Origin of the sequence: Rhizobium sp. BE258, assembly GCF_031457345.1 — a bacterium.
Classification (GTDB): Bacteria; Pseudomonadota; Alphaproteobacteria; order Rhizobiales; family Rhizobiaceae; genus Rhizobium.
The window spans coordinates 674649-728547 of the sequence record NZ_JAVDWL010000003.1; the positions used below are offsets into that span (position 1 = coordinate 674649).

The window sequence follows — 53899 nt, forward strand, 5'->3', positions numbered from 1 at the left end:
CGAGCATATCTTCGGATATCCGGGTGGCGCCGTGCTTCCGATCTATGACGAGATCTTCCAGCAGGACGAGATCAAGCACATCCTGGTGCGCCACGAGCAGGGCGCCGGCCACGCGGCCGAAGGCTATGCCCGTTCCACCGGCAAGGTCGGCGTCATGCTGGTCACCTCGGGTCCCGGTGCGACGAACGCTGTTACGCCGCTGCAGGACGCGCTGATGGATTCGGTTCCTCTCGTTTGCCTCAGCGGTCAGGTTCCGACCTCGCTGATCGGCTCCGACGCTTTCCAGGAAGCTGATACCGTCGGCATCACCCGGCCGTGCACAAAGCACAACTGGCTGGTCAAGGACGTCAACCAGCTGGCGGCGATCATTCATGAAGCCTTCCGCATCGCGCAGTCCGGCCGCCCTGGTCCGGTTCTGGTCGATATTCCGAAAGACATCCAGTTTGCGACCGGCACCTACACGCCGCCATCCGCGCATATCATTCAGAAGAGCTATCAGCCGAAGCTCGAAGGCGATCTGAACCAGATCCACGCCGCTATCGAGCTGATGGCGACGGCGCGCCGTCCGATCATCTATAGCGGTGGTGGCGTCATCAATTCCGGTCCGGAAGCATCGAAGCTGCTGCGCGAGCTGGTCGAACTCACCGATTTCCCGATCACCTCGACGCTGATGGGCCTCGGCGCCTATCCGGCATCTGGCAAGAACTGGCTGAAGATGCTCGGCATGCATGGCTCCTACGAAGCCAACATGGCGATGCATGATTGCGACGTCATGGTCTGCATCGGCGCGCGTTTCGACGACCGCATCACCGGCCGCCTCAACGCCTTCTCGCCGAACTCTAAGAGGATCCATATCGACATCGATCCGTCGTCGATCAACAAGAACGTCCGCGCCGATATCCCTGTTCGTGGCGACGTCGGCAGCATCCTCGAGGATATGGTTCGCCTGTGGCGGGCGCTGCCGAACAAGCCGGCAAAGAGCCAGACGGCGGACTGGTGGGCTGACATCAATCGCTGGCGCGCACGCAACTCTTTCGCTTACACCAAGAGCAACGACGTGATCATGCCGCAATATGCGCTGGAGAGGCTCTACGAGCTGACCAAGGATCGCGACACCTACATCACCACCGAAGTCGGTCAGCACCAGATGTGGGCAGCGCAGTTCTACGGTTTCGAAAAGCCGAACCGCTGGATGACCTCAGGCGGCCTGGGCACGATGGGCTACGGGCTGCCGGCAGCACTCGGCGTTCAGATCGCCCATCCGGAGAGCCTGGTTATCGACATTGCCGGCGATGCCTCGATCCAGATGTGCATTCAGGAAATGTCGGCGGCGATCCAGTATGAAGCGCCGATCAAGATCTTCATCATGAACAACCAGTATATGGGTATGGTCCGCCAGTGGCAGCAGCTGTTGCATGGCAACCGCCTGTCCAACTCCTACACCGAAGCGATGCCTGATTTCGTCAAGCTGGCGGAAGCCTACGGCGCCGTTGGCCTGCGTTGCGAGAAGCCCAGCGAGCTCGATGCGACGATCCAGGAAATGATCGACGTCAAGAAGCCTGTCATCTTCGATTGCCGCGTTGCCAATCTCGCCAACTGCTTCCCGATGATCCCGTCGGGCAAGGCTCACAACGAGATGCTGCTGCCGGACGAAGCGACAGACGAAGCCGTCGCCAATGCCATCGATGCCAAGGGCCGTGCGCTCGTTTGATCTGAAGTAGAGGAAGAAGACAATGAACGCACACCTACAGCCGACCGGTTCCGCCTACTTCATTTCGCCGGAAACCGCCGCAGCCGAGAGCCACACGCTTTCGGTCCTCGTCGACAACGAGCCGGGCGTCCTAGCCCGGGTCATCGGCCTGTTTTCTGGCCGCGGATATAACATCGAAAGCCTGACGGTCTCGGAAACCGAGCATCAGGCGCATCTGTCGCGCATCACAGTTGTGACGCGCGGCACGCCGCAGGTGCTGGAGCAGATCAAGGCGCAGCTGGAACGCATCGTTCCCGTTCACCGTGTCGTCGATCTGACGGTGCGGGCCCGCGAACTCGGCCAGGACCGGCCGATCGAGCGTGAAGTGGCGCTGATCAAGGTCGTCGGCTCCGGCGACGCACGCGCCGAGACGCTGCGTCTTGCCGATGCTTTCCATGCCAAGGTGGTCGATGCCACCGTCGATCACTTCATTCTCGAGATCACCGGCAAGTCCTCGAAGATCGACCAGTTCGTCTCGGTGATGAAGCCACTCGGCCTCATCGAAGTCTGCCGTACCGGCATCGCGGCGATGAACCGTGGCGCGCAGGGCATGTAAGCCTGACGCTGATAGGCAAAATTCGAGAGCGCCCGGGTCTTTGGCCCAGGCGTTTTCATTTTGCCGCGGCCGGTCAGAGCATCTCCAGCGACGACTTGCGTCCGGGTGGCGGGAAGACCTTGTCGAGTGCTGCCCAGTCCTCGTCGCTGAGATCGAGCGTGACGCTGTCGCGGTTCTCAGCGGCGCGCTCGGCGCTCGATGTCTTCGGGATGGCGATGACGCCGTCGCGTTCGAGCACGAAGGCCAAGGCGATCTGCGCCGGTGTTGCCTGATTGGCCTTGGCGATGCGGATCAGTTCCGGATTGTGCAGGATACGGCCCTGCTCGATCGGCGAATAGGCCATGACGGGGACGCCGTGCTTCTGGCACCAGGGCAGGAGGTCGTATTCGATGCCGCGGCGCGCCAGATTGAAGAGCACTTGATTGGCGGCGCATCTGCGGCCGCCCGGGACCGAGAAGAGCTCCTCCATATCGTCCGTGTCGAAGTTCGAAACGCCCCAGGCGCCGATCTTTCCGGCGTCCATCAACTCTTCGAAGGCTTCCACCGTCTCCGTGAGTGCATATTCGCCACGCCAGTGCAGCAGATAGAGGTCGATGCGGTCGATGCTAAGGCGCGAGAGGCTGCGGTTGCAGGCTTCGATGGTGCCGGTGCGGCTGGCATTGTGCGGATAGACCTTGCTGGTGATGAACACCTTGTCGCGCTGCCCCTTGATGGCGCGGCCGACGATGCGCTCGGCGCCGCCTTCGCCATACATTTCGGCGGTGTCGATCAATGTCATGCCGAGCTCGATACCGGCCTTCAGACTCGCGATCTCGCGGTCGGCCTCGGAAGCGCGCTCGCCCATGTTCCAGGTGCCCTGGCCAAGGGCCGGGACTTCGGTGCCATCCGGGAACGCGATGGCCGGGATGATGTCTTCCTGCATGGCTCTGCCTTTCCTGATGCAGTTGAGGAGATTGCGCCGATAGTCCATCTTTCAAGCAATCCTGTCACGGTGACAATGATCTGATGGAACAGGAAAATTAGGGCAGCTACACTGACCTAAATAAGGGGCCGCGAAAAAGCCGGTCCTTCCGGGAGGACGTCGATGCCATTGGATACGTTCGCAGCGCTGGTGCTGTTTGCCTTCACGACGTCGATCACGCCGGGGCCGAACAACATGATGCTGTTCACCTCGGGGGTGAATTTCGGCTTCCGCCGGACGATCCCGCATATGCTGGGCATCGGCGCCGGCTTCCTGTCGCTGTTGCTCGCCGTCGGACTGGGGTTGGGTGCGGTCCTCCATACGGTTCCGGCGCTCTACACGGTGTTGAAGTTTGCCGGTGGCGCCTATCTGCTGTGGATCGCGTGGAAGATCGGTTCGTCGCGCTCGCTGAGCGAGGGCAAGACGAGCGCTGCGCCGATGTCCTTCCTGTCGGCCGCGGCCTTTCAGTGGATCAATCCGAAAGCCTGGGTCATGGCCGTGACCGCGATGGCGACCTATACGAACCCGGATCTCTATCTCGTCAGCGTCCTGATCGTCGGCCTGGCTTTTGCGCTGGTCAATGTCCCCAGCGTTTCCACATGGGCCGGTTTCGGTTCGGCGCTGCGCGACTGGCTGTCTGATCCGGCCAGGCTCAAATGGTTCAACATCACCATGGCCTTGCTGCTGGTGCTCAGCCTTTGGCCGATGCTGAAATGAGTTTTGCCTGATGTGGCTTGGCGGCTGGATCGCAAAGGCCTAAACAGGGTTCGACATCGCGGAGGGCATCGTCTTGCACGATCATGATCACGACCATCACCATGACCACGATCATGGGCACGACCACCATCACGACAACCGCTATACCGACATGCAGGCGCGGGTCCGGGCGCTGGAAACGGTACTGACCGAGAAGGGGCTGATCGACCCGGCGGCGATCGACGCCATCGTCGAAACCTACGAGACGAAGATCGGTCCCCGCAATGGGGCGCGGGTCGTGGCCAGGGCCTGGAGCGATCCCGCTTTTGCCGAATGGCTGAAGCGCGATGCGACGGCGGCGATCGCCAGTCTCGGCTATACCGGCCGCCAGGGCGAGCATATGCGCGCCGTCTTCAACACACCCGAGACGCATAACCTCGTCGTCTGCACGCTTTGCTCCTGCTATCCGTGGTCGGTCCTCGGCCTGCCGCCTGTCTGGTACAAGGCACCGGCCTACCGTTCGCGCGCCGTCATCGATCCGCGCGGCGTGCTGGCCGAATTCGGCGTGTCACTGCCCGAAGACAAGAAGGTCCGCGTCTGGGATTCGACCGCGGAACTCCGCTATCTCGTCATTCCCGAACGTCCTGAGGGAACCGATGGTTTCGGCGAGGAGGCGCTGGCCGACCTCGTCAGCCGCGACGCGATGATCGGTACCGGTATCGCGGCCACGCCGGGAGCAGCCACATGAACGGGCCGCACGATCTCGGCGGACAGATGGGTTTCGGGCCGGTGGCGCCGGAGCAGAACGAGCCGTATTTTCACGCGGAATGGGAGAAGCGGGCGCTTGGCGTGGTGCTTTCCTGCGGGGCCTTCGGCGCCTGGACGATCGATGAAAGCCGCCATGCGCGCGAGCGCATCCCGCCGGCCGATTACCTGTCGGCCAGCTATTACGAGATCTGGACCCGGGCGCTCGAAGTGCTCCTGGAACGCCACGGCTTCGTGGCGCAGGACGAGATCGCCAAAGGCCACAAGCGTGACGACGGCGCCGTGCCGAAGCGGGTGCTGAAGGCCGACATGGTGGCGGGTGTGCTGGCAAAGGGCGCACCCTGCGACCGGCCGGTCGAAGCGCCCGCGAAATTCGCTGCCGGGCAACGGGTGCGGACGCGAAACTTCAATCCCGAGACCCATACGCGGCTGCCGCGCTACGCCCGGGCAAAGACCGGCGTCGTCGAGGCGGTGCAGGGCTCCTTCGTCTTTCCTGACGATCATGCGCATGGAAAAGGCGAGAATCCGCAATGGATCTACACCGTTGTCTTCGATGGCGGCGAGATCTGGGGCGAGGGCGCAGACCCGTCGCTGACGGTGTCGATCGACGCCTGGGAGAGCTATCTTGAGCCAGTGTGATCACGTGTCACCGCTGCGGGACTCGCCGCAGCTGCCGAAATCGGCCGAGGGCGATCCGGTCTTTCCTGAGCCCTGGGCGGCCGAAGCCTTCGCGATGACGGTGCATCTGCACCAGCGCGGATTGTTCACCTGGAGCGAATGGGCGGAGACGCTGTCTGCCGAGCTGCACCAGCCCGGCCGCGCCATCGATGGCAGCGACTATTTCGACTGCTGGGTGGCGGCGCTCTCGCATATCCTCGCTAGCAAGGGCGTCGCCGACGGCGAGACGATCCTGTCGCTGCAGCGGAGCTGGCAGCGTGCCGCCGAGGCGACGCCGCACGGCAGGCCGATCGAACTCGCCAACGATCCGCTGCGCTGACAGCTAGGACGGGAACTGCCGGTAGCATTCCTCGGCCACCTGCCGCAGCTGGTCGCGGGAAATCTCGCCGGTCACGGCATAGCCGAGCTCGCCGTCGATCCAGTAGAAGGTCTCGAGATTATCCGCCGAGGCGAAGCGGAAGCTGGTCGTATGGTTGCCGGCATTGCGCCCGACCAGAACTGTCAGACGTTCGCCGCCCTGATCCTCATACATGAACATCGCGCCCGGCTTGCCATCGACAGGCAGCAGGCGGCCGCCGACGAGGTGGAAACCCAGCGTCTGCAGGTCGGGTACCTTCAGGTTCTGGATCGCCAGCCGCTTGCCGAGCCAGGTGGCGAGATGCGCCTCCTCGTTGGCGAAGACCTCGACGGGATGGCGGACTTCGCTGGCATAGACGAGAAAGGCGTTCTGCGCCTGCTGCGGCAATGTTTCGGAGGAGGTGAGCTGCAGTTGCGGCTTTTCGAACAGCGCGGGGCCATAGTGGCCGCTGACCGCGCCTGCCGCGAATACGGCTGCGATGGAGGCGGCGATCGCGGCGCGGCGCGGCCATGACGGGCGAGCGTTGCGCGGTGCCACGAGCAGGGCGTCGTCAGGCTTGGCAACGGCATAGGGGCCGAACATTTTCTGGATGGCGGCACTCTGCGATTTCCATTCGGCGACGGCTGCCGCTTCCTCGGGATTGTCCTTCAGCCATGCCTCGATGCGGGCGTGCTCGGCCTCGGGTAGCTGGCCGTCGGCATAGGCATGCAGATCCGCTTCGGTCACGGTCGGGTTGGGTTCGGTCATTTCGGTCTCCGAAGCGTAATCACATTATCGGCTTTCATTCTCTCGGCGACCCGCTGGCGGGCGCGCGACAGACGCGACATCACGGTGCCGATGGGGATATCGAGGGCGGTGGCGACCTCGCTGTAGGTGTAGCCCTCGACGACCACAAGCATCAGCACGGCGCGGTTTTCTTCCGAAAGCCCGTTCAGCGCATCCTCCAGCCTGGCGCGCTCCAGCGGATCGGAGGGCACAGCGGGCGACGGAAGGCTTTCGGCCGCGTCGAGCTCCACGGTCATGTTGCGTGGACCGTTGCGGCGGGCGTTGCGGTAGAGATTGGTCATGATCGTCAGCGCCCAGCCGCGCAGGTTCAGGCCGCGCCATTGCGAACGGCGGGCCAGGACCTTTTCGACGCAGTCCTGGAGCAGATCCTCGCCTTCGCTGTCGGAGCGGGTCAGGCTTCGCGAGTAGCGCCTGAGCGAGGGCAGGAGGGCCAGGATCTGGCCCTCGAAGGTTTCGGGTGCGGGTGTTTTCACGCGCGGATACTCAGGGCTTGGCAAGGTCCCAGTTGCCGCCGACGCCATCGCCGGTGACATCGCCCTTCTTCTTGTCCTTGACCCAGAAATAGAGCGGCATGCCGTCCTTGGCCCACTGCTTCGTCCCGTCCTTGCGATCGATGACCGAGTATGCCCCATCTGCCTTTGCGTCGCCAGCGGCGGCGAGCGGCGGCCAGTTCTTTGCGCAATCGCCGTTGCAATTGGAGGTGCCCATCGCGTCCTTCTTGAAGGTGTAGAGCGTCATGCCATTTTCGCCGGCAAGAACCTTGCCCTTGGCGGATTCGACGGTCTGGACCGGGGCGGCGGCGAAGGCGGCGGTCGCAGCCATGGCGGCAACGGCAAATGCGGTTGCGAATGATACGATTTTCATGCGGTCTCTCCTCACGTTCGGCAGGCTTTGTTGCTTTGCCGGATATGAGACACGCGAGCCCGCCGTTTTATTCCATGCCGTTTTCAAGGGCGTTCCAGAGCGAGGTCCGGGCGAACGTCCAATCGCGGGCGAGGATTGTCGTCCCGGGCGTGAAAGCCGAAAGGACTGCGATCATCTCCTCGGCATCGCGGCGCTTCTGATTGACCGCGTTGCCGCCCACCCATTGCAGCAGATCGCTGCAGCGTACGGCGGGAAGTGCCGTTCCGTCGAGGATCGATCGCCAGGTTCGTTTCTTGAAGAAGATGGCGCGGGATGCGGCCAGCAGCGCCTGCCGCTCGGCCGCATCGATGATGCCGCGCGCCAGCATGTCACCGAGCGTCGACATGACGTTGATCAGCGGTTCGCTGAGCGCCTTGTAGCCGAGTTCGCCCGGCGCATGCAGCTGGGCGACGGCATCGTCATCGTCCAGCTCGCCGCTCGCATACATCACATAGATCTTGCCGATTCCGGTCATGCCGAAGGCGGCGCATTCGGCGGCGCGCAGCGCGCCCATGCTGGCGGCGCCGAAGACCGGTATTCCGTTGGAGAGCGCAAAGAGGATTTCCTTGTGCCAGACGGGCGCGGCATATTCGAAATAGCCGTCGATCAGACCGATCGCCGTTGCGCCCTGTCTGACCGCTGTCAGGATATCGCCCTGGGCAGCCGGTGGCCGGATATCGAGGTGGCCGCCGGTCAGCGCTGCGGCATCGGGCAGGGTGGGGCCGACGAAGACGGTCTTCATAGGACCTCCATCGACCGCGAGAGGGCGCGCGGGCCGAAACTATGCTTGCGGTCGCCCTCGGGGTTTTCCAGTGCGGGGACGAAGACCTTGGAGACGGCGATCGCAAGACCGGGTTCATGCAGCTCGACGGCGATGGCGGGGCCGAGGCTGGTATGGCTGAGCTTGCCCACCACGCCTGCCAGCAGTGCGGCAGCGCCATCCGGCAGATCGGGCCTCTCGACCACCACCTCCCGAACGGAGGCGGCGAAGAGCGCGCGTGTTCCCGGCGGAAGCGGACGTTCGAAAACCTCCGGCAGGATATCGTCACGGGCACCGCTGATGAAGGTCAGGCGCGACTGCGCGGCCTCGGTGATGGCGCGGATCGCGGCGCGAACGGGATTGGGATGGGCGCCGCATCCGTGGGTGACGTCGACATAGCGGATATGTCTGGCAGCGGTGACATCGCCGGGACCGAGAAGGGCGGCGATGCAGGGAATGCCGATGTCGCTGGTCACCTCGAAGAGCCGAAGGGCGAGACCGGCAGCAGCAATCTTCGCACAAAGCGCGCCGATGGGCGGATCGGCGAAGCTTTCCGGGGCAATCGCCTCGATACGCTCCGGCAGCGTCATCTGCCAGAGCGCGAAGGCGTCGCGCTCGATACGTTCGAGCAGGGCGTGAAGGCGTGCCTCGTCGATGGTGTTGCCGGAGGCGAGGCCGTCGGAGGATTGCCAGAAGCGGCAATTGCCGATGGTGCGGTCGAGCAAAATGGCGTCCTTCGGGACGAAGATGGTCTTGCCGTCTTCGAGGCTTGTGCCCGCCACCCAGCTTATCGCCTCGTCCGGCTCGATATCGGCGGCGCCGGCGGCGACCAGTTCGTTCAGCGGATGCCAGGCGTGGCCGTCGGCGGTGAGGTCCAGTCCGCTGCAAAGCCGCGTGGTCAACGCCGGATTGCCCGCGATGGTCCGCTCCAGCGCTTCCATGGCGGCGGAGACCTTGGCGTCGATATCGGTCAGGCCCTTGCCCTGATTGACGACGATCGACCGGGCATTGGGAACGATGGCGTTCCAGACCGGAATGCCGATGCAATCGAGGCCGGTGACGCGGGCGAGCCGGGTGATGCCGAAGCGGGGCAGCAGCGGGGCAATGCGGGCGAGCGTTTCCTCCGGCGCGCAGGCGCGGTCCGAATAGGTGCTTCGGGTCAGGAGCGTTGCGTCAGGTGTCGTCACATCAACTCCTTGCTTTCGAGGGGTTAGGGACCGTTCACCAGCTTCAGGATCAGGCCTTGAATATGGCCGCCGTCGCCCATCTCGACCTTATCGAAATCGCGGCCCTGCTGGCGCTGGTAACCCGAAAGTTCGCCCAGCCGCTGCTGCAGGGTGACGCGTATCTTCTTGCATTGCGGATCGTCGGCGGCGCTGAGGCCGAGACTGTAGCCTTCGATCTGCTTGACCATTTCCTTGATCGTGCCGCCATGCCAGCGTTCGTGGGTCTCGACGCCCGAGATGAAGCTCTGCCAGCTTGCCTGGACGGCGGGGGAAAGCGCGGATGATGGTTTCGGCAATGTGTAGATGATGATCAGCTTCGGGCGCGCGACGGTGATCTTGCAGGACTTGTCGGGCTGGACCTCGTATTTGCGCGTCCATGTCAGCTTGAACGTCGTGTGGGCGATGACCTGACCGTTGCCGGCCGCAGGGCCGCGTTCGCCGATCGACTGGTAGAGACCGGCACCTGTCGTGCCCGAGATTGCATAGGTCTTGATCTGTTCGACGGGTTGCCAGTCGGCATGGGCGGCAACAGGCATCGATACCATCAGGAGAAACAACGCGGCCGTTTTCTTCACACGAATCCCTTTCGCCGGACTGCTGCGAGACTAGAGGCGCGCGCTCCGGCTTTCAATCTGGTGATCGCGCAACTGAGAGGCGTTTTCGCCTTGCGTCCGGCGCACGAATCCTGCCAAGTCGCGCATCATGCAATTTGCTCCGCAACAGGATGAAGCCCTGAAGGCCGTTTCGAAATGGCTGAAGGAGGGACGGTCGCCGCTCTTCCGTCTTTTCGGCTATGCCGGAACCGGCAAGACGACGCTTGCGCGCCATTTTGCCGAGAATGTCGATGGCGACGTGCTGTTTGCGGCCTTTACCGGCAAGGCGGCACAGGTGCTGCGCTCGCGCGGCGCATCGAATGCCAAGACCATCCACTCGCTGATCTACCGCCCGCGCGGCGAAGAGGCGGTCGAGGACGAGGAAACCGGCAAGACCTCGATCGCGCCGATGTTCACCATCAACCGCCAGAGCCCGGTCGCCAAGGCGGCGCTGATCATCGTCGACGAATGCTCGATGGTGGACGAGGCGCTCGGCAGGGACCTGATGAGCTTCGGCACGCCGATCCTGGTGCTTGGCGATCCCGGCCAGCTGCCGCCGGTTTCGGGCGGAGGCTATTTCACCAATCAGGATCCGGATTACCTGCTGACGGATATTCACCGCCAGGCGCGCGACAATCCGATCATCAAGCTCGCCATGCAGGTACGCGAGGGCAACGAGATCATGTATGGCGATTATGGCGCCGCGCAAGTGATCTCGAAAAACGAGGTCAATCAGGACCTGGTGATGAAGGCCGATCAGGTGCTCGTCGGCACCAACCGGACGCGGCGGCGCTATAACCAGCGGCTGCGTGAGTTGAAGGGCTTCAATGCCGAATATCCCCAGACCGGTGACAAGCTGGTCTGCCTGCGCAACGATCCGGCCAAGGGACTGCTCAACGGCTCGCTGTGGCAGGTGATGACATCGTCCAAGGAAACGACGAAGCCCGGCATCAACCTGCTGATCCGCCCTGAAGACGACGACATGGATCGTGGTGCTGCGAAGATCAAATTGCTGAAGCAGGCCTTCGAGGATGTCGAGGGCGAAATTCCCTGGAACACCCGCAAGCGCTACGACGAGTTCGACTACGGCTATGCGCTGACGGTTCACAAGGCGCAGGGCTCGCAGTGGAACAATGTGGTGCTGTTCGATGAAAGCTGGGCCTTCCGCGATACGCGCGAGCGCTGGCTCTACACGGCAATCACCCGCGCAGCCGAGACTTTGACCATCGTTCGTTAGGCGGGCAGGCGTGGCGGACGCCGTTCCCGTGGGAGTGAAAAGTCTTCAGACCTGGACGATGCCGAGTAGGACAGCCTTGGCGATCGCCTGGAAGCGGTTATTGGCCCGGAACTTCAGGATGATTGCCGATTCCAGCGCCTTTGCCTCGTCATGGGAAAAGCTGAGCGCCCTGGCTATCCGCTGAGTCGAATAGCCCTCGGCCATCAGCGACAGGCAGCGCCTTTCCTTCTCCGAGAGCCCGTCGGGATCCTCGTTGTCGTTGAGCGGCGGCATCTCCCCATGGGCGTCGAGATCGAGCAGGTCGCCGACCTGTTGCAGCTGGCGGTGCAGCGTCGACATTTCGGCCGTCAGTTCACGCTTGCGCACCCCCAGCGCCTCGCGAAACATCGTCTCTGCTTCCTCCTGCGACCTTGCATGGCGCAGCTCATCCATCAGGTCCTGGATGACGGCGATCGGCATGCCGGTCTCGCGGCAGACGTTGATGACGGCCATTCGCATGACGTCGTCCTGACCGTAAACTCGCATCAGGCCGATGCGATTGGCCGAAAGCAGGCCTTTCTCCTCGTAGAAATGTAAGGTCCTGTGGGTGACACCGAATGCATTCGCCATGTCGGCGATCGGCACCGGTCCATCAGGGAGATCCGGCGGCAGCGCGGCAGAAGGCAGGAACCGGTATTTCGACCGGGCCTCCGAAGCGTTGCCGGCGGCAGCAAACATGCGTTTGGAACCGTCTGGCATGAACCCTCCTAGGGCATACTGTTGCACCTCATGCGGTTGCCAGTTGCTTTCGACGGCGCTGCGGAGTGGGGTTTTCCTCGAGGCGTTCTTGTCGTTGGGGAAGGAAGCAGTACGCGGCGTACTAAACTCGATACATATTCTTCACGTTATGCGTGAACGGTCTTTTTTGTAAGTGCTAAAAATAATCGTTTTTAAATAGGATAGCAATGCGGGCGGAAAAGCTTGAAACGCCGCGAAAAGATAGCCGGATGCCGTTTGCGCGAGCGTCAGCGTTTCTTCCAGCGGAACGGGAAATACTCCTTGCGGTACGCATCGCGTCACGCAGCGTGAAGCATCACGAATTTGCATGCTGCCATCTGCGAATCTCGTTGGCCTTGGCGGCGCCATTGGCATAAAAGCGGAGCACGCATCTGCCATCGAATGGATCATCGTCATGCCGACCACGCTTTCCGTGAACCTCAACGCCGTCGCCATGCTGCGCAATCGCCGCGATCTGCCGTGGCCGAGTGTCGAAAGCCTTGGCCGTATCGCGCTGAAATCGGGGGCGAGCGGGCTGACAGTGCATCCGCGGCCGGACCAGCGGCATATCCGCTTCTCCGACCTGCCGGTGATCCGCAACCTGATCGACGACGAATTCCCCGAAGCCGAGTTCAATATCGAGGGATATCCAACCGAGGAATTTCTCGACCTTTGCCGCGGCGCTGCGCCTGAACAGGTGACGCTGGTGCCTGACGATCCGACACAGGCGACATCAGATCACGGCTGGAATTTCCGCAAGGACGAGCGTTTCCTGACCGATGTGATCGCCAAGCTGAAGGCGATGGGAACCCGGGTGTCGCTGTTTGCCGATGGTGACGGCGATGTGGAAGCGGTGAAGATCGCCAAGGCTGTCGGCGCCGACCGTATCGAGCTCTATACCGGCCCCTATGGCGGCTGCTACGACGCCCCTGAGCGGGTCGGCCCCATTCTCGAAGCACTTGGAAAGACGGCGGATGCGGCGCTGGCGATCGGCCTCGGCGTCAATGCCGGTCACGATCTGACGGTTGCCAATCTGCCGCCGCTGGTGAAGCGTATTCCGGCTCTCGCGGAAGTCTCGATCGGCCATGGGCTGACGGCGGATGCGCTGGAATACGGGATGGCCGAAACCGTACGCCGCTTCTGCCGCGCCTGCGGTCAGAAGATCTGATCTGAAAAGCCCGCCGCGGTGGTGCACGGCGGGCTCTCAGGCTTCGCTCAGGCGGTGAGCGCTGCCTTGTTCTCTTCGATGAAGCTGCGCAGCGTCTGCGGCTCCCTGCCTGTCAGCGCCGTGAAGTCGCCGCTCAGGCTATCGAAATTGCCAGCGCGGATATTGGCATCGGCAGACACCAGCATCTCGACCACGAAAGAGGGCAGGCCGGCACCGGTCATGCCGGCGGAAAGCTGCTCGTCGCTGACCTCGACGACGTCCAGCGGGCGGCCAGTGATGGCGCTGACGGCGGAGGCGACATCGGCGATCGAATAGGAGGTCGACCCGGTCAGCGTGTAGGTCTTGTTTTCAGCCTTGCCGGAGGCGAGAGCGGCGGCAATCGCCAGCGCGCAGTCTTCGCGCGAGATGTAAGGCACCTTGCCGCCCTTGGTGGCGGTGTACCACTTGCCGCCCTGCAGATTATGCGGCAGCGAATGCATGAAATTGTCGAAATACCAGGCGTCGCGCAGGATCGTATAGGAGAGGCCGCTGGCCTTGATGGCGTTCTCGGTGCCGAGATGGTCGGGCGCGAAGGTGACGAGCGATTTGTCGGGCGAGGGCATCGAGGTGTAGGCGAGCTGCCTGACGCCTGACTTCTTGGCAGCATCGACCGCTGCCGTATGCTGCTTCAGGCGCTGGCCGGGGACGGCGAGTGCATCGGTGCTGATGATGAGGACGGTGCCTGCGCCTTCAAAGGCCGAGACGAGACCTGCGGCATCGTCGAAATCCGCCTTGCGGGTGGCAACGCCCTTGGCGGCCAGATCGGCAAGCTTCGACGGATCGCGCGTCGCGGCGATGATCCGTGAAGCGGGTACCTTGTAGGTCTCAAGCAGGTGGTGGAGAACGCGCTGGCCAAGCTGACCGGCGGCGCCGGTGACGAGAATTGTATCGCTCATGGATCTATCCTTTTTATGGTCTCTAAAAGAGACTAGCACTAGAATAGGAATTGACGTCCTTCTGTAAAGGAGGCAGTTTTTTAGCTCTACGTTACCAAAAGGGAACCACCCGCCATGAGCGGCACTGTCGTCAGCCTGAAGAGCAAGCCGGCCCCCGGCGTTCGCCGCGAGATCGATTTCGAGCAGCTCGATTTCGGCAATTGCCCGGTCAGGGACATGATGCAGCAGATCGGCGGAAAATGGTCGACGCTGATGCTGGAGGCGCTTGCGGCGCGGCCGTACCGTTTCGGTGAACTGAGACGAAAGATCCCCGATATCTCGCAGCGGATGCTGACTCAGACGCTGCGGGACCTGCAGCGTGAAGGCTATATCGAGCGCGAGGTGTTTGCGACGAAGCCGCCGAGCGTCGAGTACCGGATTACCGAGCTTGGCGTCTCGCTCTACGCGACGCTGGCGCTTTTGCTGAATTGGGCGGAAGCGAACCATGAAGCTGTTCGCGCCGCCCGAATTCGTTTTGATGCCTAGAGCGTTTCCTGGTTATATTGAAGCATTCTGCCGGAGCAGGTTTTCGATAGGGCAAAGGCGATTGGCGAAGGGCATACCTCGGTACGGTCGAGCCGATCGCCTTTGATCCTGGCGGAAAGATGCCCGGCCCCTGCGGGGTTGGCTGAAACGGGCCGCCTGATCGACCGGCTGGCTTGGTCGTAGATTTGGGCTACGACGCGCGCCAGCCGGTCGATCATCCGACTCCGTTTGAGCCAACAGAATGCTTCAATATAACCAGGAAACGCTCTAGGAAGGCTGAGACGCGGCTTACTTGCCGCGTCCCTCGGTGAGGAAGAGCAGGAAGGCGAAGGCCGGGAAGCAGAAGCCGATCCAGGCCGTCATCGTCCATCCGCCCGTGGCATAGGCCCAGCCGCCGATCGCCGAGCCCGCAGCACCACCCATGAAGAATGTTGCCATGAACAGACCGTTCAGGCGGCTGCGATGCTCGGCGCTGATCGAGAAGATCGTGCGCTGGCTGCAGACGAGATTGGTGGTGACACCGAAGTCGAGCAGGATGGCGGAAGCCGTCAGTAGGCCGATCGCCAGCGTCGATCCGTCGGTGGCGAAATGGCTGACGAGGAAAGATATCATCGCGAGCACCATGGCGAGCGTCGATGCGACCTTGGTTAGGCCGCGGTCGGCGAGGCGTCCGGCGATCGGCGAAGCGATGGCGCCGGCAGCGCCTGCAAGGGCGAAGAGCGCAATGCCGTTCTGGCTGAAGCCGAAAGCCGGGCTGGAGAGCAGCAAGGGCGTGGTCGTCCAGAACAGGCTGAAGGCGCCGAACATGCCGGCCTGGTAGAGCGCACGGCGCTGCAGGACTCGGGAGGTCATGGCGAGATGGCCCATGGAGGCGAGGAGCGCACCATAGCTCAGCTTCGTATGCGGCGTGCGCACCGGCAGCGTGGCGCGCAGCAACAGGACCAGCAGCACCATGAAGACGGCGGAGACGTAATAGACCATGTGCCATGACGAGGCTTCGGCGACGAAGCTGGCGAAGGGACGGGCCAGCATGATGCCGCAGAGCAGGCCGCTCATGACATTGCCGACGACGCGGCCGCGGCTTGCATCCGGCGCCATGTGGGCGGCGAAGGGCACGACCACCTGAACGGCGACGGAGGACAGGCCGATACAGAGCGAGGCCAGCAGGAAGAGCGCCGGGGTCGAGGCGAAGGATGCACCAATGAGGGCGACGGCGGAGACGCCGATCAGGAGCAGGATCAGGCGGCGGTTTTCGAGAAGATAGCCGAGCGGCACGATCAGCAGCAGGCCAAGGCCGTAGCCGATCTGGGTCAAGGTGACGATGAGACCGGTGGCGGCAGGCGTGAATCCGAGATCGGCGCTGATGAGGCCTGCCAGCGGCTGGCCGTAATAGAGATTGGCGGCGACGAGACCGCAAGTGGCTGCAAATAGAAATGTCATCAGGGACGAGATTGCCGGGGAGGCGGCCGTCTCATCCGTTGCTGAGGAAATGCTCATGGGAACTCCAGTATGCGGATCTGGGGGAGGATCGGTATAAAAAGTCGGTTCAGGCCACCTGCTTTGGCGGGCGGCGTCAGGTCAGTAATTTCATGGCGGTGTCGGCGACGGCATTCATTTCGGCCGCGGTGCTGCCGGTCTTGCCGACGACGCGCATGCCGTTCATCACGCAGAGCAGGCTGATCGCCGCCGATGCGGCATCGATCGACGGAGCAACGGATCCGTCGGCCTGTCCAATCAGGATGAGGTCGAGGATGAACTCTTCGTTCGAGGTGAAGGCATCCTCGATGCGCTTGGCGGCTTCTGGATCGAAGGTGGCGATCTCATTGGCGCTGCCGACGACGAGGCAGCCGCGGCGGCCGGATTCGCCATGCGACGAGACGGCGTAGAGGCCGAGCAGGGCGCGCAGTTTCTGCCGGCCCGTCTCGGCACCCGCCATGCTCTCGGTGATCTTGCCGCGGCGGATCTTGCGATAGCGGTCGAAGGCGGCGAGGAAGACACCGCGCTTGTCCTTGAAGGCCTTGTAGACGCTGCCCGAGGTCAGCCCCATCGCCTCGGTCAGTTCGCTGATCGATGTGGCGTGGTAGCCGCGTTCGGAAAAGACGGCGAGCGCTTTGTCGAGGGCGGCGTCCATGTCGAATTCGCGCGGGCGGCCGCGGCTGCGGCTCATATCTTCGGGGGCGAGTGTGCTCATGGCTCACTCAATTAGGAAATGATCGTTTCCAAATCAAGCGAAATATTCGTGACGGCTGATTTCAGAGGTCCAGCACCCAGGTCTGGCCGTTCTCTTCGGTGCCGAACATGCTGTGTCTCTCTTCGGAGACAAGCTGGAATCCCGCCTTGACGTAGATCGCGCGCGCAGAATACAGGATGTCGTTGGTCCAGAGCGAGATCTGCCGGTAATTCTTCGCGCGGGCAAAGCGAATGCATTCGTTGACCAGCGTCCTGCCAAGGCCGAGGCCGCGCGCCGCCTTGTCGATATAGAGCAAGCGGAGCTTGGCAATGCCGTCGCCGCCATTGGTGATAAGCACTGAGCCGATGTTGATGCCGTTACGCTCGGCGATCCAGCAATATTCCATGGCGGGATCGAAATTCGCCAGGAACTTGCCGGCGACTTCGGCGACGAGACCTTCGAAGCGCATGTTCCAGCCATATTCCTCGACATAGGCCTTGCCCTGGCTCTGGACGATCCAGCCCATGTCGCCGGGGCGGTGGGCGCGGATGACCGGGGCGGGTGGCTGCGTCTTGGGATCGAGAAGCGAGCGGATCGTCTGCATTGCGAACACGACACTCTGCGGCTCGCCATCCGCCAGACGGTCGAAACGCTCGGCCAGTTGGGCATTGGAGCGGCGGCCGAAATCCTCGAACTGTGTCTGTCCCTTACTGGTAACGCGGATGGTCTGGCTGCGCCGGTCTGCCTGATCGGCCTCTGTCGCGACCAGGCCTTCGGCTTTGAAGCGTTTGAGGATGCGGCTGAGATAGGCAGGGTCGACATGAAGATCGGCGGCAAGTGCGGTGGCGCCGATGCCGTCATGCGAGCCGATTTCGAACAGCACCCGTGCATCCGTCAGCGTGAAGGGCGTATCGAGATAGGCCTTGTTCAGCACGCCGAGCAGGTTCGTATAGAAGCGGTTGAAATCGCGGGCGGCTTCGATGAGCGCGGAATCGGTCATGGACAAAATCTCCTGTTGGAGACCTTGTCCAATGTTTAGTTGACTGAGTCAAGTATTTATCAGGCGGCTTCCCGCTTGCGATCGGCACCCAGCGAAAATTCAATCGCAGCCTTCGCATGGATCGTCGTGGTGTCGAAGCCCGGCAGCGGCAGATTGTTCGGATCGAGGATCAGGCAGATTTCGGTGCAGCCGAGAATGATGCTGTCGGCGCCCTTGGCCATCTCGCGCTCGATGATCCGCATCAGCTTTTCGCGCGACGAATCCAGCACCTTACCGGCGCAAAGTTCGCTAAAGATGATGTCGTGGACGATGGTGCGGTCTTCGGCTTCCGGCACGGCGATCTCGACGCCGAGGCTCTTCATGCGGTCGGCATAGAAGCCGTGTTCCATGGTGTAGCGGGTGGCGAGCAGCAGGGGCCGCCTGCGCCCGGCAGCCTTCAGCGACGCAGCCGTTTCGTCGATGATATGGATCAGCGGCACGGAGATGCGTGCGGCGACCTGTTCGGCGATCAGGTGCATGGTGTTGGTGCAGATCAGCACGCAGTCGGCGCCGCCGACCTGAAGCTTCAAAGCAACGTCGCCGAGGCGGCGTGCCGCGCCATCCCAATCGCCGGCCTTCTGCATCGAGACGATTTCTTCGAAATTCACGGAATGCATCAGCACTTCAGCCGAAGCGAGGCCGCCGAGGCGCTCGCGCACCATCTCGTTGACCAGGCGATAGTAGACCGCGGAGCTTTCGAAGCTCATGCCGCCGATCAGACCGATTGTCCGCATTTCCGTGTTCCCGTTTGTTGATTTCGATAGGCAGATCATGCCGCAGGTGTGGCGCCGAATGTTTGCATTGTTCGGGCGATATTGCAGCAGGCGGCTTTGAGTTTGCGCCATTTTCCAGTAATGTGCAAAAAATCGGCGTCAATTTAAGGTTTGGCAATGTTGGATGATCGCGATCGGAAGATTCTCGACCTGCTACAGGCGGACGCAGGCATATCCGTCAGCGATCTTGCGGAGCGTGTTTCGCTGTCGGTCTCGGCCTGCTCGCGGCGCATCCAGCGGCTGGAGGAAAGCGGCTATATCGCCCGGCGGATCGTTGTCCTCGACCGCGAAAAGATGGGCGTGCCGACCACGGTCTTTGCACTGATCAAGACGGCGCATCATTCGGATGAATGGATCGAGAGCTTCCGCAGAGCGATCAGCAGCGTTCCTGAGATCGTCGAGGCGCACAGGCTGACCGGCAATCACGACTATATCCTGAAGATCGTTCTGCCGCGCGTCGAGCATTACGACGTGATCTACAAGCAGATCGTCCGCAAGATAGAGCTTTTCGACGTCTCGGCATCGATCTCGATGGAGATATTGAAGAGCGGCACCACCGTTCCCGTCAGTTATGCCGGGTAGGCGCAAGGGAGCTATTCGCAAACATCCATTGAAAGCCCCGCGGAATTGACGACATTGGCGTTGGCTGAATGGCGCACAAGGGGGTTGTCATGAGCGAACATCGCGTCGTCGTTGTCGGCGGCGGTTTCGGCGGGCTGCAGCTCGTCAACGATCTGAAGGGCGCGGGCGCGGCAATCACGCTCGTCGACCGGCGCAACCATCATCTTTTCCAGCCGCTGCTCTACCAGGTCGCAACGACCATCCTTTCCACCTCCGAGATCGCCTGGCCGATCCGCCATCTCTATGGCAACCGTCCTGACGTAACGACATTGCTTGGCGAGGTCGCCGGTGTCGATACCACGGCAAAGACCGTCACCTTGCGTAACGGAATGTCCTTACCCTACGACACGCTGGTGCTCGCGACCGGCGCGACGCATGCTTATTTCGGCCGCGACGAGTGGGAGCCGGTGGCGCCCGGGCTGAAAACGCTAGAGGATGCGACGACGATCCGCCGCCGTCTGCTGATCGCCTTCGAACGTGCCGAGGTCGAGGCCGATCCCGTTGCCCGCGAGGCGCTCCTGACCTTCACCATCGTCGGCGCGGGTCCCACAGGCGTGGAACTGGCCGGCATCATCGCCGAGCTGGCGCACAAGACCTTGCCCGGCGAGTTTCGCAACATCGATACCCGCAAGACGCGGGTGGTGCTGGTCGAGGCCGGGCCACGCGTGCTGCCTGCCTTTGCCGAGGAGCTGTCTGCCTATGCGCAGCGCGAGCTCGAAAAGCTCGGCGTCGAGGTGCATCTGCGCGAACCCGTCACCAATTGCAGTGCCGAGGGCGTATCGATCGGCGAGAAGTTCATTCCGAGCCGGACGATCGTCTGGGCCGCCGGTGTCCAGGCGTCGGCCGCCGCGAAATGGTTGGGCGTGGAGGCCGACCGGGCAGGGCGTGCCGTGGTCGAGAAGAACCTGACGGCGCCGGGCCTACCCGATGTCTTCGTCATCGGCGACACGGCGTCGGTGATCCAGGAGGGCGGCAAGCCAGTGCCGGGCATTGCGCCGGCCGCCAAGCAGCAGGGCGCCTATGCGGCGAAAGTCATTCGCGCCCGGATCGCGGGCAGGCAGCCGCCCGGCGATTTCCGCTACCGGCATCAGGGCAGCCTTGCGACCATCGGCCAGAGCGCGGCGATCATGGATTTCGGCAGGATCAAGCTGAAGGGGTGGCTGGCCTGGTGGGTCTGGGGCCTTGCCCACATCTACTTCCTGATCGGAACCCGCTCGCGCTTCGCCGTCGCCTGGAGCTGGCTGTGGATCTATCTGAGCGGCCAGCACAGCGCGCGGCTGATTACCCAGAAGGAGACGATGCGGGAGGAGAGTTAGGAGAAGTTCGGCGCGCTCGGGCCGGATTTCTGTGACAGGCAAAGGATGAGAGGTGGCGCGCTTGGCGCCACCTCCTAAAGGCATCAGGCCGCCAGCGAGGCGATGTCGATGACGAAGCGGTAGCGGACGTCGCTCTTCAGAACGCGTTCATAGGCTTCGTTGACCTGCTGGATGTTGATCTTCTCGATCTCCGAGGCGATGTTGTGCTCGCCGCAGAAATCCAGCATTTCCTGGGTTTCCTTGATCGAGCCGATCATCGAGCCGGAGATGCTCTTGCGGCCCGGGATCAGCGAGAAGGCGTGAACCGGGATCGGGTTTTCGGGGGCGCCGACCACGACCATCGAGCCGTTGACCTTGAGCAGGCCGAGATAGGCATTCCAGTCGATTTCGGCGCTGACCGTGCAGATGATCAGGTCGAAGGTGCCGGCGAGCTTCGTGAAGGTCTCGGCATCGTTGGTGGCGTAATATTCCTTGGCGCCGAGCTTCAGGCCGTCTTCCTTCTTCGACAGCGACTGCGAGAGCACGGTGATGTCAGCGCCCATGGCGGCGCCGATCTTCACGCCCATATGGCCGAGACCGCCCATGCCGACGATCGCAACCTTCTTGCCGGGGCCGGCATTCCAGTGCTTGAGCGGCGAGTAGAGGGTGATGCCGGCGCAGAGCAGCGGCGCGGAAGCGTCGAGCGGCAAGTTTTCCGGGATCGACAGGACATAGCCTTCCTTGACGACGATCGAGTCGGAATAGCCGCCCTGGGTCGCGGTCTTGCCGTCAGCTTCGACGCTGTTGTAAGTGCCGACGAGGCCGGGCATGTACTGCTCGTTGTCGACATCGCGGCTGGCGCAGCCGACGCAGCTATCGACGAAGCAGCCGACGCCGACGTGGTCGCCGACCTTGAACTTGGTGACGGCGGATCCGACGGCCGTGACGACGCCGGCGATTTCGTGGCCCGGAACGATCGGATAAACGGCGTTCTTCCACTCGTTGCGGACAGTGTGAATGTCCGAATGGCAAATGCCGGCAAACTTGATGTCGATGACGACGTCATCGGCATTGGGTTCGCGGCGTTCGAAGGTGAACGGCGTCAGCGGCTTGGATGCATCGGTAGCGGCGTAGCCTTTTGCGATGGGCATGGGTAGTTTCCTTCATTTCAGGGAGGGTGGAAGGGATGGCGGACTATGCCCCGGGTCGCATCAAAAGCGGTATAGCGATCCTGCAAGCTTTTTGTACGATCCTGCAAATCTCCTTGCGCAAGAGCACAATCCATCCCATCATTTGGGCAACCGCCGCAGGCGTAATATCAAGAAAATAAACGGTAATGTTATGACGTTACATATTGGCCCCTTCGATGAAATGACATCGATCATTGCCCGTTACGCCAAGAAGGACGGAAATTCCGAAACGGCGATCGAAAACCTGCATGTGTTCAAGGGCAGCTGTCCGACACGGCTGCAGCACGTAGCCTACAAGCCGAGTTTCTCGCTCGTCCTGCAGGGCAGCAAGCGGCTGATGGTCGGCTCCGACGTGCATGTCTACGGCGCCGGTCAATATGTGCTGACGTCGCTCGATCTGCCTGTCGCCTCGCATGTGACGCAGGCGACGGCCGATGTTCCCTATCTCTGCTTCACGCTGTTCATCGACAGCGAGAAGCTGAGCGACCTGTTGCCGCGCACCAAGGTTTCGCGCGCCACGCCGTCGCCGGAGGATTCGCGCGGCCTGGTCGTGAAGACGGCGCCGCCGGAGCTGATTGATGCATCGGCCCGGCTGCTGCGGCTTCTCGACAATCCCGATGATATCGCCGCCATGGCGCCGCTGATCGAGCAGGAGATCTCCTACCGGCTACTGACGGGACCCGACGGTTCGCGGCTGCTCGATATGACGCTGGCGGAAAGCCAGAGCCACAAGGTTGCCCGCGCCGTCGCCTGGCTGCGGACGAATTTTGCCGAGGCGCTACGGATCGAGGCGCTGGCCGATCACGTCAGCATGAGCGTCTCGTCGCTGCATCACCATTTCAAGGCGGTGACGGCGATGACGCCGATGCAATATCAGAAGCAGCTGCGGCTGCACGAGGCGCGGCGCCTGCTTTTGACCGAGCGTGTGGATGTCGCCACCGCCGGCTACCGCGTCGGCTACCAGAGCCCATCGCAATTCAGCCGCGAATATGGCCGCCTCTACGGTCTGCCGCCGCTGAAGGATATCGACGCCATGCGCGGGCAGATGGCCGCCGAATAGCCGCTGTTTTTTGATGCGATGCAGCAACGAATTTCGCTTGACGGCGATTATAGGCTCCGGCATAAGACGTCGCGAACCGTACGGTACGGTACGTATTTGGGAGCGCATATCGTGTCTGTCGAAACCTTGGAGCCCAGCGAATTTTCGCCGCGTCAGAACGCTGTTCTGGAGCAGGCGTTGCAGCTTCTCGTCGATGGCGGAGAAAAAGCGCTGACGACCTCGGGTGTGGCGCGCGCCGCCAACTGCTCGAAGGAAAGCCTCTACAAGTGGTTCGGCGACCGCGACGGCCTGCTGTCGGCGATGATCGCCTATCAGGCGAGCAAGGTACGAACCTTCGAGCGCAACGGCGAACGCCTGACATCGGCCAGCCTGCACGACCATGTCGTCATCTTTGCACGCGATTTGCTGGAGGTTCTGGCGGGCGACGTGTCGCTGGCGCTGAACCGGCTGGCGATCGGCCAGTCTCATCGCGACGGCTCCAAACTCGGAAAGCTTTTGCTCGAACGCGGCCGCCGCCAGATCGATCGCCGCGCCATGGCGCTGATCGATGCCGGCAAGCGGGCAGGGCTCCTGCGCTTCCATGATGCCGATGAGGCATATCACACGCTTTACGGCCTGGTTGTCTCCGATCTGCATGTGCGCATGCTGCTCGGCGAACCGGGCCTCAAGGATACCGCCCGTCAGGCGGAGAGGGCGGTCACCGCCTTCCTGCGTCTGTACGGAACGGAGAAGGTTCTCGCGGAAATGCCGGCACTCGCCTGATTTTCCGCTTCTATCAAACGATGCGACAAGCAAAAGGGAAGGAACTTTACAATGCGCGTCTATTACGATCGTGATGCCGATCTCAACCTGATCAAGTCCAAGAAGGTCGCCATTATCGGCTACGGTTCGCAGGGCCGCGCCCATGCGCTGAACCTGAAGGATTCAGGCGCACAGAACGTCGTCATCGGCCTCAAGGCCGGTTCGCCGACGATCAAGAAGGCCGAAGCCGACGGCTTCAAGGTCATGACCGTTGCCGAAGCTGCCGGCTGGGCCGACCTGATGATGATGGCGACCCCGGACGAGCTCCAGGCCGACATCTACAAGGCCGACATCGCCGCCAACATCCGTGACGGCGCTGCGATTGCTTTCGCCCACGGCCTGAACATCCATTTCGGCCTCATCGAGCCGAAGGCATCCGTCGACATCGTCATGATCGCGCCGAAGGGCCCGGGCCACACGGTTCGCGGCGAATACCAGAAGGGTGGCGGCGTTCCCTGCCTCGTTGCCGTTCACCAGAACGCTTCGGGCAACGCTCTTGAACTCGCTCTCTCCTACGCCTGCGGCGTCGGCGGCGGCCGTTCGGGCATCATCGAAACCAACTTCCGCGAAGAGTGCGAAACCGACCTCTTCGGCGAACAGGTCGTTCTCTGCGGCGGTCTCGTCGAGCTGATCCGCGCCGGTTTCGAAACCCTGACGGAAGCAGGCTATGCTCCTGAAATGGCTTATTTCGAATGCCTGCACGAAGTGAAGCTGATCGTCGACCTGATCTATGAAGGCGGTATCGCCAACATGAACTACTCGATCTCGAACACGGCAGAATGGGGCGAATACGTCACCGGCCCGCGCATCATCACGGCTGAAACCAAGGCTGAAATGAAGCGCGTTCTGCACGACATCCAGACCGGCAAGTTCACGTCGGATTGGATGCAGGAATACCGTGCAGGCGGCTCGCGCTTCAAGGGCATCCGCCGCATGAACGACAGCCACCAGATCGAAGAAGTCGGCGCCAAGCTGCGCGGTATGATGCCGTGGATCGGCAAGAACAAGCTGGTCGACAAGTCGGTCAACTAATCGCTTCCGCGACTGATTTTGCGAGAGGCCGGGGCGATAGCTCCGGCCTTTTTCATTTGCGCGCTGTAAGATGAAGCCAGCGGGTCGGCTTGCCGTCGTATCCGCCGCCATCGGCTTCCGATAGCGCAATGTCGCGCCAGCCGCGTGAAGACAGGCATTCGGTCAGCCAATCGACAGAGGGGTAGTTGTAATAGCGGCCCAGATCGTCGTGGCCTTCGGCCTCGCCGCTCTTGAAGCTTGCATGCAGTGGGGCGCCGGGCTTCAACGCGCGGTGGATGCGGGTGAAGACATCAGGGAGTTCGGCGCGCGGAACATGCAGCAGGCTGGCTTCGGCCCAGACGCCGTCGAACGTGTTCACATTCTCCAGATCCTGAAAGCGCATGACCGTCACAGGCCTGCCAATCAGCTTTTCCGCCTGTTTGGCGAGTTCGGGCGAGCCGTCGGTCGGCGTCACGTCGAAGCCTTTCTTCAGCATGTAGGCGCTGTCCTGCCCGCCGCCGCAACCGAGCTCGAGGATTCTCGCGCCGGGTGGCAAGGCTGCGAGGAAAGCATCGAGCCGTGTCGCCGGAAGGCGGCGCTCGCGGGACGCGTAGGTCTCGGCATTAACGTCATAAAAGGCTGAGGTTTCGTCCTTGGGCATTCTGTTCCTCTCCCTAAAGCAAGAAACCGGGCGTGAGGCCCGGTTTCCGTAGTGCGTGTCGTGTTTCGGCCAAATGCTGATCAGGCGGGGATCAGGCGGGTCCAGCCGCGCTGGTCATTGGTGGTGCCCTTCTGCAGGCCGACGAGCTGCTGGCGCAGGTCGGTGGTCAGCTTGCCGGTCTGGCCGTCGCCGACCAGGAATTCGCCGCCGGCATGGCGGACAAGACCGATACCAGCGAGAACGGCAGCGGTGCCGCAGGCGAAGGCTTCGACGAGCTTGCCGCTCTTGGCATCAGCCTGCCATTCGGCGAAGGAATAGGGGCGCTGCTCGACGCGCAAGCCCTTTTCCTCGGCCAGCACGATGACGGAAGCGCGGGTGATGCCCGGCAGGATGGTGCCGCCGAGCGGTGGGGTGACGACCGATCCGTCGTTCATGACGAAGAAGACGTTCATGCCGCCGAGTTCTTCGACCCAGCGGTGTTCGGCTGCATCGAGGAAGACGACCTGGTCGCATTCCTTCTTTGAGGCTTCTGCCTGTGCCACGAGGCTGGCTGCGTAGTTGCCGCCGCACTTCGCTGCACCGGTGCCACCGGCGGCCGCGCGGGTATATTCCGTCTCGACCCACAGGGAGACAGCCTTGGCGCCACCCTTGAAATAGGCTCCGACCGGCGAGGCGATGACGCAGAAGATATATTCCTGCGCCGGGCGCACGCCGAGGAATGCTTCATTGGCGAACATGAAGGGGCGAAGGTAGAGGCTGGCATCACCCGTGGGGATCCAGTTCTTGTCGACGCGGACGAGCTCCTCGACGGCCTTCAGGAACAGTTCTTCCGGCACGGCGGGCATTGCCATGCGGGCGGCCGACTGGGCGAAACGGCGGGCATTTTCTTCCGGCCGGAAAAGCAGCACGCGGCCGTCGTCAGCCTTGTAGGCCTTCATGCCCTCAAAGATTTCCTGGGCGTAGTGCAGCACGGCGCTCGCCGGGTCGAGTTCCAGCGGGCGGCGGGCGGTAACCTTTGCGTCGTGCCAGCCCTTGTCGGCCGTCCATTTCGCCAGAACCATGTGATCGGTAAAGACCTTCCCGAAGCCGGGCGTTTCGATCGCCTTGGTGCGGTCTGCGTCGGAGACGGGAGATTTGTGGAATTCGATTGTGATTTCAGGAGAGGGCGACGTCGCGGTCATTGCTGGCACCTTGGTAGTCCATTGAATAATGCGCGGCACACTACTGCTGCCGCCCCCGTTTTGGAAAGGTCTGTTTCGCCGAGTTTCGGCATTTCGTGAGCGGAATCGCGGCGGGATGCGGCGAATGTCCGGGGAATTGCGCCCGATTTCCGCAAGAGCAGGCCTTCTGGATGCCAATCCCTTCAAACTTGTTACCGCGACAAGAAAATAGGTCAGCATTGTTGACATAAATTCCGGACCGTGATGATCTGCTGATATTATAAAAAGAGTGCGAGGAAACCCCATGTTGAACTGGGATGAAATGTTTGCGACGCGTTCGTCGCGGATGCGTGCGTCTGAGATTCGCGAGCTGCTGAAACTGCTCGACCAGCCCGATATCATCTCCTTTGCCGGCGGCATTCCGGATCCGGCGCTGTTTCCGGACAAGGAATTCAAGGCTGCCTATGCCGGCATCTTCGATGGCGCTGCGGTCAATTCGGCGCTGCAATATTCCGTCAGCGAAGGCTACAAGCCGCTGCGCGAATGGCTGGTGACGCAGATGGCCGGGCTCGGTATTGCCTGCGAGACCGAAAACGTCTTCATCGTCTCGGGTTCGCAGCAGGGGCTCGATTATCTCGGCAAGCTGTTCCTGTCGCCGAAGGATACCGCGTTGGTCACCTGGCCGACCTATCTCGGCGCGCTGCAGGCGTTCAACGCCTACGAGCCGGCCTACGACCAGCTGACGCCCAATGGCAACCGGACGCCGGACAGCTATCGCGCCGCGGCCGAAAAGCATGGCGGCAAGGTGAAGTTCGCCTATCTCTCCGCCGATTTCTCCAATCCGACCGGCGAGAGCGTCGATCGCGAAGGCCGCGAAAAGGTACTGGCACTGGCCGAAGAACTGGATGTCGCGGTTATCGAAGACGCGGCCTATCAGAATCTCCGCTATGACGGCCAGGCGATCCCGCCGATCCTGGCGCTCGAGATCGCAAGGAAGGGTCATATCAACCTTAGCCGCACGATCTATTGCGGCAGTTTCTCGAAGACGCTCGCGCCGGGTCTGCGCGTCGGCTTCATCGTTGCCAATACCCAGGTCATTCGCAAGCTGGTGCTGATGAAACAGGCGGCCGACCTGCATTCCTCGACCATCAACCAGATGGCTATTGCCGAGGTTGCCGAACGTGGTTTCGATGCGCAGGTGGCGAAGATCAAGGCGGCCTACGGCCATCGCCGCGATGCGATGCTTGATGCGCTTGCACGGCATATGCCTGCCGGCGTGAGCTGGACGAAGCCTGAGGGCGGGATGTTCATCTGGATCACCCTGCCTGAGGGCATGGATGGCGCGGCGCTGCTGGCCAAGTCGATCGAGACCACGAGGGTGGCCTTCGTGCCCGGCAAGGCGTTCTTCGCCGACGGCTCGGGCGCCAACACCGTCCGCCTCAGCTTCTCCTGCGCCAACGATGCGATGATCGAGGAGGGTATCGGACGCCTCGGCAAGCTGGTGGCCAGCGAGGTTGGTGCGCTTTAGGAGCCGGTCCGGCAAAGGTTGGCTTTTTCACGCCGGATGCTCGGTTGCATCGACTCGCCTCGCGCTGCATCTTCCCGCCAATTTCGAAGTTTGAGGGAAGACGATGAACGGGATCGAGGTCAGGAGTGCTACTCCGTCGGATGTCGAGGAATTGGCAAAACTGATGGCCGAGCTGGGTTATCCGACAACGTCGGACAACATGGCCGCCCGAATCGAGCGGCTGACCGACCGCGAGGACTACGCGATCTTCGTTGCCGATAACGATGGTGCCGTGGCGGGAATGATCGCCTTATCCGTCATTCCCACTCTCTATCGAGACGATCTCGATGGCGCCATCACAGCGCTGGTCGTTTCCTCAAGCTTCAGAGGCAAAGGTATCGCAGGACTGTTGGTTGCTCATGGCGAGCGCTGGCTCTTTGATAGTGGCGCCCGCCTCGCGACAGTGAAACCCAGCTCCCGCCGCGAAGACGCGCACCGCCTCTATGAACGTTGCGGGTATCAACATACCGGGTTGAGATTTACGAAGGCGCTTGAAGGGCTCGGCGGATAACGCTTCGCTGATCGTAAGGAAATCGGCGCCCGAGGGCGCCGATCATGCTCTGATTACGGGTTGAGATGCGGGGCGAGCAGTTCGAGATCGGCCTCGCTCAGCCTGTCGCTCGCGGTGTTGCGCTGGTGCCAGTAGGGATAGAGCAGCGGCGGGACGCTTACATCGTCGAGGCGCTTGCGCTCTTCGGCGGTCAACGTCAGTTCGGCCGCGGCGAGATTATCCCTGAACTGCGCTTCCGTGCGTCCCCCGATGACGACTGAAGTCACCGCCCGGCGGCCAATGAGCCAGGCGAGGGCTACCTGGGCGGCCGAGACACCGCGGCTTTCGGCAACCGAGACCAGCACATCGACGATATTCCACAGGCGATTCTCGTCGCGGATCGGCGGCTCCGGCCAGCCGGCGAACTGGCGGGTACCCTCGGGCGTCGCCTGATTGCGGCGGTGCTTGCCGGAGAGCAGGCCGGCAGCCAGCGGGCTCCAGACGAGAACGCCGAGGCCCTGGTCGATCGACACGGGCAGCAGCTCGTATTCGGCGTCGCGGGCTTCCAGCGTGTAGTGGATCTGCTGGCTGACGAAGCGCTGGTAGTTGTGCTCCTTGGAGACGCCGAGCGCCTTCATGATGTGCCAGCCGGAAAAGTTCGAGCAGCCGATATAGCGGACCTTGCCCTGGCGCAGGAGCGTATCGAGCGCTTCCATGGTTTCCTCGACCGGCGTCTGACCGTCCCATTCATGCAGCTGGTAGAGATCGATGACATCGGTCTTCATGCGGCGCAGGCTTGCCTCGCAGGCTTCGATCAGATGCTGGCGCGAGGAGCCGACGTCGTTCGGTCCGTCGCCCATGCGGAAGCGGGCCTTGGTGGCGAGCATGACGCCGCTCTTGCGCTTGCCGCCGAGCACTTCGCCGATGATTTCCTCCGAGGCACCGGACGAATAGACGTCGGCGGTGTCGATCAGGTTGACGCCCGCATCCAGGCACATGTCGACGAGGCGGCTTGCTTCCGCCACGTCCTGGCTGCCGGTTGCCTTGGCCCAGCCGACGCCGCCGAAGGTCATGGTGCCCATTGTTACTGTCGAGATTTTCAGGCCGGAACGGCCAAGCAGACGGTATTCCATAATTCTCTCTCCCAAAATTTGAACGGAAACACGCAATCCGCCGCAAGAAAATAGCGCCGGCGCGCTGCGGTCAAGCGCAGAGCTCATGTCACGCCTCCGGCATCTTTGGCCGGATGTCACAATCATGTTATTCGGCCTGTCTATGGAACGGCTAACATTCACGCTCAGGGATATCGCCATGAACAAGAAGCTCTCCGCACTGGCCGCGCTGATCGCGGCAGGTCTTGCCTCCGTTTCGGCCCATGCCGGCAATCTGGTTCTCTATACCAGCCAGCCGAACGAGGACGCGCAGGCGACTGTCGATGGCTTCATGGCCGCCAATCCCGATATCAAGGTCGATTGGGTCCGCGACGGCACGCCAAAGATCATGGCGAAGCTGCAGGCCGAGATCGAAGCCGGCAATCCGGTTGCCGACGTGCTGCTGATCGCCGATACCGTGACACTCGAGCGCCTGAAGGAAGCGGGCAAGCTGCTCGCCTACAAGTCGCCGGAAGCCGTCAACTACGACGCTGCGCTCTACGACGCTGACGGCTACTACTATTCCACCAAGCTGATTACGACAGGCATCATGTACAACACCTCGGCCGGGATGAAGCCGACGAGCTGGAAGGATCTGGCAAAGCCTGAGGCCAAGGGCCTCGTGACCATGCCGAGCCCGCTCACCTCCGGTGCGGCGCTGATCCATGCACAGACGCTGGCGGCCGTTCCGGGCCTCGGCTGGGATTACTACAAGGCGCTTGCCGGCAATGGTGCGACGGCTGCCGGTGGCAACGGCGCGATTTTGAAGTCGGTGGCTTCCGGCGAAAAGGCTTACGGCGTCGTCGTCGACTACATGCCGATCCGCGAAAAGGCCAAGGGCGCGCCCGTCGAATTCGTCTTTCCGGAAGAGGGGGTTTCGGCCGTCACCGAACCGGTCGGCATTCTCGCCGGCGCCAAGAATGCCGATGCGGCGAAGAAATTCGTCGACTACGTTCTGTCGGAAAAAGGCCAGGAAGGCTTCCTGAAACTCGGCTATATTCCGGCCCGCAACGGCATGAAGGTTCCGGAAGGCTTTCCGGCACGCGACAGCATCAAGGTGCTGCCGATCAATGCCGCTGAAGCGCTGAAGAACACGGATCAGGATCTGAAGACCTTCTCGGGCATCTACGGATCGAATTGATCGAACCGGATCGCCGATGCAAGGTTATGTTCGTCCGGGAAACAGCCAGCCAGTCTGGCTGTTTCCTTTTATCGTTATGGTGGTGCTTATTCTCAGCGTACTGCCGCTGGCGCGGCTTGCCGCGGCCGGGATTGAGGCATTCGCAGAGGGCGGCGCAGCAGTGGTACTCTCCGATCCGGCGCTCTGGTCCGCGACCTATTACACACTGGTGACCGCCATTCTCGGCACCATCATTTCTTTGGTCATCGGCTGCATCTTCGCCTTCGTGCTGACGCTGACGGATATCCGCGGCAGGGGGCTCGTCAGTTTCCTTTTCGTGCTGCCGATGATGATCCCGCCGCAGGTGACGGCACTTGCCTGGGTGCAGATGTCCGGACCCTCCAGTCCGCTTCTGAAGGCGCTGCATATCGCGCCGCCGCTCGGCACGCCACAGCCGCTCTATTCGGTCGGCGGCATCGCGCTGCTCTACGGTGTGCAGCATGCGCCGCTGGTCTATCTGGCGCTGCGGGCCAGCCTGATGAGCCTGCCGCGCGATGGCGTCGAGGCGGCGCGGCTATCGGGTGCATCGAGCCTTCGCGTGTTCCGCGATATCATCCTGCCTCTGTCACTGCCCGGCGTCATCGCCGGTGCGGCGATCTCGTTCGTTTCCTGCACCGGCAATTTCGGCATCCCTGCCATTCTCGGCATTCCGGCATCGATCTATACGCTGCCGACCCTGATCTTCTCGAAATTCTCGGCCTTCACCAGCCGGACATTCGGCGATGTCGCGCTGCTCTCCGCTATCATCGCGCTGATATCGGTCGCCGGTCTGGCGATCCAAGACCGGGCGCTGCGCGGCCGCGATTACCGGGTGCTGGGATTGTCAGGAGCAACCGCTGCCTTTGAGCTCGGATCATGGAAGCTTCTATTCACGCCGCTTCTCTGGCTCATCCTGTTCTTCATGCTGGCCGCGCCGTTCTTCGCGCTCGTCGCCGGTGCTCTGGTGCCTGCCTATGGCGTGCCGCTGACCTTCAAGACCATGACCTTCCACGCCTTCGACGAAATCCTGTTCCGGCAGGCGGTGACGCGGACGGCCTTCGTCAATTCGCTGTCGCTGGCCGCAGGTGCCGCGGTATGTCTCCTGCTGGTGACGATCCTGACCGCCTATGCGCTGAGCTGTCGCCGCGATCTCCTGGCGCGGACCGTCTCGAGCGTGATCGAAATTCCCTATTCGCTGCCCGGCATCGTCGTCGCAGTCTCGTTCATCCTCGTCTTTGCCGCGCCGCTGCCGGTGCTCAACATCACGCTTTACGGCACGGTCTGGATCATTTTGCTTGCCTATCTGTCGAGCTTCTTTGCCGTCAGCCTGAAGCCCGTCGTCAGCGCCTTCCATCAGCTGGATCCGGCGCTGGAAGAGGCGGCGCGTCTTGCGGGCGCCGGCTTTTTCCGCAGGCTGGCCGATATCATCGTGCCGCTTATTGCGCCGGCGGCCGGTGCCTCCGTCATTCTCGTCTTCCTGATCGCCTGCAATGAGCTGACGATTTCGGCGCTGCTCTGGTCGGCGGGGACGCAGACGCTCGGCGTGGCGATCTACAATCTCGACGACAGCGGCAGCTCGGACCTCGCTTCGGCGCTGTCGGTGCTTGTCGTGCTGATGGTCGTTTTCATGATGCTGCTTCTGGAATTGCTGGCAAAGCGGCTGCCCAAGGGAGTGGTGCCGTGGCGAAACTGACGCTCAATCATGTCAGCAAGGATTTCGGCACCGGGCGAGCGGCGGTCGATGGGCTATCGCTCGATGTGCGGGAAGGCGGTTTCCTGGCGCTGCTCGGCCCTTCCGGCTGCGGCAAGACGACGGTTCTGAGGATGATCGCCGGTTTCGAGACGCCGACCGACGGTTCTATCCATCTCGGCGAGCGGCTGCTTGCCGATGCATCGCAATCGCTGCCGCCCGAGAAGCGCAACATGGCGATGGTCTTCCAGTCCTATGCGCTGTGGCCGCATATGAGCGTGGCCGACAATGCCGGTTATCCGCTCAAGGTCAGGGGCATTTCCGGCGATGCCTATCGCAGCAAGGTGCAGGAGGCGCTGGCGACCGTCAGGCTTGGCGATTATGCCGAGCGGCGCCCCGCGGACCTGTCGGGTGGCCAGCGGCAGCGCGTGGCGCTGGCACGCTGCCTGGTGACGTCGCCGGATGTCGTGCTGCTCGACGAACCGCTTGCCAATCTCGACCGCCACCTGAAGCAGGAGATGGAAGAGACCTTTCGCGAGTTTCACCAGCGTTCGGGCGCGACGATGATCTATGTGACGCATGATCAGAGCGAGGCGATGGCACTGGCGACCGATGTTGCCGTGATGTCCGAAGGACGGCTGCTGCAGGTCGCGCCACCCGCCGAAATCTATGCCCGCCCGGAGGGGCGCATGGTCGGCGGATTGATCGGCCGCGGTGCGATCCTTCGCCTGAGGTCTCCTGCCGGTGATGCCAGAAGCCTTGACTGGGAAGCGATGCGCGAGGCGCTTGGTGGCGCGGCTGCCGATGGCCCCGGCTGCGATATCCTCGTTCGCCCTGAAGATGTGACCATTGGCGGCGAAGGCATCCCTGCGCTGGTCGAATCCGTGCTGTTCGAGGGCGAGCGCTACGCGCTGAAGCTGTCGCTGGCCGATGGGCAGATCCTGCGGGCCTTCAGCCGCGAGCCGGTTTCGGCGGGCGACCGGCTGGCTGTCACCGTGCGGTCAGCGTGGCGGCTCTGATCACTTTGCGGCCTTCACGAACGCGATTTTCGACTCTACTAATGGCTGCGATGCCAACCGGGAATGCCTGATGTCGCTTCGCCTTGCCACGTTCAATGTCGAAAACCTGATGACGCGTTTCGACTTCACCGGCTTTCGCAACCAGCTGCGCCAGGACCGGGTCATCCAGCTCTTCGAAGTGCGCAACGAGGGTGTCTACCAGCAGCTGGAGCAGGCGCGTGTGATTGCCTCCACCGATGACACGCGGCAGATGACGGCGCTCGCGATCGCCGATGCCGACGCCGATATCCTCTGCCTGCAGGAGATCGACAATATGGCGGCGCTGCAGGCCTTCGAATACGGCTATCTGTTCCGCATGGTCGGCAATGGCTACCGGCAGAAATATCTGGTCGAGGGCAATGACAGCCGCGGCATCGACGTCGCCGTGCTGATGCGCGAGGAGACCCGCGACGGCCAAAAGATCGAGCTTCGCGAGATCAAGAGCCATGCGATGGTCACCTATCGCGATCTCGGCCTGTTCGACGAGACGCTCGCGGCGCATGGACATATCGACGACAAGGTCTTCAAGCGCGATTGCCTGGAGCTCGATCTCCTCATCGGCGGCGTGCCTTTCACGCTCTATGTCGTGCATTTCAAATCGATGGGCAGTCCGCGCGATGGCCTCGATGGAAGGCAATCGACCATGCCGGTGAGGCGGGCCGAGGTGAGGGCGGTGCGGCGGATCATCGAGGATCGATTCGGCGCGGGCGCGACAGCCTCGAAGAATTTCGCCATCTGCGGCGACATGAATGATTATCAGGAGCGCGTCGATGTGATCGGAAGCCGTCGGACCGGTTACCGATTCGAGCATCGCGACGAAACGGAAAGCGCGCTCGACGCATTCAGCCATGACGGCTTTGCGGAGAATGTCATGCGCCGCCGCGACCCGATCGATCGCTGGACGCTTTACCACGCCCGCGGCCCGCAGGAGCAGTGGCTTTGTCAGCTCGACTATATCTGGCTGTCACCGGCGCTTTCCGCCGCCAATGCCGGGCGCAAGCCCGAGATCATCCGCCACGGCCAGCCCTTCCGCACCGTGTTTCCGCCGGGCCAGGAGGTGGAGCGCTATCCGCGCACAGGCTGGGACCGGCCGAAAGCATCCGACCATTGCCCCGTAGTCATGACATTGGATTTAAAATGAATTCCATATTTTCTGAGGATTTTGCCGGCTGGCCGCCGGAGCAGACCGTATTTCCCGTCGCCGCGCTGAACCTTCGGGTGCTCGATGGCGAGCATCCCTACCGCGAATCGAGACGAGACGAGATCGCCGCGAACTGGAAGGCTGAAGTGGAGGCCAATCCGGCGCTGTTCGACGGGCGCATGGTGTTTCAGCACCAGTTGGCATTCGGGGAGGAGGGGCTGCAGGGGCAGGGATATATCATACCCTTCTCGACCTTCATGTACTGGCGCCGCCAGCAGGATCGCATGGGCGGCATGCATCTCTTCGCCTATCCTGTCATCGAAAGCTCCGACGGTGCGCTGGTGGCGATCCGTATGGGCGCGCATACCGCCAATCCCGGGCAGGTCTATTTCGCCGCCGGTTCGCTGGAGCCCGAGGATATCGTATCCGGTGTCTGCGATGTCGAATTCAACATGCGCCGCGAGGTGCTGGAGGAAACCGGCCTCGACCTTGCCGATTCGACGCCGGGCGAACGCTATTATGCCAGCCATTTCAGGCGCACGGTGACGGTCTTCCGGCTGTTCCGCTTCGATCTGACCGCCGACCAGATCGTCGAGAGGATCGCGGCCCATATGCTTGTTGCCGAGGACAAGGAAATCGCCGGTGCGGTTGCTATCCGTTCGGCCGATCACGCCGCCTTTCCCTATAACGTCGCGATGTTCCCGGTGATCGATTGGTATTTCGGTAATCCAATCGAAACCTAATATCTTGCACTCGTTTCGCCGGTCGGGCAGGTTGAGCCTTCGATGACCGATTCAAGGAGGCCGATGTGGCGCGCAGCTACAGCGTCTATGACGTGTTCACCGACCGCAAGCTCGCCGGCAATCCGCTGGCCGTCATCTTCGACGGCGAGGACTTGAGCGATGAGGCGATGCAATCGATCGCCCGTGAGACCAATCTTTCCGAAACCGTCTTCGTCCAGAAGGCAACGAATCCGGCTTACAGCGCCAGGATCCGTATCTTCACGCCGGGGCGCGAACTGCCGTTTGCCGGTCACCCGACCGTCGGCACCGCGATCGCGCTGGCCGAGCGGACACATGGCAAGGATGGGGCGCTCGATCTCGTCTGCGTGCTGGAGGAGAATGTCGGCCCGGTGCGCTGTGCCGTGAAGCTGCGTGAGGGCGAGGCGAGCTTCGCGGAGTTCGACCTGCCGCGCAAATCGCAGCAGATCAGCATGCCGCTCGAAAAGCTCGGGATCGCCAACGCGCTCTCGCTGAAGGTGACCGAGATCGGCTTCGAGAATCACGTGCCCTGCATCTGGAGCGCCGGCGTGCCGTTCCTGCTGGTGCCCATTCACGATATCGGCGCGGCAAAGCGCATGGAGTTCGATCCGCAGCTTTGGGAAAAGACCGTGCCCTTCGTCGACGGGGCCCTGGCGTCCGCCTATATCTACTGTCGTGGCGGGCCGAACCATTCAGCTAAGTTCCATGCCCGGATGTTTGCGAGCGGAATGGGGATCACCGAAGACCCGGCGACAGGCTCCGCGGTCGCCGCATTGTCGGGCGCCATCCATCATTTCGACCGGCTGCCCGATGGCCATCACCCGATCACTGTCGAGCAGGGTGTGGAAATGGGGCGGCCCTCGATGATCCATCTTCACATGGATGTGGAGGGCGGGGCGATCTCGAATGCCCGGATCGGCGGCCAGGCAGTGCGTCTGGCAACGGGTTCGCTCGACCTTTGATTTCATTGCATTTCAGCCATGCAGAAAAATCTCGGAATTAATCGAAGAATTTTTCCAGGGGCGCTAGACAAGGTCGAATATCCTGTTTATACGCCCCCTCACACCGCGCAGAGATGCACGGGACACCGGCGGAAACGCTAGGGAATGGGTGATTAGCTCAGTTGGTAGAGCAGCTGACTCTTAATCAGCGGGTCGTAGGTTCGAGCCCTACATCACCCACCATCTTCTCTTTGAAAAGATTAGATATATCGCTGATGACGCAGGCGGCCGAAAGGCCGCTTTTTAGTTTCTTCGGCCATGCGTCTGCGGCTGTCAGTGCGGGAATTTGTTGTAGAAAGATTCCGGATCGTAGACGCAGGCATAGTCGAGCACGCATTGCTTGCCCGTGGCGTCTCTGAGGCTCGTGGTTGCCCACTTGTCGCCCAGACGGCACTGCGACGGCGGGTGACGGAAACTGCGGCCACCGATGCCGATCCGGACGAAGACCGCCGGGTTCTGGCGGATGATCTTTGCCAGTTCCTCGCAGGAATGGTCGCGCGCCTTGACCTCGATCGCGTCGAGCGCAAGGGCTGCCGATGGCAACAGGGCGGCTGCGGCAAGCGCGGCAATCAGGATCTTCATTCTAGCCTCCAGTTCGGGCCACTGATCGCTCTCTTGCGGCCTCATCCAATCAGATGGTCATGTTTTCGTCCCCGGCAAGGCCGCTGCCGTGCGGCTGCGCAGATAGCCGGCACACAGAGCCAGCAGGATGATTGCGAAGACACAGAAGACCATCCCGCCTGCCAGCTTGTAGCCAAGCACGCCAGCGACGCCGCCCAGCAGGAAGGAAAGGATCGTGGTACCGTGCAGGCTCAGGCGGCGGACGGTCTGCGCCCGGTCGGATGCGGTGCTGTTGCCGATCAGAAGCGCAAGACCGACACCGATATCAGTTGCGATGCCGGAGACATGGGTAGTTCGCACCCGGCTGCCTGATATGCGAGTCGAGGCGGCGTTCTGGATGCCCATGGTGAAGGCAAGCAGGCCGGCAATGGTGATTCCGCCGAAGGCCGATGAAGCGGTGTAGACGCCGACGCCCATCAGGAGGGCGGATTCGGCCAGCAGAGTCAGCGCATAGATATTCGAAAGCCGCCGTTGCCTGCCAATCTCGATGAACAACGAGGCGCAGAAGGCGCCGAGGATGAACATCACGACGATGGTCGCAAAGGCGATGGCGGCGTTGAGTTCACGGATGGACAGATGATCGGAGATCATCGAGACGTTGCCGGTCATGTTCGCCGAGAAATAGCCGAAGGCCAGATATCCGGCACTGTTGACGCCGCCAGCGACGAAGGCGAGGGCGGTTGCAAGAAGCAGATCGATCTTCGATGTCCGGCTTTCGCCTTCATGGACCAGCATGTGCAGACGGCTCGCTGAAACGGCTTTGCTATTGCCGCAGTCAGCCGTGAGTCTCGCTGTAGCGCAAGCTGCTAGAAATAGCCGGTGGCGGCCTCAGGCGGAGAGGCGGTGGAGGGCTGCGGTTTCGCCGTCCTGGCGGTACTCCCAGCCATCAGCGGTGATCCGGCGCCATGTCGGCTGGCCGTCGCGCGTGAAGGCGCCGTCGACGGTGCTGCGCGGTGGGTAGGGTGGCGTGCATTCGTGCCAGATATAGCTGTTCGGCGGTGGCGGATTCAGGAACTTGGCCAATCTCTTGAACATGTCGGATCCCGAAGGTGGAGAGGCCCGCCGCTTTTGGGGTGAGGCGGGCCTACGAACAGGAGGCATAACGCAAAACAGACGCCTCGTTATTCTTGTAACATCCGCCGCTGAGGATTTCGCGTGACATGGCCGTGACACAGGCCTTTTCACGGCGGCGTTGAATAAAGCGGCGCGTGCCTGCGGCGGCGGCTATTGATTTCGGCGAGCTTGGTAACATCTTCATCCCATTGCCAGTTTTGACACAGGGGATATCGATGCCGAAATTTTCTCTCGCTTTCGTCTGCCTTTCCGCTCTCTTGCTTGCATCCTGCGGAAATACCGCCTGGGGCCTGAAGCGTGACGGCCAGGACGCGAGCCACGCGATGGACAATGCCACGCATCGCGTGCTGTCTGCAGGCGCATAGCGCCGTCCGCTGGCGAACGGCGCCTGATGCTGGTGCCGGATGCGGTTAGCGCAGCGGCTGCGGCGTCGGTGTGGCGACGCTGTCTTTCGGCGAAAAGATGACGAAAGCAAACAGCAGCACGCCGGCGAAGACGATCAGGGAGGAGACCGCCACCAGCGGCTCCATTGCCATGTTGCCTTCGAGCATCATGTAGAGCGCCGGGACCATGATCGCGACGCCCAGCGTATAGACATAATATTGAATCATCGCGATCCGCCGCTCTGCCTTCTTCGGATTGAGCGCATAGTAGCCGCCGAACAGCGCCATGCTGACCCAACCCAAGAGATTACAGTGCGCATGGGCGCCGATGACGGTGTGATCTTCCGATATCGCCATCTTCAGGCCAATCGATATACCGATGATGAAGAAGATAACGGCAGTCTTGAAGTACAGTTCTGCTAAGCGCGGCATGACATTTTCCCTCTGTTAACCCACAGCAAGAATACCACCTGTTCCGGCATGGGAAAATCCATGCTTTGTTAGTGGTCTCGCCCTATTTTTTCTTCGAGGGAAAAGAAACCCCGCCGAAGCGGGGGTAGCTGGGGAAGTGAGAGTAAAAGCGATCTCCATCGCAAGGAATGAGGTAGGGCACGGCCAGCGACAGGCCAGCCCTGGGGAGCGGAAATTTCTCGCCGGGTTATGGTTAATTTTTTAACTATATGGGCGTTAGGGTGGAACGGAAGCGAGCTGCTTGCCGTTAAGGCAGCGAACTGGAGGAAACGATGATCTTTAAAATTTTTGCCGCAAAATCGGAAGTCCAGAGCGAGGATACCGGTACCTATGCGGATGGCCTTTTCGACAGCCAGCGCATCGATGTCAGCACCCGCCGCGACGGGCGCTACCGCTCTTCTCATGAGCGCGACTACGGTCCGGGCCGCAAGGTTGCAGAAATGCCGCTCGGGCTTGCCTGAGCGCTTTCTCCGGCGTCAGGCAGTCTTTTCCGTTAATGCCCGGAAGGGGAATTTCCGGGCGCATTCGCAGCGGATGATATAGGTCTCCTGGAAGTTGGAGGCCTTTTCCTCGAAGAACCCGCGCGGCATTTCATCGACTAGGAAAGCCGGGTGCTTGCGGGTCGGGTGATCGTCTTCCGAGACTTCCGCGATACCGCTGTTGCCGCATTGCGGGCAAGTGAGCTTCTTCGAAAAACGGTCGCGTGCGGCCATCTGCTATCCTCTTCAACTGAGCCGGTCATACAGACGAAATCCGCGCCGGGAAAGCCGTTCACGGCGCCGGCGCCTCGATATGCTGTGGTTTCGGCGTCGAGCCTGTGGTTGCCGGATCCGGCCAGGGCGAAATCGCCACCGTTCCGGCGACGATGACCGCGACGATGGCGCCGGCGATCCCGAAGGTCCAGATCAGCCAGCTGCGGCGCTCCGCCGCGTAGATGCGCTGTTCTTCCTCTGCCGGGGAAAGCGAGGGTTGCCGGCCCTCGTTTGGTTTTGTGTCAGCCATGAAGCCTCCGTTGTTTTATGGGGAACAGGCCGCTGACGGGATTGTTCCGCTTACGAAGCCTCAAATCGGATCAGTCGGTTGCCGCCGTGGTAACGGCGGGCGCCTGATTGTCGGTCGATACCACGGCCGTTGGCAGCGGAGTGCCGCGCTTGCGTTCGCGGATCAGCGTCAGCAGTCCGGAGCAGATAATCAGCGCGATGCCGCCTGCCATCGGCAGGTCTATGGCGTCGTCGAAGATCAGGTAGCCGAAGGCGATCGCCCAGATCATCTGGCTGTATTGCGGCGGCGCGACGAGGCTGGCCGGCGCCAGGCGGGCGGCGCTCATCAGCAGCACGTTGCCGATCGCCCCGAGTATGCCGTAGCTGGCGATGAAGAACCATTCCTGCGCGGTCGGTACGGCGATGTTGGAGATCATCAGCAGGCCGCTGACCGTCAATGTTCCGAGAAGACCGGCGCCGTAGAGGGACAGCCGCTTTTCGGCCGGTCCCATGGCGCGCAGGATGACGATCGAGATCGCCGCGCTGAGGCCGCCGATCGCGGCCGCCAGATGGCCGACCGACAATTCGCGGAAGCCCGGGCGAAGGACGATCAGCACGCCGATGAAGCCGACGACGACAGCGGTCCAGCGCTGCCAGCGGACATCTTCCTTGAGGAAGATGACCGACAGGATGGTGACGAAGGACGGAAGCAGGAAGAGCAGGCAGAAGGCCTCGGCCATCGGCAGCTTCGTGAAGGTGATGATCGAGGCGATAGCGCCGACGGCACCGCAGACGAAGCGCAGCATCCAGAGCGTGCGGTTCGACGTCTTGACCATGTCGAACCAGCTGTCGTCCTTCGACTTGATGAAGGGCATGACGACGAGACCGAAAGCGCAGCCGAGGAAGGCGATCTGATAGGCGGGGATGGCGCCGTGCAGGATCTTGATGGAAGCGTCGCTGAAGGCAAAAACGGCGTAAGCCGCAAACGCGACGAGAACGCCGCGGAGCGGCGAGGCAGAAGAGGGCATGATATAGAATCGCGTTTGAGAGGGATCGCACCCTCACATACGCAAGAAAAGCAGGCGCGGGCAGGGGTGACCGCGAATAGCTGCCATGCGGTACCCGGTCAGCTTGCCTCGCTGCGCAGCTGCGCTCCGTATTCGCGATAGATGCTCAGGCAATCCGTATAGCTGAGCGTGCCCTTGCCGCCATAGATGATATGGACGCTCGATGCATCGGTGGCCGCCTGCTCGACGACGAAGAGAATGGCATCCCCAAGCGATTTGCCGGTGATCGGATTGTCTGTGCCGTCATCCTGGGTCATTCCTTCAACGACGGCTTCAATCTTACGGTTGCTGAAAACGGTGCGTCTGTCTTCCGGCGTCATGAAAATGTCCTCAATCGAAAAAAGTGGCGAATTGCCCTTACGATTGAAGAACGTGCGGCGAGGCGTTTTGTGCCAAGCGAACCGTCAGATGATGCAAGATTTGGCCTTTCCGGTATCCAATAACCGGCGTATGCACTGTCATCGCCCTGCCGGCTGGCCTTTTCGGCTGCTTCATGCCGGTGCTACGGAATTGCAATCGCATTGGCCACTCGATGACCCCGGCGGACATGACAGACACTAACGAAGCCGCCAGCGCACGTCAGGCGAAGATCGTGGCGCTCGTCGTCGCCGTATCCTTCTTCATGCAGATCCTCGACGGCACCATCGTCGCAACCTCGCTGCCGCAGATGGCGGCGAGTTTTGGCGTGCAGCCTGTCTCGATGAGCATCGGCATCACCGTCTACATGCTGACCATGTCGGCCTTCATTCCGCTGTCCGGCTGGCTCGGCGACCGCTTTGGCGCCCGGCGGGTGTTTCTGATCTCGATCGCCGTGTTCACTGCGGCGTCGCTGTTTTGCGGTCTTTCGAGCACTTTGGGCGAATTCATCGTTGCCCGGGCGATCCAGGGCGCAGGCAGTGCCCTGATGACGCCTGTCGGACGGATCATCGTCCTGAAGAACGCCCGGAAATCGGAGCTCGTCCAGGCGATCGCGTTGATCACCTGGCCGGCGCTGACGGCACCGGTCGTCGGCCCGGTGCTTGGCGGCTTCATCACCACCTATGCCAGCTGGCACTGGAATTTTCTCATCAATATTCCGATCGGCCTGATCGGTCTCGCGCTGGTGCTGCGCTTCGTTCCCGAACAGCGGGAAGAGGAGGCCGGGCGGCTGGATGTCCTCGGCTTCGTGCTGAGTGCTGCAGGGCTGACTTTGCTGCTGGCGGCACTTGAGTTGTCGGTGAAATGGAGCGGCGGGCTGCTGCCCGTCGCGGCGATGTTTGGCGGCGGCGTGCTGTTTTCCTATCTTGCGACGCGACATTTCCTGAAAGTGCCCAATCCGCTGCTCGACCTGTCGGCCTTCAAAGTGCAGACGTTTGCCTTGTCGACACTATCGGCGGGTACTGCCTGTCGGGTCGCCATCAATGCGACGCCGTTCCTGCTGCCGCTGCTGTTTCAATTGGGTTTCGGCATGAGCTCGATTGCGGCTGGCGCCTATCTGCTCGTCTATTTCCTTGGCAATCTTGGCATGAAGACGGTGACGACGCCGTTGCTGGCGATCTTCGGGTTCCGTACCGTCCTTGTCGTCAACGGTCTCATCGCCTCGGGCTCGATCATCGCCTGCGGATTTTTCGGCGAGAATACATCGACGCTGCTGATCTACGCGGTTCTCTTCATTGCCGGGCTTTCGCGGTCGATGGAGTTTACGGCGCTCAACACGCTATCTTTCGCCGATATCCATGCAGCGCAGCGCAGTTCTGCGTCGACCCTGTCGAGCATGCTGCAGCAGGTGTCGATGCTGCTCGGCGTGGCGGTCGCTGCTGCCGCCCTCAACATCTCGGCTGCGAGCCGCGGCGCGTTGCGTCCGGAGCTTGCGGATTTCCGCTGGGCGTTTCTGACCATCGGCATCATCGGTGTGATCGCCTGTCTGCGTTTCATCAAGCTTCCCGATAATGCAGGGGCCGAGGTTTCGCGCCACCGCCGTTATGTGAAAAAACTGGAAAAGTGATGGAACCATTTCCGCGCGCAGGCGTTTTCAGCGCGGGTGAGTGTGTCTTCCTGAGTTTTGCCTTTCACATATTGCGCCTCTGCCGGGCTTTTCCGGGAGGCTGAGGTCTTATTGCCGGATGAGTTCGTTTGAAATCGGACAGTCGATTCAGTTGCCGGGAAGCGGAGGATTTGCCGCTGTTTACGCGCGATGATCGATGCAATACCACAATCGGGAGCAGACGATTCGGCCGACAGGCTGCCACGTTTCTGCGCGGCAGAGTCCGGAGGCGGAATGGGTGAGGTCAAAGGCGATACGGAGAAGACGATCCGTATCCTCTACATCGACGACGATGAAGCGCTGGCCATGCTCATGCGCCGGAATCTGTCGCGGCGCGGCTTCACCGTCGAATGGGCCGAAGATGGCGCTACGGGCCTGAAGCGGGTCGCCGAAGGTGCAATCGATGCCGTCATTCTGGACCATTTCCTGAAGGCAGAAACCGGGCTCGACATCCTGCCGAAGCTGATGGAGCTGCCGGATCATCCGCCGGTCATCTATGCCACGGCTTCCGGCGATACCAGCGTTGCGGTCGCCGCCTTGAAGGCCGGCGCCGACGACTATGTGCTGAAGGGAATCTCACACGACTATTTCGACCTTCTGGCGGCGGCTCTCGAGCAGGGGCTGGAGCGGGCACGGTTCCGCCGCGACACGGCGCATGCGCAGGAGGTTATCCGCCAGCAGCGCGATCACGCGGAAATGCTGCTCGCCGAGGTCAACCACCGCATCGCCAACAGTCTCGGCCTCGTTGGCGCGCTGATCCGCATGCAGTCTTCGGTGACGACGGATCAGGTGGCGATCGACGCGCTGCAGGAAACGCAGATGCGCATCAACGCGATCGCCAGCGTACACCGGCGCCTCTATACCAACCGGCAGGTCGGTACCGTCCAGATCGATGAGTATCTCGGCAGCCTGCTCAGCGAGCTCGAAGCGTCGATGCGTGACGACAAGCGGCCGCATCGCGTGGTGCTGACGGCCCAGGCAGTCAATCTCGCCACCGACAAGGTGATCACGCTCGGCTTGATCGTTAGCGAGCTGGTGACCAACGCCTTCAAATATGCCTATGGTGACGGCGTCGAGGGTGAGGTTCGCGTCATCATCGACCATACGGATGGCCAGCTTTCCGTGATCGTCGAGGACGACGGGGCAGGGTTCGACGATGCGAGCCCGGCCAAGGGAACCGGTCTCGGCACGAAGATCCTGACGGCGATGGCCGCAAGTCTGAAATCCGAGCTCGGTTACGACCGCCAGCACCGCGGTACCCGGGCTACGCTCGTCTTTTCGATCAACTGAGCTGGAGGCCGTATTGGCAGCGATCTGTACGCCCGATGAGGTTTTGCGTTTCTGGCTGGAGGAATGCGGACGCGATCAATGGTTCCGCTCGTCCCCGGAATTGGACTCGGAAATCACGGCGCGGTTTCGCGACACGCATCTGGCTCTGGCCGGAGGTGCGGTGGAAACATGGCGGGCGAGCCCGGAGCAGCGGCTGGCGGCAATCATCGTGCTCGACCAGTTTCCGCGGAATATCTACAGGGCGACGCCGCTCGCTTTTGCCACTGATCCGCTGGCACTGCGCGAAGCGAAGCTTGCCGTCGATGCGGGCGCCGACATGGCGATCGACGCGGCGCATCGCTGTTTCGTCTACATGCCGTTCGAGCATTCCGAGGTGCTGGCCGAGCAGGATCGTTCGGTGACGCTGTTTGCGGCTCTCGGCGATGAGGAATATGCAGATTATGCCCGGCGTCACCGGGAGGTGATTGCTGCTTACGGACGCTTCCCGCATCGGAACGCCATTGTCGGGCGCGATTCCAGCGCGGCAGAACTTGCGTATCTGGCAAAGCCCGGCGCAGGCTTCTAACGGCGGATTTCGACTTCCGCCTTTCTGTCGCCTTTCTTTGCTATAAGAAGCGGCCTCATCGATAAAAGCGAATCCTGCGGGGATTATTTTGCGGCTCAATCATTTCCTGCTTCGACCCTTCGTACTCGTGGCGCTGACGCTGGCGACGCTCGTGCAGTCCGTGGGTGTGCCGCTGGCGCAGGTCACACAGCCCGCTGCTCCCGCCGTTTCCCAACCGCAGCCGGCACCCGCACCCGCGCCCGCCGCAACTCCTGCTCCTGCCCCGGCGGCCGATGCGCCGCTTGCCAATAGCGGTCTCGATCAGGCGCTGAAGGATATCGAGGCGGCGAAGAAGAAGCTTGCGGCCTATCAGGAGAGCGCCAAGGTCAATTCCGACAATGACGACGGGCTGGTGACGCTCTCCGGTCAGGTCGACGAGCTCGGCCGTGCCGTGATCGCTACATCCGTCGGCCTGCGTCCGCGCTTCGATCAGATCAAGAACCGCCTTGCCGAAATCGGCGAGCCGCCGAAGGACGGGCAACCGCCGGAAGCGGAGATCGTTACCAACGAGCGTAACGCGCTGACCGCCGAACGGTCGCAGATCAACGCGGTGACTGGTGATGCCGAGAACCTGTCGATGGCGGTCAACAAGCTGATCAACGAGGTTGCCGAAACCCGCCGCCGTCTGTTTGCCGCAACGCTGCTGCGCCGCACCGATGTGTCTATGTCGGTTCTCGACGATGCCGGCAGCGCCTTCCTCACCGAGATCGGCAAGTTCAACGACGCCATGACCGGCTGGATGGTGTTCGTCTGGAAGTTCAAGCGGTTGCCGCTGTTCACCGCGCTCTTGCTGTCGCTGGCGACCGCGCTGATCCTGTTGTCGGGGGGCTACCGGATCTTTGGCGGCTACCTGAAGCGCGACGATGGCATCGAGCATCCGAGCTATATCAGCCGCCTGTCGATTGCCTTCTGGGCAACGGTGATCCGCACATCGTCGCTGGCGGCACTGCTCGTCACGTCCTATTTCTTCCTCGACAGTTTCAATGTGCTCCGGCCGGATATCGCCCCTGTGATTGCCGCGCTGTTCGGTGCGATCGGGCTCATCTATTTCGTTCGGCGTTTTACCAATGCTGTGTTTGCACCGCGCGAACCGCACTGGCGGCTGGTCAGGCTTTCAAACCGCGGCGCGCAGTCGATCGGCGCCTGCCTGCTGGCCATGGCTGTCGTCAACGCGCTCGATTATCTGTTCGGCAGCGTCAGCGAAGCGATGGGATCGCCGCTGGTTCTGACGGTGGTGCGCAGCCTGATCGCCGCGATGATCATTGGCCTGATCCTGATTGCCGCTTCTTTCGGACGGCCGATGCTCGCCCGGGGCGGCGATCCGGATGCGCCGGGCCGCCATTGGCCGCGCGGCATGGCGATCATCCTCCGGGTGCTTGGCGTTGGCCTGATCGTCACCGCGCTGACGGGCTATGTTGGCCTGGCACGCTTCGTCGCAACCCAGCTGATCATCACGGGCGCGATCGTCGTCACCACTTATATCGGCTTGCTGTCGGGCAAGGCGATCTCGAAGACCGAGACGTTCGGCGATACGTTCATCGGCCGCTTCCTCAGCCAGCGTTTCAAGCTGGGGGCGGTTGCCATCGATCAGGCGGGTCTTGTGGCAGGTCTTGCGATCTATGCCGTGGCGTTGATGACCGGCATACCGCTCGTGCTCCTTCTCTGGGGCTTCCATATCCAGGATCTCCAGCAGATCGCCTACAGGCTGTTCACCGAGGTTCGCCTCGGCGGCATCAGCATTTCGCTTGTGGGGATATTTACAGGGATCCTGCTGTTTGCCGGCGGCTATCTGGTGACGCGCTGGGTGCAGCGCTGGCTTGACGGCAATGTCATGGCGCGCAGCCATGTCGACATCGGCGTTCGCAACTCGGTCAAGACCGGCATCGGCTATCTCGGTGTCGGCGTTGCGGCGATCGTCGGCGTCTCGGCTGCCGGCATCGACCTTTCAAGCCTGGCGCTCGTCGCCTCTGCCCTGTCGGTCGGTATCGGTTTTGGCCTGCAGAACATCGTCTCGAATTTCGTTTCCGGCCTGATCCTGCTGGTCGAGCGGCCGTTCAAGGTCGGCGACCATGTCGTCTCAGGCACGGCCGAGGGTATCGTCACGCGTATCTCGGTGCGCGCCACCGAGATCGAGACCTTCCGCAAGCAGTCGATCATCGTGCCGAATTCGGAGCTGATCAATGCCGCGGTTGGCAACTGGACGCATCGCAACAAGGTCGGCCGCTCGGAAATTCCGGTGTCCGTCAGCTACGAGGCGGATCCGCAGAAGGTGATGGATATCCTCTTGGAGCTGGTGAACGCCGTACCGCAGGTGCTGCGCAATCCGGAACCGCATGTGGAGTTCCTGCGCTTCGGGACCTATTCGCTGGATTTCGAGCTGCGCTTCATGCTCGCGGATATGGGCGACGGCCTGAAGGTGCGCAACGGTTTGCGCATCGCCATCCTCAAGCGGTTCAGGGAAGAGGGCATAGAGATCCCGCTGCCGCAGAGCGACATTACCTATCATCGCGAGAATGCTTTGCCTCCGGCGCCAGCGGCAAAGCCGTCGATGGAGGAAAATCTTCAGGATAAAACGCCGAAGGATGATGGTGGCTCCGTCCGCCAGTTGCGCGGCAAGGCCGCCGATGGCAGTCTCAAGGGGTAAGGGGTCTTATTCAGCGGCCATTCACGCGCCGCTGGCTATAAGATCCTGGCAATCGGGTTTTCGCTGCTGGGGGCAGCAGCGCCGATAAGCCCTTGGGGAGGGCGCCTGCAGGCGCCGTTGTGAATGGCAAGACTTGCCGTTGGACTGCTTCTTTCCCTCTTTGCCGCCGCAAACGCGTGGGCGGCAACCGTCACCAATACCGATCCCGCCGCCGTCGTGGTTGTCATCACCGAGGGCGGGAACAAGGTCGAGATCGTCGTCGATAGCGGCGCTTCCGAGACGCTGTGTGCGTCCGGGTGCTTCATGACCGCACCTGATGGCGACCGGATCGGGCTCGATGGCGGAGAGACGATCGATATCGTCAAGGGCTCGGCTGTCATCAAGTAGCCGGTGACTCACATCCTGGCCGCGCAGAGCTGCGGTTTTTCGCAGCCTGACCGGTATGCTTGCGCACGATCTCTTAATCATAAGAATAAGAAAGCATTTGGCGCGATCTGCAAGAACTTCCGGGCGGGTTTTCCGGGTGCCTCGATTAATCATTATTCAAATGAATTGATATATCTGTCTCATCCAGGGACACATTTTCATTCAAAGGTTTTGCTATGTCGTTTTTAGGTATTTCGGGAATGCAATATTCCGGCGAAATGTTTGCGGGTGCGCGTATTATTCTCGCAGAAGATTCCAATGTCTTCACGTCGATGATCAGCGCCCGGCTCAAGGAGCTTTTCGATATCAATGTCGAGGTCTGCCGTAATTTCGAAGACCTCCAGCTGGCCTATGACAAGTCCTCCGACCCGATCACGCTAGCAATCTCGAACATCAATCTTCCCGGCGCCGAAAAGGGTGAAGCGCTCGAATATCTGGTGGATCTCAGCATCCCGACGATCGTCTTTACCGGCACTTTCCACGAGGGCCTGCGTGACGAACTGATGGCCAAGGATATCGTCGACTACATCCTCAAGGACAATGTTTTCGCCGTCGATCTGCTGGCCGAATCCATTTGCCGCTTCCTCACCAACAAGCGCCATCACGTGCTGATCGTCGATGACAGCGCCACGGCCCGCGCGCTGCTCTCCAGCCGCCTGAAGCGCTATAATTTCCGCGTCAGCGTTGCCGAAAGTGGAGCCAAGGCGCTCGAGATCCTCAAGGCCAACCGCGATATCGGCCTGATGGTCACCGATTACAACATGCCTGACATCGACGGCTTTGAACTGACGCGCCGCATTCGCGCCAGCATCGGCTCCCACGAACTGCGTATCATCGGCGTCTCGTCGTCGTCGAACCGGCTGTTGTCGGCGCGCTTCCTGAAGGCCGGCGGGAACGATTTCATGCTGCGTCCGTTCATCGACGAGGAGTTCTATTGCCGCGTCAATCAGAACCTCGACACATTGCTGCAAATCAAGACGATGAAACGGGAACGGGCGGTTGCCTGAGACGAGTGATCCTGAGCCGCGGAGTACGAAAGGTCCCCGATCGAGGCGGGGACCTGTCGCCGTTGTTAAGAGACTTCGAATTTCTGCAATTTCAGGTTATTTTGAGCCTGTTCTGCCTCTTCACCCAATTGGGTGTGTCCGCTATCGTCCAAGCTGTTATGGGGACAGCCGATTCGGCTGCTCCAGGCGCCGCGGGGAGTAAGGGACTGGATGGCTTTTCAGGCGGATTTCAATCGGGATAGCTCTGTGCCGCGTTTTGGCGGGCACAAAATACTTCTGGTTGAAGATTCCCGGATGTTTTCTGCCGTTTTGTGCCACCGCTTCCAGACCGAGCTCGGTCTCAACGTCAAGACGTGCCCTTCGCTCAAGGCCCTGCAGGAAGCTCTGGCGCAGGATCCGCATGGCTATACGATGGCCGTCGTCGACCTGAACCTGCCGGATTCGCCCTATGGCGAGGCGCTGGATTGCGCCATCGAGCACAAGATCCCGGCCGTCGTCTTCACCGCCACCTTCGACATTGCGACGCGCAACCGGATCATGGAGCGCAACGTCATCGACTATGTGCTCAAGGACAACGAGTTTGCGCTCGACAACCTGGTTGGCACCGTGCGCAGGGCAATCCTGAACCGCAAGACCCGGGTTCTCGTCGTCGATGACGTCCAATCCGCCCGCCAGGTCCTGGTCGATCTGCTGACGGCGCAGCAATATATGGTGGTCGAGGCGAATTCCGGACTTGAGGCGCTGGCGGCGCTGGAGGCATACAGCGATATCGAGCTTGTGGTTACCGATCATCATATGCCCGATATGAGCGGCTACGAGCTGACGCGGCGTATCCGCCACCGGTTCGGATCCGACAAGATCCGGGTGATCGGGGTTTCCTCATCCAACGACAGGATGCTGTCGGCGAGTTTCCTGAAGGCCGGCGCCAGCGATTTCGTCTACCGGCCCTTCGTTGCCGAAGAGCTGCAGTGCCGGATCGCCAATAATGTCGAGACGCTGACGCAGTTGAAGCAGCTAAGGGCGGCGGCGGCATGCGATTATCTCACCGGCCTCTACAATCGCCGCTATTTCTATGATTCCGGCCCCAAGGTCGTGAACCAGTGTCTGCGCCAGAAGGCGGTAAGCTCGGTTGCCATCCTCGACATCGACCATTTCAAACGGCTGAACGACACCTATGGCCACGAGATCGGCGACAAGGTTCTAATCGCCGTCGCCGCGCGCCTGGCAACGATCTTCGAAGGCAGCGACAATCTTCTCTCGCGGCTCGGCGGCGAGGAATTCGCCATCCTGTTCCCGATGATGGATTCGCATGCGGCGACAAAGCTCTGCGACGAAGTTCGATCCGACCTGTCGCGGCTGACGGTATCGGCTGACGACGAGGAGCTGTCGGTGACGGTTTCGATCGGCGTTGCCGAGATTGCCGGCTACGAAAGCTTCGAGAACTATCTGAATGCTGCCGACCAGTTTCTCTACATGGCCAAGCACAAGGGCCGGAATATGGTCTATTCGGATGCCCGCATGACGCAAGAAGCGGCGCAATAGGCGCCGCTCCGCATTTTCGATCTCAATCGTCTGGTTTTCAGGCTGCCAGCGCCTGGCGCGCGGTGGCCATGGTCATCTTGCGCTCGGCGCGCTCCTGCTGGGGCGAGCGGTTGTAGAGTTCGCGATAACACTTGGAGAAGTGCGAGGCGGAGACGAAGCCGCAGGCAACGGCTACCTCGACGACGGGCATCGACGACTGCACCAGGAGATGGCGGGCGCGATCGAGGCGGATCTCGAGATAGTAGCGGGCAGGGGAGCGGCCCATTTCCTGGCGGAACAGTCGCTCGATCTGACGGCGCGACAGACCGGCGCCATCGGCGATCTCCAGCAGCGACAGCGGCTCGGCAAGATTGCCTTCCATGAGCTCGATGATTGACAGGACCTTGGCATTCTGGACGCCGAGGCGGGCACGCAGCGGCAGGCGCTGGCGGTCGTGCGGGCTGCGGACGCGGTCAGTCAGGTGCTGCTCGCAGATGCGGTTGACGAGGCTCTCGCCGAAATCCTGGCCGACGAGGTTCAGCATCATGTCCAGCGAGGCGGTGCCGCCGGCGCAGGTATAGAGATTGCTGTCCACTTCATAGAGGTCGGCATAGACCTCCGCCTGCGGGAAGGCTTCGGAGAAGCCCGGCAGGTTTTCCCAGTGGATCGCGCAGCGCTTGCCATTCAGGAGCCCGGCCTGAGCAAGCACATGCGCGCCGGTACAGAGACTGCCGACGGCGACGCCGCGGTTATAGCTTTCGCGAAGCCAGGCATTGACCGACTTGTTGTTGAAATCCTCGACATCGATGCCGGAACAGACCAGCACCATGCTCGGGCGGTTCTCGCCGCCGAGATGACGGCGCTCTTCGGCGAGCGATGAATTCGCCTCGACGCCGATGCCACAGGACGAATAGACCTTGTTGCCGTCAACCGAGGTGAGGCGCCACGTATAGGCCTGATAGCCGAGCATGCGGTTGGCAATACGCAGCGTGTCGATCGCCGCCGAAAAGGGCAGCATGGTGAACTGGGGAACCATAAAGAAGACGAGAGAGCGCTTCTTGGTCAGCATCTTGTTCATGAGCAAAATCCATGCTGGAGGGCGATGCGCTATTGGTGCGTGGAATGCGTCGCTTAGATGTTCTGAAAGCGACATTCGCATGGAAATCTGCGGCTGATAAGCGCTATTTTGCGACATGCCACGCTAAGCGGCCTGCCAAATGCGCGACGGCTTCGTCAAAAGTCCCAAGCTGAAACTGATTTCAAATATATGCGTCTGAAATTCAAGATTAAATTTCACCAGTCCGGAAACGATGAGGGCGGCGCTGCCATTGGCAGGGCGCCGCCCTCACGCTGGGAGGTATGTCGCATTCATTACATATCCTTGCGGTCATCCGCTGCTTCTGCCGACGGATAGCCCACGTCCTTGCGGATGTCGAACGGCATGGATTCGATTTCGCGTGCTGCCTGCCACTGGTGCCATGCGTGCGACGCCTTATGCAGAAGGGTGCCGACGTCGAAATGCAGGCCGGATGAGCTCTTGCTATCCCGATAGGTGATGGTGGTCATTTTCCTTGTCCTTTGATCGTTGAGCGTCTTGCGCCCGTTACCTGATATGGGCTTTTGGTATCCATCAATCAAACGAATAGATTTTATGGATACCATCAGTTTTGTTGAAGGTCTTTCGCATCATTTCGCGTTCGGCAGATGCGGAAGCGTAGGGATCGACATCGGCGATCAGGTGGTGCGGCAAGGCCGTCATCTGACGCATGGTGTTGTCCCATGCGGCCCGCTGGATCTGCCGCGAACGGAACGCGAAGAAGGCGTCGATTGCAGAATGGACGGTGTCAGTCATCATGGCCTCCTCTTTGTCTATCAGCCATGAGTGAAATATAAGGTTCGATTGACTTTCAGCCAAACGAAATGATATGGTGCTTAAGATCAGAAAAATTGAAAGATGCGCCGATGACGATGCCCTTTCGCAGGCCAATCCCGCTTCTCGATAATGATGTTCTGCGCACTTTCGTGGCGATCGCGGAAACCGGCAATTTTTCGACGGCCGCCGAAGCGGTGTTCAGAACGCCTTCGGCTGTTTCCATGCAGATCAAGAAGCTCGAAGAACAGCTCGGCGCGACATTGTTCCTGCGCGACGCCCGCTCGGTGACGCTGACGCAGCATGGCGAGCTGTTGCTCACCTATGCGCGCAATATCCTGGCGCTCTCGAACGAAGCGGTTTCGCGCTTCATCATGCCCGAGCTCAGCGGCGTGGTGCGCCTCGGCGCGCCCGAAGATATCGGCGAACGGCTGCTGCCGAGCATTCTCAAGAGCTTCGCCGAAAGCTATCCCGGCATCATGGTCGATGTGACCATCGACATGAGCATCGGGCTGAAGAAGCGGATGGAAGAGCAGCGCCTCGATCTGGCGCTCGTCAATTTCGCCACCAGGCCGTTCCCGACCGGCGGCGAGATCGTCTACCGCGAGAAGCTTGTCTGGGCCGGCGCCAAGTGCGGCACTGCGCATCGCAAGGAACCGCTGCCGATCTCGATCTGGGAAGAGGGCTGCATATGGCGCCAGGAAGCGCTATCGCAGCTTGAGCGCAACAAGCGGCCCTATCGCGTGGCCTATCTCAGCGGCCATACGATGGCGCAGAGGGCGGCTGTGGTTTCCGATCTGGCGATTGCGCCGCTACCGCGCTCCTATGTCAGCGACGATATGGTGATCCTCGGCGCGCAGGAGGGCCTGCCGGAGCTCGCCTCCTTCGAGATTCGCCTTCTAACGGCGTCGCAGCTCTCTGGGCCGATGCAGGCGGTTGCCGACAGCATCCGCTTTGCCTTTGCTGAAAAAGCGAAGGCCGCGGCTGCCTAAACCATTCTGGCGTGAACCTTTTTGGCTTTGATGCGTTTATCGGCCGGAGCGGCGTTCGCCGCTTCGGAGAGGTCATATTTTCAAAGGAATTCCACGATGACGACCACAGCCAAAATCGGCGCTGCCCTCATGCTCCTGCTTGCTCTTTCGTCCTGCGGTAACACGATCCGCGGCGTCGGCCGCGATACGGCCAATGCCGTCAATGCGACGCAGGATGCCGGCCGCTCTGTCGACCGGGCCGCACGCCGCTAATCAGATCTTGGCTGCCGGATAGGCCCTTTCAAGGCCGCCGGAGCGCACCAATCCCGTGCGGAAAGCCTCATAGGCCGGATGCTGGCTGGACTTGGCGGCTTCCATCAGGCGGACTTGAAGGCGGTCCGGAGCGGCCGAGCCGATCCATTTCCCCGTCGTCTCAAGCTTCAGCGAATTGAGAAACCGGCTCTCGGCCGATTGATCGAGATAGCGGTGCAGGCC

General features: G+C 61.6%; 63 protein-coding genes and 1 tRNA gene (2 of these 64 only partly in view). 34 read left to right on the plus strand and 30 right to left on the minus strand.

Features of this window, described 5'->3' with window-relative positions:
• Both J2X43_RS13800 and ilvN read left to right on the plus strand, forming a co-directional pair.
• A protein-coding gene (locus J2X43_RS13800; protein ID WP_310294693.1) for an acetolactate synthase 3 large subunit crosses the window boundary here: on the plus strand, positions 1-1711 show its 3' portion. It extends 86 nt beyond the left edge of the window; the window shows 1711 of its 1797 coding nt (coding positions 87-1797); its start codon lies beyond the left edge, outside the window; the stop codon is at positions 1709-1711.
• Between the two features lie 22 nt (positions 1712-1733).
• Positions 1734-2306, plus strand: a complete 573-nt coding sequence (ilvN, locus tag J2X43_RS13805) for an acetolactate synthase small subunit (RefSeq protein WP_112387039.1) — start codon at positions 1734-1736, stop codon at positions 2304-2306.
• Positions 2307-2379: 73 nt separating this feature from the next.
• On the opposite strand, the gene J2X43_RS13810 is transcribed toward ilvN, so the two are convergent.
• Complete coding sequence (locus J2X43_RS13810; RefSeq protein WP_310294694.1) at positions 2380-3228, minus strand: aldo/keto reductase; 849 nt, start codon at positions 3226-3228, stop codon at positions 2380-2382.
• A 162-nt stretch (positions 3229-3390) separates the two neighbouring features.
• Here J2X43_RS13810 and J2X43_RS13815 point away from each other — a divergent pair, with 162 nt between their 5' ends.
• From J2X43_RS13815 to J2X43_RS13830, 4 genes are all read left to right on the plus strand, one after another.
• A complete protein-coding gene (locus tag J2X43_RS13815) occupies positions 3391-3984 on the plus strand; it encodes a LysE family translocator (protein ID WP_310294695.1) in 594 nt (197 codons plus the stop codon).
• 73 nt (positions 3985-4057) lie between these two features.
• Positions 4058-4711 (plus strand): nitrile hydratase subunit alpha, encoded by a 654-nt coding sequence (nthA, locus tag J2X43_RS13820; RefSeq protein WP_310294697.1) that lies wholly within the window; start codon positions 4058-4060, stop codon positions 4709-4711.
• Positions 4708-5367, plus strand: a complete 660-nt coding sequence (gene nthB / locus J2X43_RS13825) for a nitrile hydratase subunit beta (protein ID WP_310294699.1) — start codon at positions 4708-4710, stop codon at positions 5365-5367. Before nthA ends, nthB begins: the two co-directional genes overlap by 4 nt.
• Positions 5354-5725 carry a nitrile hydratase accessory protein gene (locus J2X43_RS13830; protein WP_310294701.1) on the plus strand — a complete coding sequence of 124 codons (372 nt, stop codon included), beginning with the start codon at positions 5354-5356 and terminating at the stop codon, positions 5723-5725. The genes nthB and J2X43_RS13830 overlap by 14 nt, the downstream gene beginning before the upstream one ends.
• Positions 5726-5728: 3 nt before the next feature.
• On the opposite strand, the gene J2X43_RS13835 is transcribed toward J2X43_RS13830, so the two are convergent.
• From J2X43_RS13835 to J2X43_RS13860, 6 genes are all read right to left on the minus strand, one after another.
• On the minus strand, positions 5729-6511 hold the full coding sequence (locus J2X43_RS13835) for an anti-sigma factor (protein WP_310294703.1): 783 nt from the start codon (positions 6509-6511) through the stop codon (positions 5729-5731).
• Positions 6508-7023 carry an RNA polymerase sigma factor gene (locus tag J2X43_RS13840; protein WP_310294706.1) on the minus strand — a complete coding sequence of 172 codons (516 nt, stop codon included), beginning with the start codon at positions 7021-7023 and terminating at the stop codon, positions 6508-6510. The genes J2X43_RS13835 and J2X43_RS13840 overlap by 4 nt, the downstream gene beginning before the upstream one ends.
• Before the next feature lie 10 nt (positions 7024-7033).
• Positions 7034-7414, minus strand: coding sequence for a hypothetical protein (locus tag J2X43_RS13845; protein WP_112387046.1), 381 nt, complete (start codon positions 7412-7414; stop codon positions 7034-7036).
• A gap of 67 nt (positions 7415-7481) precedes the next feature.
• On the minus strand, positions 7482-8195 hold the full coding sequence (locus J2X43_RS13850) for a TfuA-like protein (protein ID WP_310294709.1): 714 nt from the start codon (positions 8193-8195) through the stop codon (positions 7482-7484).
• Positions 8192-9400: a YcaO-like family protein gene (locus J2X43_RS13855; protein ID WP_310294711.1), complete on the minus strand. Its 1209-nt coding sequence runs from the start codon at positions 9398-9400 to the stop codon at positions 8192-8194. Before J2X43_RS13855 ends, J2X43_RS13850 begins: the two co-directional genes overlap by 4 nt.
• Positions 9401-9423: 23 nt before the next feature.
• Positions 9424-9984, minus strand: a complete 561-nt coding sequence (locus J2X43_RS13860; RefSeq protein ID WP_310294927.1) for a DUF922 domain-containing protein — start codon at positions 9982-9984, stop codon at positions 9424-9426.
• A 157-nt stretch (positions 9985-10141) separates the two neighbouring features.
• On the opposite strand from J2X43_RS13860, the gene J2X43_RS13865 reads away from it, so the two are divergent.
• Complete coding sequence (locus J2X43_RS13865; RefSeq protein ID WP_112387048.1) at positions 10142-11269, plus strand: ATP-dependent RecD-like DNA helicase; 1128 nt, start codon at positions 10142-10144, stop codon at positions 11267-11269.
• A gap of 45 nt (positions 11270-11314) precedes the next feature.
• Here the strand turns inward: J2X43_RS13865 and J2X43_RS13870 are convergent, their stop codons facing one another.
• The gene (locus J2X43_RS13870) at positions 11315-12007 is read right to left on the minus strand and encodes a MerR family transcriptional regulator (protein ID WP_310294713.1); all 693 of its coding nucleotides are present in this window, start codon (positions 12005-12007) and stop codon (positions 11315-11317) included.
• A 141-nt stretch (positions 12008-12148) separates the two neighbouring features.
• Entirely contained in the window at positions 12149-12442 is a 294-nt protein-coding gene (locus J2X43_RS13875; protein WP_310294716.1) for a hypothetical protein, read from the minus strand.
• Between J2X43_RS13875 and J2X43_RS13880 the strand changes: the two genes are divergently transcribed.
• Positions 12441-13193: a pyridoxine 5'-phosphate synthase gene (locus J2X43_RS13880; RefSeq protein WP_112387460.1), complete on the plus strand. Its 753-nt coding sequence runs from the start codon at positions 12441-12443 to the stop codon at positions 13191-13193. The genes J2X43_RS13875 and J2X43_RS13880 overlap by 2 nt on opposite strands.
• A 47-nt stretch (positions 13194-13240) precedes the next feature.
• On the opposite strand, the gene J2X43_RS13885 is transcribed toward J2X43_RS13880, so the two are convergent.
• Positions 13241-14128 (minus strand): SDR family oxidoreductase, encoded by an 888-nt coding sequence (locus tag J2X43_RS13885; RefSeq protein WP_310294718.1) that lies wholly within the window; start codon positions 14126-14128, stop codon positions 13241-13243.
• Between the two features lie 114 nt (positions 14129-14242).
• On the opposite strand from J2X43_RS13885, the gene J2X43_RS13890 reads away from it, so the two are divergent.
• Positions 14243-14653 carry a helix-turn-helix domain-containing protein gene (locus J2X43_RS13890; protein ID WP_310294720.1) on the plus strand — a complete coding sequence of 137 codons (411 nt, stop codon included), beginning with the start codon at positions 14243-14245 and terminating at the stop codon, positions 14651-14653.
• 288 nt (positions 14654-14941) lie between these two features.
• Here J2X43_RS13890 and J2X43_RS13895 read toward each other — a convergent pair whose 3' ends face one another.
• The 4 genes from J2X43_RS13895 to J2X43_RS13910 all read right to left on the minus strand — a co-directional run bounded on the left by J2X43_RS13895 (position 14942) and on the right by J2X43_RS13910 (position 18596).
• Entirely contained in the window at positions 14942-16150 is a 1209-nt protein-coding gene (locus tag J2X43_RS13895; RefSeq protein ID WP_310294722.1) for an MFS transporter, read from the minus strand.
• Positions 16151-16226: 76 nt separating this feature from the next.
• Positions 16227-16844, minus strand: a complete 618-nt coding sequence (locus J2X43_RS13900; protein ID WP_310294724.1) for a TetR/AcrR family transcriptional regulator — start codon at positions 16842-16844, stop codon at positions 16227-16229.
• Positions 16845-16905: 61 nt separating this feature from the next.
• Positions 16906-17823 carry a helix-turn-helix domain-containing GNAT family N-acetyltransferase gene (locus J2X43_RS13905; protein WP_310294726.1) on the minus strand — a complete coding sequence of 306 codons (918 nt, stop codon included), beginning with the start codon at positions 17821-17823 and terminating at the stop codon, positions 16906-16908.
• 59 nt (positions 17824-17882) lie between these two features.
• On the minus strand, positions 17883-18596 hold the full coding sequence (locus J2X43_RS13910; RefSeq protein ID WP_310294728.1) for an aspartate/glutamate racemase family protein: 714 nt from the start codon (positions 18594-18596) through the stop codon (positions 17883-17885).
• A 156-nt stretch (positions 18597-18752) separates the two neighbouring features.
• Between J2X43_RS13910 and J2X43_RS13915 the strand changes: the two genes are divergently transcribed.
• Entirely contained in the window at positions 18753-19217 is a 465-nt protein-coding gene (locus tag J2X43_RS13915) for an Lrp/AsnC family transcriptional regulator (RefSeq protein WP_310294730.1), read from the plus strand.
• Between the two features lie 89 nt (positions 19218-19306).
• Positions 19307-20572: an NAD(P)/FAD-dependent oxidoreductase gene (locus J2X43_RS13920; RefSeq protein WP_310294732.1), complete on the plus strand. Its 1266-nt coding sequence runs from the start codon at positions 19307-19309 to the stop codon at positions 20570-20572.
• An 83-nt stretch (positions 20573-20655) separates the two neighbouring features.
• Here the strand turns inward: J2X43_RS13920 and J2X43_RS13925 are convergent, their stop codons facing one another.
• Positions 20656-21702 carry an NAD(P)-dependent alcohol dehydrogenase gene (locus J2X43_RS13925; protein ID WP_310294734.1) on the minus strand — a complete coding sequence of 349 codons (1047 nt, stop codon included), beginning with the start codon at positions 21700-21702 and terminating at the stop codon, positions 20656-20658.
• A gap of 190 nt (positions 21703-21892) precedes the next feature.
• Between J2X43_RS13925 and J2X43_RS13930 the strand changes: the two genes are divergently transcribed.
• The 3 genes from J2X43_RS13930 (at position 21893) to ilvC (ending at position 24634) form a co-directional block, all read left to right on the plus strand.
• Positions 21893-22801, plus strand: a complete 909-nt coding sequence (locus J2X43_RS13930) for an AraC family transcriptional regulator (RefSeq protein ID WP_310294736.1) — start codon at positions 21893-21895, stop codon at positions 22799-22801.
• A 96-nt stretch (positions 22802-22897) separates the two neighbouring features.
• The gene (locus tag J2X43_RS13935; protein ID WP_310294738.1) at positions 22898-23563 is read left to right on the plus strand and encodes a TetR/AcrR family transcriptional regulator C-terminal domain-containing protein; all 666 of its coding nucleotides are present in this window, start codon (positions 22898-22900) and stop codon (positions 23561-23563) included.
• Between the two features lie 51 nt (positions 23564-23614).
• The gene (gene ilvC / locus J2X43_RS13940) at positions 23615-24634 is read left to right on the plus strand and encodes a ketol-acid reductoisomerase (protein ID WP_112387060.1); all 1020 of its coding nucleotides are present in this window, start codon (positions 23615-23617) and stop codon (positions 24632-24634) included.
• A gap of 52 nt (positions 24635-24686) precedes the next feature.
• Here ilvC and J2X43_RS13945 read toward each other — a convergent pair whose 3' ends face one another.
• Positions 24687-25274, minus strand: coding sequence for a methyltransferase domain-containing protein (locus tag J2X43_RS13945; protein WP_310294741.1), 588 nt, complete (start codon positions 25272-25274; stop codon positions 24687-24689).
• Positions 25275-25354: 80 nt separating this feature from the next.
• Positions 25355-26455 carry a branched-chain amino acid aminotransferase gene (locus J2X43_RS13950; RefSeq protein WP_310294743.1) on the minus strand — a complete coding sequence of 367 codons (1101 nt, stop codon included), beginning with the start codon at positions 26453-26455 and terminating at the stop codon, positions 25355-25357.
• Positions 26456-26738: 283 nt separating this feature from the next.
• Here J2X43_RS13950 and J2X43_RS13955 point away from each other — a divergent pair, with 283 nt between their 5' ends.
• Positions 26739-27962, plus strand: a complete 1224-nt coding sequence (locus J2X43_RS13955) for a PLP-dependent aminotransferase family protein (protein WP_310294745.1) — start codon at positions 26739-26741, stop codon at positions 27960-27962.
• A 103-nt stretch (positions 27963-28065) separates the two neighbouring features.
• Positions 28066-28512: a GNAT family N-acetyltransferase gene (locus tag J2X43_RS13960; protein WP_310294746.1), complete on the plus strand. Its 447-nt coding sequence runs from the start codon at positions 28066-28068 to the stop codon at positions 28510-28512.
• A 53-nt stretch (positions 28513-28565) separates the two neighbouring features.
• Here the strand turns inward: J2X43_RS13960 and J2X43_RS13965 are convergent, their stop codons facing one another.
• A complete protein-coding gene (locus tag J2X43_RS13965) occupies positions 28566-29624 on the minus strand; it encodes an aldo/keto reductase (protein ID WP_310294748.1) in 1059 nt (352 codons plus the stop codon).
• Between the two features lie 178 nt (positions 29625-29802).
• Here J2X43_RS13965 and J2X43_RS13970 point away from each other — a divergent pair, with 178 nt between their 5' ends.
• The 7 genes from J2X43_RS13970 to J2X43_RS14000 all read left to right on the plus strand — a co-directional run bounded on the left by J2X43_RS13970 (position 29803) and on the right by J2X43_RS14000 (position 36635).
• Complete coding sequence (locus tag J2X43_RS13970; protein WP_112537694.1) at positions 29803-30783, plus strand: ABC transporter substrate-binding protein; 981 nt, start codon at positions 29803-29805, stop codon at positions 30781-30783.
• Between the two features lie 16 nt (positions 30784-30799).
• A complete protein-coding gene (locus J2X43_RS13975) occupies positions 30800-32494 on the plus strand; it encodes an iron ABC transporter permease (RefSeq protein WP_310294751.1) in 1695 nt (564 codons plus the stop codon).
• Positions 32482-33510, plus strand: coding sequence for an ABC transporter ATP-binding protein (locus tag J2X43_RS13980; protein ID WP_310294753.1), 1029 nt, complete (start codon positions 32482-32484; stop codon positions 33508-33510). The genes J2X43_RS13975 and J2X43_RS13980 overlap by 13 nt, the downstream gene beginning before the upstream one ends.
• 70 nt (positions 33511-33580) lie before the next feature.
• The gene (locus J2X43_RS13985) at positions 33581-34690 is read left to right on the plus strand and encodes an endonuclease/exonuclease/phosphatase family protein (protein ID WP_310294755.1); all 1110 of its coding nucleotides are present in this window, start codon (positions 33581-33583) and stop codon (positions 34688-34690) included.
• The gene (locus J2X43_RS13990) at positions 34687-35433 is read left to right on the plus strand and encodes an NUDIX hydrolase (RefSeq protein ID WP_310294757.1); all 747 of its coding nucleotides are present in this window, start codon (positions 34687-34689) and stop codon (positions 35431-35433) included. Before J2X43_RS13985 ends, J2X43_RS13990 begins: the two co-directional genes overlap by 4 nt.
• Before the next feature lie 65 nt (positions 35434-35498).
• Positions 35499-36413 (plus strand): PhzF family phenazine biosynthesis protein, encoded by a 915-nt coding sequence (locus tag J2X43_RS13995; protein ID WP_310294759.1) that lies wholly within the window; start codon positions 35499-35501, stop codon positions 36411-36413.
• Between the two features lie 146 nt (positions 36414-36559).
• A tRNA-Lys gene (locus tag J2X43_RS14000) sits at positions 36560-36635 on the plus strand.
• Between the two features lie 90 nt (positions 36636-36725).
• Here the strand turns inward: J2X43_RS14000 and J2X43_RS14005 are convergent.
• From J2X43_RS14005 to J2X43_RS14015, 3 genes are all read right to left on the minus strand, one after another.
• The gene (locus tag J2X43_RS14005) at positions 36726-37034 is read right to left on the minus strand and encodes a hypothetical protein (RefSeq protein ID WP_112387071.1); all 309 of its coding nucleotides are present in this window, start codon (positions 37032-37034) and stop codon (positions 36726-36728) included.
• Positions 37035-37091: 57 nt separating this feature from the next.
• Positions 37092-37808 carry a YoaK family protein gene (locus tag J2X43_RS14010; RefSeq protein ID WP_310294761.1) on the minus strand — a complete coding sequence of 239 codons (717 nt, stop codon included), beginning with the start codon at positions 37806-37808 and terminating at the stop codon, positions 37092-37094.
• A gap of 93 nt (positions 37809-37901) precedes the next feature.
• The gene (locus J2X43_RS14015; RefSeq protein WP_310294763.1) at positions 37902-38108 is read right to left on the minus strand and encodes a hypothetical protein; all 207 of its coding nucleotides are present in this window, start codon (positions 38106-38108) and stop codon (positions 37902-37904) included.
• Positions 38109-38362: 254 nt separating this feature from the next.
• Here J2X43_RS14015 and J2X43_RS14020 point away from each other — a divergent pair, with 254 nt between their 5' ends.
• Positions 38363-38512 (plus strand): entericidin, encoded by a 150-nt coding sequence (locus tag J2X43_RS14020; RefSeq protein ID WP_310294765.1) that lies wholly within the window; start codon positions 38363-38365, stop codon positions 38510-38512.
• A gap of 45 nt (positions 38513-38557) precedes the next feature.
• On the opposite strand, the gene J2X43_RS14025 is transcribed toward J2X43_RS14020, so the two are convergent.
• On the minus strand, positions 38558-38962 hold the full coding sequence (locus J2X43_RS14025; RefSeq protein ID WP_112387075.1) for a hypothetical protein: 405 nt from the start codon (positions 38960-38962) through the stop codon (positions 38558-38560).
• Between the two features lie 311 nt (positions 38963-39273).
• Between J2X43_RS14025 and J2X43_RS14030 the strand changes: the two genes are divergently transcribed.
• On the plus strand, positions 39274-39462 hold the full coding sequence (locus tag J2X43_RS14030; RefSeq protein ID WP_112537685.1) for a hypothetical protein: 189 nt from the start codon (positions 39274-39276) through the stop codon (positions 39460-39462).
• A gap of 15 nt (positions 39463-39477) precedes the next feature.
• Here J2X43_RS14030 and J2X43_RS14035 read toward each other — a convergent pair whose 3' ends face one another.
• From J2X43_RS14035 to J2X43_RS14050, 4 genes are all read right to left on the minus strand, one after another.
• The gene (locus J2X43_RS14035; RefSeq protein WP_112515970.1) at positions 39478-39714 is read right to left on the minus strand and encodes a hypothetical protein; all 237 of its coding nucleotides are present in this window, start codon (positions 39712-39714) and stop codon (positions 39478-39480) included.
• A gap of 58 nt (positions 39715-39772) precedes the next feature.
• A complete protein-coding gene (locus tag J2X43_RS14040) occupies positions 39773-40003 on the minus strand; it encodes a hypothetical protein (protein WP_310294769.1) in 231 nt (76 codons plus the stop codon).
• Positions 40004-40073: 70 nt separating this feature from the next.
• A complete protein-coding gene (locus tag J2X43_RS14045) occupies positions 40074-41009 on the minus strand; it encodes a DMT family transporter (RefSeq protein ID WP_310294772.1) in 936 nt (311 codons plus the stop codon).
• 98 nt (positions 41010-41107) lie between these two features.
• Positions 41108-41368: a hypothetical protein gene (locus J2X43_RS14050; RefSeq protein ID WP_112387080.1), complete on the minus strand. Its 261-nt coding sequence runs from the start codon at positions 41366-41368 to the stop codon at positions 41108-41110.
• Between the two features lie 227 nt (positions 41369-41595).
• Here J2X43_RS14050 and J2X43_RS14055 point away from each other — a divergent pair, with 227 nt between their 5' ends.
• The 7 genes from J2X43_RS14055 (at position 41596) to J2X43_RS14085 (ending at position 50584) form a co-directional block, all read left to right on the plus strand.
• Positions 41596-43032 (plus strand): MFS transporter, encoded by a 1437-nt coding sequence (locus J2X43_RS14055; RefSeq protein ID WP_405049591.1) that lies wholly within the window; start codon positions 41596-41598, stop codon positions 43030-43032.
• A gap of 273 nt (positions 43033-43305) precedes the next feature.
• Positions 43306-44361, plus strand: coding sequence for a sensor histidine kinase (locus J2X43_RS14060; protein WP_112515973.1), 1056 nt, complete (start codon positions 43306-43308; stop codon positions 44359-44361).
• A 13-nt stretch (positions 44362-44374) separates the two neighbouring features.
• Positions 44375-44926 (plus strand): DUF924 family protein, encoded by a 552-nt coding sequence (locus J2X43_RS14065; protein ID WP_310294775.1) that lies wholly within the window; start codon positions 44375-44377, stop codon positions 44924-44926.
• 88 nt (positions 44927-45014) lie between these two features.
• Entirely contained in the window at positions 45015-47609 is a 2595-nt protein-coding gene (locus tag J2X43_RS14070; protein WP_310294777.1) for a mechanosensitive ion channel family protein, read from the plus strand.
• Positions 47610-47732: 123 nt separating this feature from the next.
• Complete coding sequence (locus J2X43_RS14075; RefSeq protein ID WP_112537680.1) at positions 47733-47996, plus strand: hypothetical protein; 264 nt, start codon at positions 47733-47735, stop codon at positions 47994-47996.
• A 215-nt stretch (positions 47997-48211) separates the two neighbouring features.
• The gene (locus J2X43_RS14080; RefSeq protein ID WP_112387086.1) at positions 48212-49042 is read left to right on the plus strand and encodes a response regulator; all 831 of its coding nucleotides are present in this window, start codon (positions 48212-48214) and stop codon (positions 49040-49042) included.
• A gap of 210 nt (positions 49043-49252) precedes the next feature.
• Positions 49253-50584 carry a diguanylate cyclase gene (locus J2X43_RS14085; RefSeq protein ID WP_310294779.1) on the plus strand — a complete coding sequence of 444 codons (1332 nt, stop codon included), beginning with the start codon at positions 49253-49255 and terminating at the stop codon, positions 50582-50584.
• 37 nt (positions 50585-50621) lie between these two features.
• Here the strand turns inward: J2X43_RS14085 and J2X43_RS31045 are convergent, their stop codons facing one another.
• The 3 genes from J2X43_RS31045 to J2X43_RS14105 form a co-directional block, all read right to left on the minus strand.
• The gene (locus J2X43_RS31045; RefSeq protein WP_112387088.1) at positions 50622-51641 is read right to left on the minus strand and encodes a GlxA family transcriptional regulator; all 1020 of its coding nucleotides are present in this window, start codon (positions 51639-51641) and stop codon (positions 50622-50624) included.
• Between the two features lie 293 nt (positions 51642-51934).
• Positions 51935-52129, minus strand: coding sequence for a hypothetical protein (locus tag J2X43_RS14100; protein ID WP_112537679.1), 195 nt, complete (start codon positions 52127-52129; stop codon positions 51935-51937).
• Positions 52130-52193: 64 nt separating this feature from the next.
• On the minus strand, positions 52194-52415 hold the full coding sequence (locus tag J2X43_RS14105; RefSeq protein ID WP_162698669.1) for a hypothetical protein: 222 nt from the start codon (positions 52413-52415) through the stop codon (positions 52194-52196).
• A 68-nt stretch (positions 52416-52483) separates the two neighbouring features.
• Here J2X43_RS14105 and J2X43_RS14110 point away from each other — a divergent pair, with 68 nt between their 5' ends.
• On the plus strand, positions 52484-53425 hold the full coding sequence (locus J2X43_RS14110; protein WP_310294781.1) for a LysR family transcriptional regulator: 942 nt from the start codon (positions 52484-52486) through the stop codon (positions 53423-53425).
• 96 nt (positions 53426-53521) lie between these two features.
• Positions 53522-53677, plus strand: a complete 156-nt coding sequence (locus J2X43_RS14115) for an entericidin A/B family lipoprotein (protein ID WP_112387092.1) — start codon at positions 53522-53524, stop codon at positions 53675-53677.
• On the opposite strand, the gene J2X43_RS14120 is transcribed toward J2X43_RS14115, so the two are convergent.
• Positions 53678-53899, minus strand: the 3' portion of a protein-coding gene (locus J2X43_RS14120; RefSeq protein WP_112537676.1) for a hypothetical protein. Its footprint extends 129 nt past the window's final position; only the last 222 of its 351 coding nucleotides appear in the window; the start codon falls outside the window, past its right edge; its stop codon occupies positions 53678-53680. It abuts the gene before it with no gap.

Coding starts and splice junctions, on each gene's coding strand:
- J2X43_RS14100 (WP_112537679.1), bottom strand. CDS start 52,129: ATGACCACCATCACCTATCGGGATAGCAAGAGCTCATCCGGCCTGCAT.
- J2X43_RS13815 (WP_310294695.1), top strand. CDS start 3,391: ATGCCATTGGATACGTTCGCAGCGCTGGTGCTGTTTGCCTTCACGACG.
- J2X43_RS13850 (WP_310294709.1), bottom strand. CDS start 8,195: ATGAAGACCGTCTTCGTCGGCCCCACCCTGCCCGATGCCGCAGCGCTG.
- J2X43_RS13890 (WP_310294720.1), top strand. CDS start 14,243: ATGAGCGGCACTGTCGTCAGCCTGAAGAGCAAGCCGGCCCCCGGCGTT.
- J2X43_RS13920 (WP_310294732.1), top strand. CDS start 19,307: ATGAGCGAACATCGCGTCGTCGTTGTCGGCGGCGGTTTCGGCGGGCTG.
- J2X43_RS13910 (WP_310294728.1), bottom strand. CDS start 18,596: ATGCGGACAATCGGTCTGATCGGCGGCATGAGCTTCGAAAGCTCCGCG.
- J2X43_RS13985 (WP_310294755.1), top strand. CDS start 33,581: ATGTCGCTTCGCCTTGCCACGTTCAATGTCGAAAACCTGATGACGCGT.
- J2X43_RS14050 (WP_112387080.1), bottom strand. CDS start 41,368: ATGACGCCGGAAGACAGACGCACCGTTTTCAGCAACCGTAAGATTGAA.
- J2X43_RS13915 (WP_310294730.1), top strand. CDS start 18,753: ATGTTGGATGATCGCGATCGGAAGATTCTCGACCTGCTACAGGCGGAC.
- J2X43_RS13885 (WP_310294718.1), bottom strand. CDS start 14,128: ATGAGCGATACAATTCTCGTCACCGGCGCCGCCGGTCAGCTTGGCCAG.
- J2X43_RS14035 (WP_112515970.1), bottom strand. CDS start 39,714: ATGGCCGCACGCGACCGTTTTTCGAAGAAGCTCACTTGCCCGCAATGC.
- J2X43_RS13960 (WP_310294746.1), top strand. CDS start 28,066: ATGAACGGGATCGAGGTCAGGAGTGCTACTCCGTCGGATGTCGAGGAA.
- J2X43_RS14025 (WP_112387075.1), bottom strand. CDS start 38,962: ATGCCGCGCTTAGCAGAACTGTACTTCAAGACTGCCGTTATCTTCTTC.
- J2X43_RS14110 (WP_310294781.1), top strand. CDS start 52,484: ATGATATGGTGCTTAAGATCAGAAAAATTGAAAGATGCGCCGATGACG.
- J2X43_RS14075 (WP_112537680.1), top strand. CDS start 47,733: ATGGCAAGACTTGCCGTTGGACTGCTTCTTTCCCTCTTTGCCGCCGCA.
- J2X43_RS14085 (WP_310294779.1), top strand. CDS start 49,253: ATGGCTTTTCAGGCGGATTTCAATCGGGATAGCTCTGTGCCGCGTTTT.
- J2X43_RS13950 (WP_310294743.1), bottom strand. CDS start 26,455: ATGACCGCGACGTCGCCCTCTCCTGAAATCACAATCGAATTCCACAAA.
- J2X43_RS13905 (WP_310294726.1), bottom strand. CDS start 17,823: ATGACCGATTCCGCGCTCATCGAAGCCGCCCGCGATTTCAACCGCTTC.
- J2X43_RS13990 (WP_310294757.1), top strand. CDS start 34,687: ATGAATTCCATATTTTCTGAGGATTTTGCCGGCTGGCCGCCGGAGCAG.
- J2X43_RS13930 (WP_310294736.1), top strand. CDS start 21,893: ATGACGTTACATATTGGCCCCTTCGATGAAATGACATCGATCATTGCC.
- J2X43_RS13925 (WP_310294734.1), bottom strand. CDS start 21,702: ATGCCCATCGCAAAAGGCTACGCCGCTACCGATGCATCCAAGCCGCTG.
- J2X43_RS14015 (WP_310294763.1), bottom strand. CDS start 38,108: ATGTTCAAGAGATTGGCCAAGTTCCTGAATCCGCCACCGCCGAACAGC.
- J2X43_RS13970 (WP_112537694.1), top strand. CDS start 29,803: ATGAACAAGAAGCTCTCCGCACTGGCCGCGCTGATCGCGGCAGGTCTT.
- J2X43_RS31045 (WP_112387088.1), bottom strand. CDS start 51,641: ATGAACAAGATGCTGACCAAGAAGCGCTCTCTCGTCTTCTTTATGGTT.
- J2X43_RS13880 (WP_112387460.1), top strand. CDS start 12,441: ATGCCGACCACGCTTTCCGTGAACCTCAACGCCGTCGCCATGCTGCGC.
- J2X43_RS14010 (WP_310294761.1), bottom strand. CDS start 37,808: ATGCTGGTCCATGAAGGCGAAAGCCGGACATCGAAGATCGATCTGCTT.
- J2X43_RS13895 (WP_310294722.1), bottom strand. CDS start 16,150: ATGAGCATTTCCTCAGCAACGGATGAGACGGCCGCCTCCCCGGCAATC.
- J2X43_RS13860 (WP_310294927.1), bottom strand. CDS start 9,984: ATGGTATCGATGCCTGTTGCCGCCCATGCCGACTGGCAACCCGTCGAA.
- J2X43_RS13835 (WP_310294703.1), bottom strand. CDS start 6,511: ATGACCGAACCCAACCCGACCGTGACCGAAGCGGATCTGCATGCCTAT.
- J2X43_RS14080 (WP_112387086.1), top strand. CDS start 48,212: ATGTCGTTTTTAGGTATTTCGGGAATGCAATATTCCGGCGAAATGTTT.
- J2X43_RS14040 (WP_310294769.1), bottom strand. CDS start 40,003: ATGGCTGACACAAAACCAAACGAGGGCCGGCAACCCTCGCTTTCCCCG.
- J2X43_RS14055 (WP_405049591.1), top strand. CDS start 41,596: ATGACAGACACTAACGAAGCCGCCAGCGCACGTCAGGCGAAGATCGTG.
- J2X43_RS14045 (WP_310294772.1), bottom strand. CDS start 41,009: ATGCCCTCTTCTGCCTCGCCGCTCCGCGGCGTTCTCGTCGCGTTTGCG.
- J2X43_RS13870 (WP_310294713.1), bottom strand. CDS start 12,007: ATGCCAGACGGTTCCAAACGCATGTTTGCTGCCGCCGGCAACGCTTCG.
- J2X43_RS13965 (WP_310294748.1), bottom strand. CDS start 29,624: ATGGAATACCGTCTGCTTGGCCGTTCCGGCCTGAAAATCTCGACAGTA.
- J2X43_RS14115 (WP_112387092.1), top strand. CDS start 53,522: ATGACGACCACAGCCAAAATCGGCGCTGCCCTCATGCTCCTGCTTGCT.
- J2X43_RS14060 (WP_112515973.1), top strand. CDS start 43,306: ATGGGTGAGGTCAAAGGCGATACGGAGAAGACGATCCGTATCCTCTAC.
- J2X43_RS13875 (WP_310294716.1), bottom strand. CDS start 12,442: ATGACGATGATCCATTCGATGGCAGATGCGTGCTCCGCTTTTATGCCA.
- J2X43_RS13945 (WP_310294741.1), bottom strand. CDS start 25,274: ATGCCCAAGGACGAAACCTCAGCCTTTTATGACGTTAATGCCGAGACC.
- J2X43_RS13845 (WP_112387046.1), bottom strand. CDS start 7,414: ATGAAAATCGTATCATTCGCAACCGCATTTGCCGTTGCCGCCATGGCT.
- J2X43_RS14005 (WP_112387071.1), bottom strand. CDS start 37,034: ATGAAGATCCTGATTGCCGCGCTTGCCGCAGCCGCCCTGTTGCCATCG.
- J2X43_RS13810 (WP_310294694.1), bottom strand. CDS start 3,228: ATGCAGGAAGACATCATCCCGGCCATCGCGTTCCCGGATGGCACCGAA.
- ilvC (WP_112387060.1), top strand. CDS start 23,615: ATGCGCGTCTATTACGATCGTGATGCCGATCTCAACCTGATCAAGTCC.
- J2X43_RS13900 (WP_310294724.1), bottom strand. CDS start 16,844: ATGAGCACACTCGCCCCCGAAGATATGAGCCGCAGCCGCGGCCGCCCG.
- J2X43_RS13955 (WP_310294745.1), top strand. CDS start 26,739: ATGTTGAACTGGGATGAAATGTTTGCGACGCGTTCGTCGCGGATGCGT.
- J2X43_RS13865 (WP_112387048.1), top strand. CDS start 10,142: ATGCAATTTGCTCCGCAACAGGATGAAGCCCTGAAGGCCGTTTCGAAA.
- nthB (WP_310294699.1), top strand. CDS start 4,708: ATGAACGGGCCGCACGATCTCGGCGGACAGATGGGTTTCGGGCCGGTG.
- J2X43_RS14020 (WP_310294765.1), top strand. CDS start 38,363: ATGCCGAAATTTTCTCTCGCTTTCGTCTGCCTTTCCGCTCTCTTGCTT.
- J2X43_RS14105 (WP_162698669.1), bottom strand. CDS start 52,415: ATGACTGACACCGTCCATTCTGCAATCGACGCCTTCTTCGCGTTCCGT.
- J2X43_RS14030 (WP_112537685.1), top strand. CDS start 39,274: ATGATCTTTAAAATTTTTGCCGCAAAATCGGAAGTCCAGAGCGAGGAT.
- ilvN (WP_112387039.1), top strand. CDS start 1,734: ATGAACGCACACCTACAGCCGACCGGTTCCGCCTACTTCATTTCGCCG.
- J2X43_RS13975 (WP_310294751.1), top strand. CDS start 30,800: ATGCAAGGTTATGTTCGTCCGGGAAACAGCCAGCCAGTCTGGCTGTTT.